The sequence below is a fragment of the Salinisphaera sp. C84B14 genome (assembly GCF_040361435.1).
Lineage (GTDB): Bacteria > Pseudomonadota > Gammaproteobacteria > Nevskiales > Salinisphaeraceae > Salinisphaera.
In genome coordinates, this window is the sequence record NZ_APNL01000022.1 from 1 (window position 1) to 57,671 (window position 57,671).

49 protein-coding genes and 1 tRNA gene (1 of these 50 running past the window's edge) are annotated in these 57,671 nt (G+C 62.6%); 14 read left to right on the plus strand and 36 right to left on the minus strand.

Annotation, left to right across the window (positions count from 1 at the left end; all coding sequences use genetic code 11):
- Positions 1–689: 689 nt before the first annotated feature.
- Positions 690–1,202, minus strand: coding sequence for a lactoylglutathione lyase (gloA, locus tag C84B14_RS15900; protein ID WP_348765516.1), 513 nt, complete (start codon positions 1,200–1,202; stop codon positions 690–692).
- Between the two features lie 104 nt (positions 1,203–1,306).
- On the opposite strand from gloA, the gene C84B14_RS15905 reads away from it, so the two are divergent.
- The 3 genes from C84B14_RS15905 (at position 1,307) to C84B14_RS15915 (ending at position 3,645) form a co-directional block, all read left to right on the plus strand.
- The gene (locus C84B14_RS15905; RefSeq protein WP_353225544.1) at positions 1,307–1,717 is read left to right on the plus strand and encodes a hotdog fold thioesterase; all 411 of its coding nucleotides are present in this window, start codon (positions 1,307–1,309) and stop codon (positions 1,715–1,717) included.
- Between the two features lie 88 nt (positions 1,718–1,805).
- A complete protein-coding gene (locus C84B14_RS15910; protein WP_353225546.1) occupies positions 1,806–3,452 on the plus strand; it encodes an acetolactate synthase large subunit in 1,647 nt (548 codons plus the stop codon).
- A 106-nt stretch (positions 3,453–3,558) separates the two neighbouring features.
- Positions 3,559–3,645: transfer RNA gene (locus C84B14_RS15915), tRNA-Leu, on the plus strand.
- A 153-nt stretch (positions 3,646–3,798) separates the two neighbouring features.
- Here the strand turns inward: C84B14_RS15915 and C84B14_RS15920 are convergent.
- From C84B14_RS15920 to C84B14_RS15955, 8 genes are all read right to left on the minus strand, one after another.
- Positions 3,799–5,238, minus strand: coding sequence for an amidohydrolase family protein (locus tag C84B14_RS15920; RefSeq protein ID WP_353225548.1), 1,440 nt, complete (start codon positions 5,236–5,238; stop codon positions 3,799–3,801).
- A gap of 3 nt (positions 5,239–5,241) precedes the next feature.
- Positions 5,242–6,270 (minus strand): ABC transporter substrate-binding protein, encoded by a 1,029-nt coding sequence (locus tag C84B14_RS15925; protein ID WP_353225550.1) that lies wholly within the window; start codon positions 6,268–6,270, stop codon positions 5,242–5,244.
- A 23-nt stretch (positions 6,271–6,293) separates the two neighbouring features.
- Complete coding sequence (locus C84B14_RS15930; RefSeq protein ID WP_353225552.1) at positions 6,294–7,082, minus strand: ABC transporter permease; 789 nt, start codon at positions 7,080–7,082, stop codon at positions 6,294–6,296.
- On the minus strand, positions 7,079–7,927 hold the full coding sequence (locus C84B14_RS15935; RefSeq protein WP_353225554.1) for an ABC transporter ATP-binding protein: 849 nt from the start codon (positions 7,925–7,927) through the stop codon (positions 7,079–7,081). Before C84B14_RS15935 ends, C84B14_RS15930 begins: the two co-directional genes overlap by 4 nt.
- Positions 7,924–9,369, minus strand: coding sequence for an allantoinase AllB (gene allB / locus C84B14_RS15940; protein ID WP_353225556.1), 1,446 nt, complete (start codon positions 9,367–9,369; stop codon positions 7,924–7,926). Before allB ends, C84B14_RS15935 begins: the two co-directional genes overlap by 4 nt.
- 11 nt (positions 9,370–9,380) lie before the next feature.
- On the minus strand, positions 9,381–10,175 hold the full coding sequence (locus tag C84B14_RS15945; RefSeq protein ID WP_353225558.1) for an SDR family NAD(P)-dependent oxidoreductase: 795 nt from the start codon (positions 10,173–10,175) through the stop codon (positions 9,381–9,383).
- Positions 10,176–10,294: 119 nt separating this feature from the next.
- Entirely contained in the window at positions 10,295–11,347 is a 1,053-nt protein-coding gene (locus tag C84B14_RS15950; protein ID WP_353225560.1) for an ABC transporter substrate-binding protein, read from the minus strand.
- Positions 11,348–11,372: 25 nt separating this feature from the next.
- On the minus strand, positions 11,373–12,146 hold the full coding sequence (locus C84B14_RS15955) for a cysteine hydrolase family protein (RefSeq protein ID WP_353225562.1): 774 nt from the start codon (positions 12,144–12,146) through the stop codon (positions 11,373–11,375).
- Between the two features lie 161 nt (positions 12,147–12,307).
- Between C84B14_RS15955 and C84B14_RS15960 the strand changes: the two genes are divergently transcribed.
- Positions 12,308–13,210, plus strand: a complete 903-nt coding sequence (locus tag C84B14_RS15960; RefSeq protein WP_353225564.1) for a LysR family transcriptional regulator — start codon at positions 12,308–12,310, stop codon at positions 13,208–13,210.
- Positions 13,211–13,423: 213 nt separating this feature from the next.
- On the opposite strand, the gene C84B14_RS15965 is transcribed toward C84B14_RS15960, so the two are convergent.
- The 3 genes from C84B14_RS15965 to C84B14_RS15975 all read right to left on the minus strand — a co-directional run bounded on the left by C84B14_RS15965 (position 13,424) and on the right by C84B14_RS15975 (position 15,866).
- The gene (locus tag C84B14_RS15965; RefSeq protein WP_353225566.1) at positions 13,424–13,999 is read right to left on the minus strand and encodes an LOG family protein; all 576 of its coding nucleotides are present in this window, start codon (positions 13,997–13,999) and stop codon (positions 13,424–13,426) included.
- A gap of 532 nt (positions 14,000–14,531) precedes the next feature.
- Positions 14,532–15,608, minus strand: a complete 1,077-nt coding sequence (gene atzD / locus C84B14_RS15970) for a cyanuric acid amidohydrolase (protein ID WP_353225568.1) — start codon at positions 15,606–15,608, stop codon at positions 14,532–14,534.
- On the minus strand, positions 15,609–15,866 hold the full coding sequence (locus tag C84B14_RS15975; protein ID WP_353225570.1) for a hypothetical protein: 258 nt from the start codon (positions 15,864–15,866) through the stop codon (positions 15,609–15,611). It abuts the gene before it with no gap.
- Between the two features lie 10 nt (positions 15,867–15,876).
- Between C84B14_RS15975 and C84B14_RS15980 the strand changes: the two genes are divergently transcribed.
- Together C84B14_RS15980 and C84B14_RS15985 are read left to right on the plus strand one after the other, a co-directional pair.
- Entirely contained in the window at positions 15,877–16,287 is a 411-nt protein-coding gene (locus tag C84B14_RS15980; protein WP_353225572.1) for an allophanate hydrolase-related protein, read from the plus strand.
- A gap of 588 nt (positions 16,288–16,875) precedes the next feature.
- Positions 16,876–17,364 carry a DUF302 domain-containing protein gene (locus C84B14_RS15985; protein ID WP_353225574.1) on the plus strand — a complete coding sequence of 163 codons (489 nt, stop codon included), beginning with the start codon at positions 16,876–16,878 and terminating at the stop codon, positions 17,362–17,364.
- 12 nt (positions 17,365–17,376) lie between these two features.
- Here the strand turns inward: C84B14_RS15985 and C84B14_RS15990 are convergent, their stop codons facing one another.
- The 14 genes from C84B14_RS15990 to C84B14_RS16055 form a co-directional block, all read right to left on the minus strand.
- Positions 17,377–17,934 (minus strand): DUF3280 domain-containing protein, encoded by a 558-nt coding sequence (locus C84B14_RS15990; protein ID WP_353225575.1) that lies wholly within the window; start codon positions 17,932–17,934, stop codon positions 17,377–17,379.
- Positions 17,935–17,972: 38 nt separating this feature from the next.
- Positions 17,973–18,710: a hypothetical protein gene (locus C84B14_RS15995; protein WP_353225576.1), complete on the minus strand. Its 738-nt coding sequence runs from the start codon at positions 18,708–18,710 to the stop codon at positions 17,973–17,975.
- Positions 18,703–19,614 carry a quinoprotein dehydrogenase-associated putative ABC transporter substrate-binding protein gene (locus C84B14_RS16000; protein WP_353225578.1) on the minus strand — a complete coding sequence of 304 codons (912 nt, stop codon included), beginning with the start codon at positions 19,612–19,614 and terminating at the stop codon, positions 18,703–18,705. The genes C84B14_RS15995 and C84B14_RS16000 overlap by 8 nt, the downstream gene beginning before the upstream one ends.
- Complete coding sequence (locus C84B14_RS16005) at positions 19,614–20,411, minus strand: quinoprotein dehydrogenase-associated SoxYZ-like carrier (protein WP_353225579.1); 798 nt, start codon at positions 20,409–20,411, stop codon at positions 19,614–19,616. Before C84B14_RS16005 ends, C84B14_RS16000 begins: the two co-directional genes overlap by 1 nt.
- Before the next feature lie 104 nt (positions 20,412–20,515).
- A complete protein-coding gene (locus C84B14_RS16010; RefSeq protein WP_353225581.1) occupies positions 20,516–21,415 on the minus strand; it encodes a quinoprotein relay system zinc metallohydrolase 2 in 900 nt (299 codons plus the stop codon).
- Between the two features lie 48 nt (positions 21,416–21,463).
- On the minus strand, positions 21,464–22,060 hold the full coding sequence (locus tag C84B14_RS16015) for a c-type cytochrome (protein WP_353225583.1): 597 nt from the start codon (positions 22,058–22,060) through the stop codon (positions 21,464–21,466).
- 108 nt (positions 22,061–22,168) lie between these two features.
- The gene (locus C84B14_RS16020; protein ID WP_491731242.1) at positions 22,169–24,115 is read right to left on the minus strand and encodes a methanol/ethanol family PQQ-dependent dehydrogenase; all 1,947 of its coding nucleotides are present in this window, start codon (positions 24,113–24,115) and stop codon (positions 22,169–22,171) included.
- A 455-nt stretch (positions 24,116–24,570) separates the two neighbouring features.
- Entirely contained in the window at positions 24,571–24,951 is a 381-nt protein-coding gene (locus C84B14_RS16025; protein ID WP_348765258.1) for a hypothetical protein, read from the minus strand.
- Between the two features lie 178 nt (positions 24,952–25,129).
- Positions 25,130–25,795 (minus strand): response regulator transcription factor, encoded by a 666-nt coding sequence (locus C84B14_RS16030; RefSeq protein ID WP_348765259.1) that lies wholly within the window; start codon positions 25,793–25,795, stop codon positions 25,130–25,132.
- Positions 25,796–25,957: 162 nt separating this feature from the next.
- Positions 25,958–28,168: a xanthine dehydrogenase family protein molybdopterin-binding subunit gene (locus tag C84B14_RS16035; RefSeq protein ID WP_353225635.1), complete on the minus strand. Its 2,211-nt coding sequence runs from the start codon at positions 28,166–28,168 to the stop codon at positions 25,958–25,960.
- 25 nt (positions 28,169–28,193) lie between these two features.
- On the minus strand, positions 28,194–29,183 hold the full coding sequence (locus C84B14_RS16040) for an FAD binding domain-containing protein (protein WP_353225585.1): 990 nt from the start codon (positions 29,181–29,183) through the stop codon (positions 28,194–28,196).
- Between the two features lie 9 nt (positions 29,184–29,192).
- Entirely contained in the window at positions 29,193–29,867 is a 675-nt protein-coding gene (locus C84B14_RS16045) for a (2Fe-2S)-binding protein (protein ID WP_353225586.1), read from the minus strand.
- A gap of 109 nt (positions 29,868–29,976) precedes the next feature.
- A complete protein-coding gene (locus C84B14_RS16050) occupies positions 29,977–30,630 on the minus strand; it encodes a nucleotidyltransferase family protein (RefSeq protein ID WP_353225588.1) in 654 nt (217 codons plus the stop codon).
- A complete protein-coding gene (locus tag C84B14_RS16055) occupies positions 30,627–31,655 on the minus strand; it encodes an XdhC family protein (RefSeq protein ID WP_353225590.1) in 1,029 nt (342 codons plus the stop codon). Before C84B14_RS16055 ends, C84B14_RS16050 begins: the two co-directional genes overlap by 4 nt.
- Before the next feature lie 628 nt (positions 31,656–32,283).
- On the opposite strand from C84B14_RS16055, the gene C84B14_RS16060 reads away from it, so the two are divergent.
- Genes C84B14_RS16060 through C84B14_RS16075 form a run of 4 tightly spaced genes read left to right on the plus strand, consistent with a single transcriptional unit; the run spans position 32,284 to position 38,459 of the window.
- Entirely contained in the window at positions 32,284–33,579 is a 1,296-nt protein-coding gene (locus tag C84B14_RS16060) for a TolC family protein (RefSeq protein WP_353225592.1), read from the plus strand.
- The gene (locus C84B14_RS16065) at positions 33,579–34,877 is read left to right on the plus strand and encodes an efflux RND transporter periplasmic adaptor subunit (RefSeq protein WP_353225594.1); all 1,299 of its coding nucleotides are present in this window, start codon (positions 33,579–33,581) and stop codon (positions 34,875–34,877) included. The genes C84B14_RS16060 and C84B14_RS16065 overlap by 1 nt, the downstream gene beginning before the upstream one ends.
- Before the next feature lie 12 nt (positions 34,878–34,889).
- Positions 34,890–38,006 carry an efflux RND transporter permease subunit gene (locus C84B14_RS16070; RefSeq protein ID WP_353225596.1) on the plus strand — a complete coding sequence of 1,039 codons (3,117 nt, stop codon included), beginning with the start codon at positions 34,890–34,892 and terminating at the stop codon, positions 38,004–38,006.
- Between the two features lie 6 nt (positions 38,007–38,012).
- On the plus strand, positions 38,013–38,459 hold the full coding sequence (locus C84B14_RS16075) for a hypothetical protein (protein ID WP_353225598.1): 447 nt from the start codon (positions 38,013–38,015) through the stop codon (positions 38,457–38,459).
- A 419-nt stretch (positions 38,460–38,878) separates the two neighbouring features.
- Here C84B14_RS16075 and C84B14_RS16080 read toward each other — a convergent pair whose 3' ends face one another.
- From C84B14_RS16080 to C84B14_RS16110, 7 genes are all read right to left on the minus strand, one after another.
- Positions 38,879–39,316, minus strand: a complete 438-nt coding sequence (locus tag C84B14_RS16080; protein ID WP_353225600.1) for a hypothetical protein — start codon at positions 39,314–39,316, stop codon at positions 38,879–38,881.
- Between the two features lie 79 nt (positions 39,317–39,395).
- Positions 39,396–42,500 carry an efflux RND transporter permease subunit gene (locus tag C84B14_RS16085; protein WP_353225602.1) on the minus strand — a complete coding sequence of 1,035 codons (3,105 nt, stop codon included), beginning with the start codon at positions 42,498–42,500 and terminating at the stop codon, positions 39,396–39,398.
- Between the two features lie 8 nt (positions 42,501–42,508).
- The gene (locus tag C84B14_RS16090; protein ID WP_353225604.1) at positions 42,509–43,657 is read right to left on the minus strand and encodes an efflux RND transporter periplasmic adaptor subunit; all 1,149 of its coding nucleotides are present in this window, start codon (positions 43,655–43,657) and stop codon (positions 42,509–42,511) included.
- A 220-nt stretch (positions 43,658–43,877) separates the two neighbouring features.
- Positions 43,878–44,546 carry a hypothetical protein gene (locus tag C84B14_RS16095; protein ID WP_353225606.1) on the minus strand — a complete coding sequence of 223 codons (669 nt, stop codon included), beginning with the start codon at positions 44,544–44,546 and terminating at the stop codon, positions 43,878–43,880.
- A 126-nt stretch (positions 44,547–44,672) separates the two neighbouring features.
- On the minus strand, positions 44,673–45,341 hold the full coding sequence (locus tag C84B14_RS16100; protein WP_353225608.1) for a DNA-3-methyladenine glycosylase I: 669 nt from the start codon (positions 45,339–45,341) through the stop codon (positions 44,673–44,675).
- A 375-nt stretch (positions 45,342–45,716) separates the two neighbouring features.
- Positions 45,717–47,519, minus strand: coding sequence for an NAD(P)/FAD-dependent oxidoreductase (locus C84B14_RS16105; RefSeq protein WP_353225610.1), 1,803 nt, complete (start codon positions 47,517–47,519; stop codon positions 45,717–45,719).
- Between the two features lie 346 nt (positions 47,520–47,865).
- Positions 47,866–49,740, minus strand: coding sequence for a sigma-54-dependent Fis family transcriptional regulator (locus C84B14_RS16110; protein WP_353225612.1), 1,875 nt, complete (start codon positions 49,738–49,740; stop codon positions 47,866–47,868).
- Between the two features lie 145 nt (positions 49,741–49,885).
- On the opposite strand from C84B14_RS16110, the gene C84B14_RS16115 reads away from it, so the two are divergent.
- From C84B14_RS16115 to C84B14_RS16130, 4 genes are all read left to right on the plus strand, one after another.
- Entirely contained in the window at positions 49,886–51,913 is a 2,028-nt protein-coding gene (locus C84B14_RS16115) for an oxidoreductase (RefSeq protein WP_353225614.1), read from the plus strand.
- Between the two features lie 233 nt (positions 51,914–52,146).
- A complete protein-coding gene (locus tag C84B14_RS16120) occupies positions 52,147–53,577 on the plus strand; it encodes an APC family permease (protein WP_353225615.1) in 1,431 nt (476 codons plus the stop codon).
- Between the two features lie 60 nt (positions 53,578–53,637).
- Positions 53,638–53,763, plus strand: a complete 126-nt coding sequence (locus C84B14_RS16125; RefSeq protein ID WP_353225617.1) for a hypothetical protein — start codon at positions 53,638–53,640, stop codon at positions 53,761–53,763.
- 12 nt (positions 53,764–53,775) lie between these two features.
- Complete coding sequence (locus C84B14_RS16130) at positions 53,776–54,489, plus strand: M15 family metallopeptidase (RefSeq protein ID WP_353225619.1); 714 nt, start codon at positions 53,776–53,778, stop codon at positions 54,487–54,489.
- A 218-nt stretch (positions 54,490–54,707) separates the two neighbouring features.
- Here C84B14_RS16130 and recQ read toward each other — a convergent pair whose 3' ends face one another.
- The 3 genes from recQ to C84B14_RS16145 form a co-directional block, all read right to left on the minus strand.
- A complete protein-coding gene (recQ, locus tag C84B14_RS16135) occupies positions 54,708–56,522 on the minus strand; it encodes a DNA helicase RecQ (protein ID WP_353225621.1) in 1,815 nt (604 codons plus the stop codon).
- Between the two features lies 1 nt (position 56,523).
- The gene (gene trhA / locus C84B14_RS16140; RefSeq protein ID WP_353225623.1) at positions 56,524–57,237 is read right to left on the minus strand and encodes a PAQR family membrane homeostasis protein TrhA; all 714 of its coding nucleotides are present in this window, start codon (positions 57,235–57,237) and stop codon (positions 56,524–56,526) included.
- Between the two features lie 161 nt (positions 57,238–57,398).
- A protein-coding gene (locus tag C84B14_RS16145) for an acyl-CoA dehydrogenase (RefSeq protein WP_353225625.1) crosses the window boundary here: on the minus strand, positions 57,399–57,671 show its 3' portion. The gene runs 1,980 nt beyond the window's last position; 273 of the gene's 2,253 nt are visible here — the last part of the coding sequence; its start codon lies off the right edge, out of view; the stop codon is at positions 57,399–57,401.

Genomic DNA, 57,671 nt, shown 5'->3' on the forward strand with positions numbered 1-57,671 from the left:
AACCTGGTGGGTTTACACAGCTAGCGGCCAGAAGTAGATATTCCGATCAACCAATAGCCTTTAGCAGCGTATTCTAATACGAGCGCTACATTATCTCGGGATGGCAAATTCAACATGAGTTCTTCATGAGGTCGCCTAATGCCTAGTTAATCGGCGAGGTCTCCGAAGGCGATGCTGAGCGGCTAGCCTTCACTGACATAAATCAGACGTGCCTAATGGACCAGGACGAGTCCATCTTCTAGGTGCTTAAGCCGGAGAACTCCGCTACGCTCAGCCCGCCGTACTTCCACTTCTAGTTGTACAGCGTGCAGAATGCCTCCAAAGAAGCCAATGATCGCGGAAGGTTGTTCAAACGACGGTGTAGAACGCGTTTGCATTTGCGACGAGTCAAACAGCGCAGACCGGGCGAGGAAACGGGGGCGGGCTAGGGCTTCTAAAACAGCCTCAACTGGTTGCCTAAAATCAGCAACTTAGGGGGCATCTCGAATTAGAATAATCCACCTTAAGTTGATGGTTTAAAACGATCGGAATGGTGTCTTTTAATCAATTGGTCGCAGGTTCGAATCCTGCACGGCCCACCATTCAACCCGCCATAGCGCGGGTTTTTTGTTGCCTGGAGCCCGCGTTGCCGTGTGCCCACAGGTCTGGGTACAGCTGCCGGCGATGCCGGCAGCTGCGGGTCGCCGTTCCTACTTGCGGCCGACCAGTTCGATCCAATAGCCATCGGGGTCGAGCACGAAGGCGATATGGCTCATACGGCCGTCTGACGGGCGTTTCTTGAACGTCACGCCGTTGGCGTCCATCCACTCGCAGGCGGCCTGTAGATCCGGCACGGTGAAGCAGATATGGCCATAGCCCTGAGGCTCTTCGTTGCCGTTGTGATAGCGCGCCTGCGGGTCTTTCTCGGTGCCCCAGTTGTGGGTGAGCTCGAGCACGCCTTGCCGGCCGTTAACGTACTTCGCTCTCGCATCCTGATCTTCCGGCACGTCGTCGTCGCCTGTACAGGCCAGAAAATAAAGGGTGAATTCGCCTTCCGGCATATCCACCTTGCGTAGCAGACGCATGCCGAAGACCTTGGTATAGAAAGCCAGCGAGGCCTCGGGGTCGACCACGCGCACCATGGTGTGGTTGAAGATGAAGCCGCGGGTCTCGTTGGGCACCTCGGCATGCACGCCGGGACCGTCTTCTGTATTGAAGGCCATTGCCTGTCCTCTGGTTCGTTGCAGATGTGTGGCCTGTACTATGCACGAGCAACATGACCCGATGAAACAGGAGACAGCGGATGTCGAAATACTGGCACGAACCCATGAGTCTGGAGCAACTGAATGCGGTCAACGATCGCGACATGATTTCGCGGCTCGGAATGGTCTATACGGACTTCAGCGACGATATGCTCGAGGCCCGTTTGGAGATCGACGAACGCACGCGCCAGCCCTTCGGACTTCTTCACGGCGGTATTTCATGCGCGGTATCGGAATCCATGGGCAGCGTGGCGGCGAATATGTGTGTCGACCGCGAACGTTTCGTATGCGTTGGCATCGAGCTCAACGCAAGCCATCTGCGCGGCGCATCCAGCGGTACGGTACGTGCGCGTTGTACCCCTATCCGGGTGGGGCGCAGTACCCATGTATGGCAGACCGACCTGTTCGATGACCAGGACCGTCATCTGTGCGTATCTCGACTCACCGTCGCCGTGGTCGCCGCCGACCGCGACTGAGACAGCGCTCGAGTCTGACCGACTGCGCAGGTAACGCGCGTTACGATGGGCTATAGTCGAAACAGATAACGCCACACAAGGAATCGTTTTGAAAGCATCGGATTTGTTCGTTCGCTGCCTCGAGGAAGAAGGGGTGGAGTATGTTTTTGGCGTGCCGGGAGAAGAGAATCTCGATCTGATCGAGTCGTTGCGCGGCAGCGATATCGACCTGGTCGTCACCCGCCATGAACAGCATGCCGCCTTCATGGCGGCCACCTACGGTCGACTGACCGGGCGTGCCGGCGTATGTCTTTCCACGCTGGGGCCCGGCGCCACGAATCTGCTGACCGGCATCGCCTATGCCCAGCTTGGCGGTATGCCGGTGTTCGCCATCACCGGCCAGAAGGCACTGCGCGACAACCGCCAGGGCAAGTTCCAGCTCATCGACGTAGTCGATACGTTCAAGCCGCTGACGAAGTGGAACTATTCGATCACCGACAGCGGCGTGATCCCGCGCTGCGTCCGGCATGCCTTCAAGGTCGCGGAGGCCGAGCGACCCGGGGCCGTGCATCTGGAATTGCCGGAAGACATCGCCGGCGAGGAAATCGAACCGAGCGTGCCGCAACGGCGGGTGACGCTGCGTCGCCCCAACGCCGACGAACAGGCCACCGATCAGGCCGCGGAAATGATTCGAGCGGCGCGCCAGCCCATCATCATCTACTCGGCCGGAGCGAACCGAAAACGCATCACCGAACAGCTCCAGGCGTTTGTCGAGGCAACCGGCCTGTTTGCCATCGGCACCCAGATGGGCAAGGGCGTACTGGCGGACGATCATCCGCAGAGCCTGTTCTGCATGGGTATTCACAAGCACGACTACGTGCACAGTGCCATCGACGAGGCCGACCTGGTCATAACCCTCGGCTATGACGTGGTCGAGTATCCGCCGTCGGTCTGGAACGCCGACAAGAGCAAGGACATTCTGCATATCGACTTCGTGCCGGCCGAGCCGGACGAGTATTATAGCCCGTCGCACGAGGTGCTGGGCGATATCTCCAATACGCTGCAGACCCTGCGCGCCCGCCTCGAGGGCACCCGCTTCGACACCCGCCGTCTGGCGCGGCTACGCGCGTATGTCGACACGCTGCTGCATGAAAGTGAACCGGCAGACAGCTATCCGCCCACGCCGCAACGCCTGGCTCGCGAAGTACGTCAGGTGATGGGGCGCCGCGACATCATCAGCCTGGATAACGGGATCTACAAGATATGGTTCGCGCGCATGTATCCGGCGTTTGAACACAACACGGTACTGCTCGACAACGCGCTGGCCAGTATGGGCGCCGGCCTGGCGGCGGCCATGGCCGCCAAGATGGTGCACCCGGACCGTCGCGTGCTGGCAATCTGTGGCGACGGCGGCTTCATGATGAACAGCCAGGACATGGAAACCGCGGTGCGCCTCGGCCTTGATCTGGTCGTGCTCCTGGTACGCGACGACGGCTATGGCTTCATCAGCTGGAAACAGGCCGGGGCCGGCTTCGAGGATTTCGGCATGGGCTTCGGCAATCCGGACTTCGTTGCCTATGCACAGGCATACGGGGCCAGCGGCGTGCGTCTTGGCCCGGAGGACTCGCTTCACGATGTGCTCGAACAAGCCTACGAACAGGGCGGCGTCGTGCTGATTGACTGCCCGGTGGACTACAGCGTGAACAAGGAACTCGATGTCGAGCACCATGTCGAGTCATCGGTGCTCGACGGATGAACGCATCCCTTTATCGCGCGATCGCCGTACCTCGGCCGTACCGCTGCCCGCCTTGTGCGGGGGCGGGGCTGCGTGCGCGGCCGGGATCGGTTAGCATAGCCGGCGCGCCGTCGTGGTGGAATTGGTAGACACGCTAGGTTTAGGTCCTAGTAGCCGAAAGGCTGTGGGGGTTCAAGTCCCTCCGACGGCACCATTAAAAACAGTCGATTACGCGCTAAAACAGCACGTTACGACCAGCAGGTTACGACATGGTTCGACTATGCGTGACCCGGCATGCCCCAAATATCCCCCAATCATCAGCCGGTCATTTCGCTGAACGCGAAGCGGTCGTCGTTGCGGTTCCCCACTAGCAACAGCCTGCCTGCTGATACCAGCGGCGCAGATGATTTTCGATCGACGGCCAAGCGTTCTGTAAATCGCGGCGATCGTGCCAGTGGCGCCGATACTGTTCGATCAGCTCGGCGTGGATCAGGTCGAGATCCAGATTCGCTAGACAGCCGTCGCGTACCACGGGCTGTCCTGCTACCCATAGCTCCTTGATCTCGGCGGCCCGCGTGCGGGCAAAGAGTAGGCTCGACAGCGGATTGTCGACCAGGCAGTACTTCTGCATGGCGTCCAGATCCAGCAGCAGCCAGTCGGCGGGCTCGCCAATTGCAAGCATGCCGCTGCCGGGCGCGCCGACACAGTGCCGGCCATGACCCAAGGCGCTACGCAGCATGGCTTCATCACCGTTCCAGTCTTCGAAGCCTCGATCGGCGTGCAGCAACCGGGTAAGCCGCATCTCGCGGATCGCATCGTCGTCCTGGTCGAGCGTTGACCCGTCCAGTCCGAGTGCGACCCGGCAGCCGGCATCGAGCATTCGCCGCAGCGGCGCGATACCGGACCGCAAGGTCAGGTTCGAGCTGGTATTGACCGCGATCGTCGCGCCCGATTCGGCGATGAGATCGAGCTCGTCGTCGCGTGCCCAGACACAGTGGGCAAGGGTCAGCCGCGGGCCGAGCAGGCCGATATCGGCCAGATGGCGGACGATGCCGTTCGGGTAATGCCAATCGGCCCAGTCGCGCTGATAGCGCGTCTCAAGCAGATGCATATGCACCCGCCGGTTGGTGTCGGCGCTGGCCTGGGCGATCGCTGCGAGCAGCGCATCCGAACACCACTGTACGCCGGTCGGCCCGTACTGCACGTCCAGCCCACGATCGGCCACGGCCTGGGCGCAGGCATCGACGCTTTTCAGCATCGCCTCTATCGACTGCGTCGGGATACGAAAATAACGATCGGCAACACGACGGGTTTCAATATCCATCGATTCACGAACTAACCTGTCATCGCCATAGAGCAGCGGATTGCGATCGCGCAGGCCGACCGCGAACGCCGCCCGAATACCGACGGTATCCGCCGCACGGGCAACTTCTGCCACTTCGGTGGGAAGGTCGGTGAGTCCTTGGGCGCGCGTGCAGTGCATCATCACTGCGCCCGAGCCGCCAAGTGCCGCTCGACCGAAGCTGGCGCAGGCGGCGAGATAGGGGTCGATCGAGGGCGCGACCGCCAAGCGCAGCAGCCAGGTTTCGAGTGGCTGGTCGAGCGCGCCGAAGGCGAGCGTCGGCAGCGGTCGACCATGATCGTGTGCATTGGCGAAGCACGGCATGGCCAGCCGCCGCGGACCCTCGGGCAGGCTGGCCAGCGTCTCGATCGCGGTGATGCGCCCATGCTCGTGGTCGATGCGCACAGGCCCGTCGCTTTCGCACGCGGGCCCGAACAAGGCCTTGTGGGCTGTGACTGCGGGCATGAACTAGGGCAGGCGCTGATCGCGCGGCGGCAAGAAGCGATCGGTAAACACCTGGTCGGCACTGGGCGTACGCTCGAGATCGTAGAGATCGACGATCGTGTCGATGGATTTCGACAGCCTCTGCTTATCGACATCGCCGATACCGATCGCGCGGCTTTCATCGGAAACAATCAGACGCGTCATAGCGAAATCCAGGCGCTTGCGCTCGGCGCTGGCGTCGATAAACGCCTCGCGGGCCTTGACCGCATCGATACCGGCTTGCGGGTCTGCGATGATGGCCTGCATGGCATGGTTGATCGCCGTGACCAGCCCTTCGACCGCGCCGGGGTGGTCGGCGATCATGGCCTGCGAGACCATCACGCCGTTGGAATAGATATTCAGCCCGTTATCGCCATACGCAAACCAGCGGTAATCGGCGTCCGGATCCTTGCCTTGGGACACGAGATTCATATAACTGGTGACGTTGAACACCAGCGAGGCGTCGACGTCACCACGATTAAGCAACTGTTCCTGCAACTGCGGCGCGACGTTGGTGATATGGACCGAATCGGCATTGATATCCGAAGCGTCGAGCATGGCCGGAAACAGCTTGGTCGCCGCGCTGCCGGCCGGCCCGCCAAAGGTATGGCCGGGAAAATCGGCCACCGACTGGATCGGGCTATCGGCCTTGGTCAGCACCGCGAACGGCGGCTGGTTGTAGATCTGATACACCATCACCGGCGCGGTATCGGGTGTTTTGGCCGCGGTTTGAATGATCGCGTTCATGTCCCCGAAACCGGCGTCATACGTGCCCGATAACACACGACTGACCGTGGCCGCCGAGCCTTCGCCCTGGTCGATGGTCACATCCAGACCGTTATCGGCGAAATAGCCGCGCTGCTGCGCGAGATAGAACGGGGCATGCACGCCCTGGATCTTCCAGTCCAGGGTAAAACGAACCGGCAGCTTCTCGGCCGCGAAAGCCGTCGCGCCAACCAGCGTTGCCGCAAGCATGGCCGCGCCGGTGAGTGTAGGTAGTAAACGGTTTGTCATAGCAGCTCCTTGGTAAGCGAAAATCAGGCCAGCGGCGTGTCGGCGCCGCGCGATGCCCAGCCGCAGATACGGCGTTCGAGCAGCGAAAACAGGCCATAGAGCACTACGCCCATCACCGCGAGTAGGAATAGGCCGGCGAACACCAGCGGCACATCGAAATTGGAAGTCGCGATCATCATCACGTTGCCAATACCGCGATTGGCGGCCACCGTCTCGGAGAGCACCGTGCCGACAAAGGCCAGTGTGATCGCCACCTTGAGCGCGGCGAACAGATACGGCATCGCACTCGGCAGGCTGATATTGAACAGAATCTCGCGGCGGCTGGCGCCGAGTGCCTTGAGCACGTCCTGTTGTTCCGGCGAGGTCGTGGCCAGCCCGGTCGCCACATTGACCACGATCGGAAAGATACAGATCACGTACGAGGTGAGAATCGCCGGCACCGTGCCGCTGCCGAACCAGAGCACGAAGATCGGTACCACGGCGACCTTCGGGATCGAGGAGAATCCGACCAGCAGCGGATAGGCCGTGTCGTAGGCGATTCGGGATGACCCGACCACGGCGCCGAGAATCACGCCGGTGAGCACGCCGGCGGCGAAGCCGACCATCGTGGTCATCAACGTCTGAATGATATGTGGCATGAGTGCCGGAAAACGCTCGACGAGCGTAACCAGTACCGCGCTCGGGCGCGGCAGCACGAACGGCGAGATCGAAAAAACAACGCAGGCCGCTTCCCAGAGCAGAAAGAAGCCGACGATGAATGCCAGCGATGCCGCACGCTGACGGGCCCGGGGGCCGAACAGAGTCGTGTTCATGCTGCCGTGCTCCCCACGGCATTCGGGCCGTCGTGGGTGATCTTGGCACGCAGGCTCTGCATGAGCTCGACGAAATCGTTGTCGTAGGTTCGATCGACGGTGCGCGGCCGGGCGAATTCGACCGCCCGGTCTTCGACGATACGCCCCGGTCGCGGGCTCATGATGCATATCCGCGACGCCAGATAAGCGGCCTCGCGCAGGTCGTGGGTGACCAGCAGCACCGTGGGTTTCTTGTCCATCCAGAGGTTTTGCAGGATGCCCCACAGTTCTTCGCGGGTGAACTGATCGAGCGCGCCAAAGGGCTCGTCGAGCAACAACACCCGGGGTTCGTGAATGAGCGCGCGACACAACGAGGCGCGTTGCAACATGCCGCCGGAAAGCTGCCAGGGGAATTTGTCGCCGAAACCGGTCAGCCCGACCTGGGCGAGCAGGGCGTCGGCACGTGCGCGATAGTCACCGTTCTTCTTGGCTCGGTAATCGCCCTTGAAGGGAGACACGATCTTGAGCGGCAGCATGATGTTGTCACGCACGCTCAGCCACGGCAGCATCGTGGCGTTCTGAAACGCGATACCCACGCGTGCGGCGCGGGCCGAGATCTCGCGTCCGCCGACGAATACATACCCCTCGGAGGCCGGCAGTAGCCCGGCCGCAAGTTTGAGAATGGTCGACTTGCCACAGCCGGATGGGCCCACGAGTGCGACGAATTCGCCGTCGCGCAGCGAGAGCGATGTCGTGGTCAGCGCGCGCGTGGCATGCGCGCCGTGGCCATAGGTTACCGCCGTGTCTTCGAGCACGATCGCAGCGTTGTCGAAGCGGCCGGGTCTTGTCTGTTCAGCCGTGTTCATGACGCCGCCCCCGGTGCGCGCGCGAGTTCGGCGGCGAGCGTACGATCGGCGTTGCGGACATCGGCAGCGGGCATGTTTTGGATGCGCTTGACGTTGCGACCCTGGCCGCGGGCTTCGGCCACGAGCCGGCGATCGCGCATGACGAATCGCCCGCCTACCAGCGTATGCACCGGCACCCCGGTCACCCGCATGCCGTGGAAAGGTGAGATGCGTGCATTCACCGAGTGCAGCATGTTCTGGTCGATGGTTTCGGCACGCGCCATGTCCACGAGGGCGATATCGGCATCCGCGCCGACGCCGATCCGGCCCTTGGCCGGGTGCAAGCCCCAGGCTCGGGCCGGCGCGACCGACGAAATGCGCACGTAGTCGCACAGCGACAGCTGGCCGGCGTTGACCGAATCCAGCATCAGCGACATCTGGGTCTCGACGCCGGGGAAACCGCAGTCGGCATCCCAGATCACGTCGTTGTGTTTTTCTTCGGGCAAGTGCGGCGCATGGTCGGTGGCGATCATGTCCAGCGTGCCGTCGGCCAACCCGCGCCAGAGGGCGTCGCTGTCGTGAGCCTCGCGGACCGGCGGGTTCACGCGGATCACGCTGCCCAGGCGCGCATAGTCGCCGGTATTGAAGCGCAGATAATGCGGGCAGGTCTCGGCGGTGATATCCACGCCGCGCGCCTTGGCTTCGGCCAGCGGACGCAGCTCGGCTCCCGACGAGACATGTAATACATGAATCCGCGCGCCGGACCATTCAGAAAGAACAGCAGCGCGCGCAACCGCCTCGACCGCGACCACCGAAGGCCGCGCGGCGACGTGAGCCAGTGCATCATTGCGCTGCGCCGCTTTCAGGCGTTCATAGCGCCAGGCCATGATCGAGGCGGTTTCGGCATGCAGCGACGTACGCAGCCCAAGCCGCGCGATACGTTCGAACGCCTCCAGCATCGCGCCGGTCGAAGGCGAGGGCAGGTTCCCGAAGGTATTGCCCATGAAACATTTGTAGCCAATCACGCCGGCTTCGGCGAGCGCTTCGAGCTGGTCGACGTTGTTCTCGGCGAGCAGGCCGTACACGCCGAAATCCACGTAGGCATTGCTGTGGGCACGCTCGAGTTTGTCGGCGACGGCCTCGGGGTCGGCTGTCGGTGGGTGGGTATTGGGCATTTCGAACACGGTGGTCGTGCCGCCCATCGCGGCCGCGGCCGTGCCGCTTTCCCAGGTTTCCTTGTAGTCGTAGCCGGGGTCGCGAAAATGTACGTGTACGTCGATCGCGCCGGGCAGAAGATGCAGGCCACTCGCATCGAAGCGTTCGGTCGCGGCCGGCATGGTGTGGTCGGCGCCGACCGCCACGATCAGGCCGTTGTCGATCGCCACGCTTGCCGCGAACTGGTGCGTATCGGAAACGATCGTGCCGCCGTGAATGACGAGATCGACGGATTGTGGTTTGTTCATGCTGATACTCCTTAGAGCGCGGCCCAGCCGCCATCCACGGGCAGATCCACGCCGGTGATCTGGCGTGCGCGGGCACTGGCGAGAAACAGACAGGCATCGGCGACGTCCGCGCTCGTGGACACGCGTGCAAGCGCATAATCGGCGGCATGGCGGGCGGCCGCGTCTTCCAGGCTGATGCCTTCCCGCGCGGCGATATCGGCACAGACCTTGTCGCGAAAACGGGGGCCGTCGACCATGCCGGGGGCAACGGTGTTCACGTTGATGTTGTGGCCGCCCAGCTCCAGCGCGAAGCTTTTGGTGATACCGCGCAGCCCCCATTTGGAGGCGGAATAGGCCATGCGCCCGGCGCGCCCGCGCATCCCGAATGTGCCGCCGACGTTGACGATGCGACCGGCTTTCTGCGCGATCATGCCCGGCGCCACCGCATGGATGGTGTTGAAACAACCGGTCATGTTCAGATCCACGATCTGGCGAAATTCCTCAGCCGTGGTTTCGGTGCCGGTCTTGCCGATCGGGCCCGAGCCGCCGGCGATATTGACGAGCACATCGATTGCCTTGCCATAGTGGCCGATCCCGGCCTGAACAGCGGCCTCGGCCGCCTCGGGATCGGTGATATCGCAGCTGGCAACGAAGGATTCGCTACCGCACGTACGAAGTTCTTTGGCCAGACGTTCGACGGGCGTCGTATCGCGGGCGAGCAGTACCAGGCGCGCGCCCTGCGCGGCGAAGGCACGCGTGATGACCTCGCCCATGCCCTTGGCCGGCCCGGTCAGGGCGACGATCTTGTTCTCGAGTTCCAGGTTCATATTTTGATGTCTTGTTCGTTCGTGACAGCGGATAGCGGACACGCGCACCCCGCATGCAAGAATCGGGGCCCGGTCACTGGGCGTTTCTGGTTCGAAACGCGCGGCGATGCGCGATTGGTCTAGGGCGTTTCGTAATCGAGGGCGTGGATACGATCCGCCTCAGGCGGCAGAAAACGCGTATCGAAGATCTCGTCCGCGCTCGGCGTACGCTTGAGATCCTTGGCATCGACGACGATATCGATGGCTTTGGCGAACCGCTCGCGGTCGATATTGCCCAGGCCTAGCTCGCCGATATTGTCGAACGCGATCTCGTCGCGCAGGGTGGCCAGCAGGCGCTGGGTTTCCACGTCGCGGTTGAGCAGCGGCTCGCGCTGCATCACCGCATCGATACCGGTATCGATATCGGCCAGCGTATCGGCGATCGCGTGGTTGATCGCGGCGACCAGCCCGCGCACGGCTTTCGGATTGTTCTCGACGAGGTCGGAGGACACGAGAATGGCGTTGGAATACAGATCCATCCCGTAATCGCCGTAGCGGATGAAACGAAAATCCTCGTTGGCATCGATACCCGCGAGCATGGCCGAGAACCGGATCGTGTTCACATAACCGAACACGCCGTCGACACGCTCGCGAATGAGCATTTGTTCGCGCAGGCGTGGCTCAATATTGAGGATATCGACCTTGGAGGCATCGACATCGGCAATCTTGGCAAACGCTGGAAAAAGCTTCAGCGCGCCGTCGTTCGCGGGCCCGGCGATCGTCTTGCCTTCCAGATCGGCCGGTTTTTCGATATCGCTATCGGCGTTGACCGCGATCGTAAACGGCGGCTGGTTGTAGATCTGGTAGACCGCATACGGGTGATCGTCCGGGCTTTTGGCGACGAACTCGATCAGCGTGTTCACATCACCGAAGCCCACGTCGTACGCGCCGGTGGCAACCTGCGATACCGCCGCGCTCGATCCCGAGCCCTGGTCGATCGTCACGTCGAGCCCCTGATCGGCGAAATAGCCGCGCTGCTTGGCAAGAAAGAACCAGGCCTGCGGCCCTTCGTATTTCCAGTTCAGCACCATGCGGATCGGCGTGGCGGCCTGGACGCTGGTAGCGATCGTAAGCACCGCGAACGCTGCGGCGAGCAGGGGGACAAGGCGTTTCGAAACGGATATCGGAACCATGACGGCAATCCTCGGAATGACGAAATCAGTGGGCATCGACGAAAGCGTCGACGGTGGTGGTAAAACCGTAGATCTGGCGCACGATCGTGCAGGCGGCCTCGCGCACGATGGCGGAAGAGGGCGTGGCCGTGGCATCGTCGATAAGCACGGCGTCGTAGCCGGCAAACGTGGCGTCCTGCAGGCTCGCGAGCACACAGCGGTCGGTGTTCACGCCGGCAAAACACAGCGTCGTGACATCCAGACGGCGCAATACGGCATCCAGCTCGTTATGCCAAAACCCGCTGAAACGATTCTTGTGCACCACGATGTCGCGCGGCTGCGGCGCGAGTGCATCGATGGTGGCCGCGCCCCAGGTGCCGGTCACGAGCGCGGGCTCGCCGGCAGCGCGATACGCTTCGGCGTAGCCCGTGGCACGGCCAAACAGTCGCCCGAAGGCGAGCTGGCCGACGCTCATTTCCAGCGCATCGGCACGAATGCCCCAGTTGAGAAAGATCACGGGCATGCCATGGTCGTGCGCGGCATCGATCGTACGGCGCACGTGGGGCACGACAGCCTGAATCGCACCGATATCTACCCCGCGGGTCGCGAACCAGCCCTGGTCGTGACAGAAATCGTTCTGCATATCGACCACGACGAGCGCGGTACGGGCCGCATCGATCGTGATCGGTTCGGGGGCGGCTTCTGCAAGTGGCAGGGGCCGCGCCGGTCGCGACGGGCGTACCAGCGATACGCCGAGTTCGTCTCGCGGCCGAGCCGGAGTGGCCTGCGCATGCACCGGTTGGCGGGGAATATCGGCCAAGGTCTATACCGTCGATAAGCGATGGGCACAGCCTCGCAGGCGACACCGTCGCCGACTATTGCTTTCTTTCCGGTTCAGCGTTGCCTAAAAGTCAACGCTTGGCATGGTTCTTCCTTGCCAAGGGATTACCCCACCATGCTTTTACCAACCGACCGACGCCGATGAAGCATTTTCGATACTTTCGCTATATGGACGCCGTGGTTCGCGCGGGCTCGATTCGGCGTGCGGCCGAGCAGCTCTATATCACGCCGTCCGCGCTGGACAGGCGTATCCACGATCTCGAGAAAGAACTCGGCACGCCGCTGTTCGAACGCCATGCGCGCGGCATGCGCCTGCTCGCTGCTGGCGAAATATTTCTGGGCTATGTTCGCCGCCATCTGGCCGACCTCGATCGGATGCAGTCCGAAATCGAGAGTCTGAAAGGGCTCAAGCGGGGGCACGTCGAAATCGTGGCCAGCCAAGCGGTGGCCGTGAGTTTTCTTTCACAGCAAGTGCGTACGTTCCAACAGAACCATCCCGGCGTGACCTTCAACGTGCGTATCACCGATCGCGGCGAAGCCATGCGTGCGCTCACCGCGTTCGAAGCCGATCTTGCCCTGGTCATCTCGCCGCTGCGCACCGCGGAGTTACTCCCGCTCGTGGTCGTCGCCCAGCCGGTCATGGCGATGATGGATATCGACCACCCGCTCGCGGCAGCCCAATCGTTACGCTTTGGCGACTGCCTGAGTTATCCGCTCGTACTCCCGCGCGCGACGCTGGCAACCCGCGCACTCATCGATGCCGTACTCAATGCCCGCTCCGTGCCGGCCACCATCGCAGTGGAAACCGACTCGTTCGAAATGATGCGGGGGCTGATAGCCCATACCGCGAATATTGGTTTTCAGGTTGCTATCGGCACACCCGACGCCCAGACCGACCCGCGCGTCGTGGCACGGCGTATCGACGAACGCGATATATCGGCCGCCCCCATGGTCTGTGCCCAACTCAAGGGCCGCAGTCTGTCCGTTGCCGCAGCGCGCTTTGCCAACCAGGTGGTCGGCGCACTGGATGCCATGAAGCAGTGAACGACGCAAACCAGCAGGCCGGAAGAACAGGAGCTGGATCATCAGGTTTAGACGCGTCCACAGCCGGCCAGAAGCGGACAGCGTAACGATCGATTCGCCTGGCTTGCTCCCCTTTGGATGGGGCCACTCCTTGATGGCGGGCTCTAGTCGGGTCGACAGCAGACCCTTGGCGTAGCGCCTAGAAGCAACAACGCCGCTGTCAACAGATCTTGATTAGAGCCATTTCGAAACCGTGACCGGCTCGAATTCCCGCAATCCGGTGATCAACGAATCCGGGTCGCCGTCGACGACGATGGAGTCGCGATGTGCGGCAGGCAGGAATGATTCGGCAATCATGTGGTCGATCAGCGCCATGAGCGGGTTATAGAAGCCGGCGATGTTATAGAGACCGGCCGGTTTGTCGATCTCGCCAAGCTGATTGAGCGTCCAGACTTCCATGAATTCCTCGAGCGTGCCGATACCGCCCGGTAGGGCGATGAAGGCATCGGCGACCTGCGCCATGCGCGCCTTGCGTTGACGCATGGAATCCACGATTTCGCTTTCATGCAAGCGTGGATGGCTGTGGCCCTTGTCGTGCAGCCGCTGGGTGATCACGCCGTGCGCGTGCCCGCCGCCGTCGATTACCGCATCGGCGAGTACGCCCATCAACCCCTTGTGCGTACCGCCATAGACGATACCCAGACCGGCTTGCGCGATCGCGCTGCCGAGCGCAGCGGCGCCGTCGGCATAACGATCGCCACGGCCGGTATTGGAGCCGCAGAACACGGCAATCGTCTGGATTCGAGGCATGAAACGTCATCCACATGAGTTAAAGGCGCAAGTATGCGATGCGTACCGGCGGCTCGCCAATGCGCGCCTACAGTGCAGCTGCGCCGGCATGGTGCGCCCGTGTCGGTGCTGCGATAGGCGAGGCTTCGAAAGAATATTTGTCGCCGTTCATGCAGCAATGATCATGCAGATAATCTGGCAGTCGATTACAACCCAGGCTTCAGGCGCGATACGCCCAACATGACTGGCGATTTCGTGCACGTCGTGCCACGCAAACCGGCGGACGTGCCCTATGGCCGGCGATCTAGCAACTGCCGAGCGATCCGTGCGCATAATCGACCCTCGACAAATCAGAATCAGGGGCGAATTCTACGGATCGTGGCCCTGCGCCAGCGGCCTCCATATAAGAGGCTTCGGGTCGCGTGAGCGTGTGCCATGTAGTCGAAGACGCCGCGATTATCTACTGTCTTGCAGCGCGCCTTGCACGCAGACGTCGTCGAACACCTGCGTACAAGAGAAGCCGCACTTCAAGCCGCTACCGCGCTAACCGTCTCTAGCGAGACAGGATCGCCGCAACGACACCGCCCCCGGCCGGCCCCTGGTGCTCGGCGCCGCCGGAGACATAGATCATGGGATCACCAGCGATGGAAGCGATCACGCCGCCGACGACCGCCCGCGCATGCCGGGTATGGTTGATATCGGAGTCGTCGATCATCGTATGTCGGCGCCCACGGACCTGACCGCTCGGATCGGCTTCGGCCTTGGCGAAGACCTGGACGAGCCGATGATCGGCGTTTTCGCCGCCGATAGCCAGGCCGACGGCTCGCGCGTCGATGGCGTCGTTCATGACGCCGTGTGCGGCATAGAGATCGCCGGTAGCGGTCGCACTGTTACCGAACACGATCACTTCACAATAGTTCAGTTCGCTGCCGGCAGAAGCGGAGGCAACCCGGCTGAAGCGATCCATGGCTTTCAGTACGTGATCATCGGCAAGCGTGTCCGCTTCGATCTCGCCGAGTGCAAGCGCGGCACCGAGCGCGCTCGCGCCCCGGGAATAGCCCATGGACTTGTAGGTATCGGTGGTCACCGGCACGCCGCCGGCGGCTTCGGCTTTCGCGATCCGCGCGCTGGTCAGCAGCGGGCACTTGATCTGCACATAGTGAACATCGGAGGAGGCCTCGATACCGGCCTGGCGACGGGCATCGTTGACCGCCGCGGCCACGGCATCGACCTGGGCCATGCGCCCAAGCGCGGCCGGGGCGATCGTCGGGGTGCGGGCAATGCCTACCGCCAGCGCTTTTGCGCCGTCGGCGGCCGGCGGCGATGCGCTCGGCGTGCGCGTAATCACGGTGATATGCGGGGTCAGCACGCCTTCCGTGCCCCCGGACATCACCATGGCGATCTCATTGGCCGCCGCACCGATATGCCCGGCGAGCAGTTGGCGCAGGCTTTGCGTGGCATAGCCACGGGTGAAATCGTTTACACAGCCATTGCCTTCGGTCTTGCCGAAGATCGCAACGATCCGCTGCGGGTCGATTTCCGCCTTATCGATCATGCGTTCCAACCCGCGCGTATCAGCGGGGCCGGCGGTCGCGATACGGTGAACCGCGGTGGTATAGGACGCGGACATTCAAACTCCTTGGTAAGCATCTTGCGTGTAAACAAAGCGAGAACCTTGCCAAGATCGAGCGAGCGTCGCGTGCCTGACGATAAAACGGTATCCAGTTGCCGCCTTTGTATCGAATGATTTCGTCTTCACGAAGCGGCGCTTTCTGCCTTTTGTCGATCGCCAATCGATCGCTTCGACGATCGACGGGTTCGCGTTCGGCCGGCTTGAGTTTCTTACCGCCGGCATCTTGTCGCGCGGAAAACGAAACGGTTTATCCATGGAAAGAGAGATGACGCAGAACGACACGCTTTTTTTTATCTGCGGCTCGGCGCTGTCGGGGCAACCGGATCACCACACGCTTGGTCAGGCGCGCCTTGTGAAGGCCGCCAAGACCGCGCCACACTATCGGCTGCACGATGCGAACGAAGGATGGCATCCGGCGATTCGGCTCGCACAGGCAGATGAGCAGGGCATCGCCATTCTCGGCGAGATTTATGCCCTGAGCGATGCTCAGTTCGACACGCTGCTTGCCAGCGAGCCGCCCGATCTCGTGCAATCCACTGTCGAGATGGACAGCGGCGAGACGATCACGGCCATGCTATGCCCGCAGGCCACGATCGACGAACATGGGTGGCCCGATATCTCGCAGCACGGGGGCTGGGCAGCGTTCAAGGCCAACGCAGATTCCACAACGCCCTGAGAGGTCGTCTGGCACTTGGTGTACGGGCCCCCGGCTACTGGCTGCGAACGGTGTGGATCGGTGAACAACGACCGGTTGCTTTCAACAACAGCCGTCTGTGACGACCGCGGCGTAGTACAACCATCGCCGGGTCGACGGCCCCGGTTCGCCACAACCGGCCATCTCGCGTAACAGCCAGCGGCCACGCCCTCTGCCAAGCGACGCCGCCGCGTCGACACGTCGCTCCATGTTACGCGGCGTGGGCGCCCTTGGCATTGGGTGCTTGTTGCGTCCGCCCCGGTATGTCTGTGCCCCGGTGTATGCGCGAATGCCCGCCGGGGCGTTACACCGAAAACGCAGCTCTCAGCAGTCGCGCCTGAACCCGGGACCGCAGGCGCTGCCGAGCGGATTGGGTATGTGCTTGTCGACGCACGTCGGAAAAACTGATTTGCGCGGCTCGTCGACGCCACTTCATAACTCGAAAAGCGGGGGAGACCGATAGGGCGTGACCTGCGTGCGACGCAAACGGCGTCATCACATGTTCGCCAGGCAGCGCGCCTATACGTCTGTCATGAGTAACTAACCCGCGTGCCGTGATAGATTCGCGTGATGCGTGCAATCGTTTTTCCTGCTCGTCTGCTCTTGCTGGTGGCGCTTGCTATCGCGTCTGCCGCCGGTGCGAGCGAGCGTGCACGATACGATCGAACGGCGCCGGCGGATAAGGCGTTTGTGGATGTCGTGCTCGATCTCGAGCAGTCGATCGGCCAGCACAATTTCGCCCTGGTCGGTCGCAACGATATCGGCGACGCCGTACGCCGCCGCGGGCATGCCCAATTCGGCGATGCCACGATCGTGCACTTCTGCAACCTCGAATATGCGCGTCGTGTGATCGAAATCGAACCGAGCCTGATCCTGTATATGCCCTGTCGTATCGCGATCTTCGAAAACAACGAGCGTATCCATGTCGCCACGCTGTTATTGCCAACGACAACCGATTTCGATCGTTTCAATACGTTGGCCACGCAGATCAACACTCAGCTTCGACAGATCATCGACGCTGCTGTCGCCCCCATGGTCGCCCCGGTCGATCCCGGCTGAACCCGGCCAAGATCAGCGCTGCTCGTTAAGCGCGGCCTGACGGGCGTGATAATTTGCCGGCAGGCTATGGTTGACCAGATAGAGCGCGGCGGCACGCCAGGTGCGGTCGGTATTGCCGCGCATGTCCACCGATCCCCCTGCCACGGCCTTGCCGCGCTCGACGTCGTAAAGCGTGGCATTGATATTGATGATCAGGTTGCTGACTTTCTGTACCCAGCCGGTGAGTACCAGCTCGGCGCCTGCGGCCCGGCCAAGATCGATTTCGCAGCCGTTGCATTCATACAGATAGCGATAGCTTTGCCGAGCCTGAGCGATATCCTCATTGATCGGTGCGGCATCGACGAGGCGGAACTCTTCGCGGCCTGAAAGAGCGCGTTGCACGATCGCCTGGGTGCGCTCAAGACGGGCGACGTCGGCCGCCAGCGGGCCGTGGTTCATTTCGCCCTGCAGGCTGGAATCGACCATGTCGAAGGGCAGCATCAACAGCGTGCGGGGCTCGCCTGCGGTGCGGGCGTCGGCCATGCCGACCCCGCATATCGTTGCCATCAACACGGCGAACAGTGCCTGCATGGCCTGCCTGCGCGCCGTGGTAACGGCCGGCTTGCACATCACGGCGTGTTCGGCGTGTGGCTATCAGGTGGCAGCAGCGTCATTCGGTCGAGTGTTTCGCCACGGCCGTCGCCGGCGGGCGTGCTCGCGCGCAGCTCGAGCACGCCGCCCGGCACCGCATCGGAGAGAACGAAGGTGTAATGCCGCTTGACCGCATCCGCCATCTTTTCGCGATGGCCGCGCTCGTCGGCGTAGGGTTCGAGTTCGATACGCTGCACGGCGACCTGTTCGCCGCGATAGTCGGCGATATCCTCGGTCACCGACGCTGAATCCTGCAGGGCGAACTTCACCCGCCGCTGAAAGTAGCGCCAGCTGCCGCCGGTCTGCTGGGCAAGCGTGGACACGTCGTTTTGCAGAAACATCATGATCACCGGGTTGCCGCGGGCGTTATCGACTTCCGGCATATAGCGATGACGCTCGTCGCTGAGGAAGTCGATTGCTACGTGCTTGCCGGCCTGGTCGCTGCTGTCGATGTTCAGCAATACCCTGTCGTCGTAATCTCGTTCGCTATCTTCGTGTTCACGGTGGGCAAAGGCGTAGGCGAGAGTCGCGGGCGTCTGTACGTCGTTCAGGTGATCGGTCATGAAAAGCAGCCGGTTCGCCTGCGAGAAGTCGCGCTGTTCGGATGCGTCGCTGCCGGTCTTCGCTGCCGCCGACGCGGCCGTGCAAGCGAGCACGAGCAGCAACACCCACGAATATCGCAGCGTTCGGCCAAGGCGTGTATGCGGTTCAATCATCGTCGTCTTCCGGCATCTGGCGATCGACGTCGCGCAGGGGCACGCGGGGGACGCCGTAGTCGTCGAGAATTGCATCGATCGCGTCGCGGTTGTCGTCGATGAGCCCTTGCACGGTATCGAGCCAATCGTCGTTGCCGTAGCGCACGCCCATGGAGACGGGGAAATCGAACATCGGCCCGTCGTCGCGGGTGAACGGCACGACCGCGATATCGACGGTATCGATCTTCTGGGCGTAATAACCGGCGATCGGTCCCCATACCACGGCGATATCGATATCGCCGTTGACGAGGTCCTTAGCCACCATATCCGCGGGGTCGACGTCGTAACCACCGGACTGGGCGCGGTAGCTCACGATCTGACCGATCATGCCGTGCTGAATAATCCAGTCCCCCGGCGGCGAGCCGGTGAATACACCAATCCGCAAGTCGTCTCTTTGTGTCTGGGGCAGGCCGAGCAGGTCGTCCGGGCGTTCGATCGTATCCAGACCGTGGCCCTTTAGATAGGCCAGGGTATAGGTGGAGCGGTAATAGGGCCGCGTGGTCTTGCCCACTTCAAATGCGCTGCCCACGCTGATGATCAGATCGCAGGCATAGCGATTCTCTTCGGCAATCCAGCGCTTGAGGGTATTGCGGCCGAAGCCCATCTGCTCCGGCATCCAGGTGTATTCCACCGGCACGCCGAGTTTGGCGCCGAACAAGGCGGCAATACGGTTCTCGAAGCCTTCGCCCGCTTCATTTGAAAAGGGCATGTTGCTCGGGTCGGCACAGACCCGTAGCGCTTCTGCGGCAAGGTTTTCGACGCTGCGCGTGCGCTGTGCCAGCGCCGGCATGGCCACGCCGAGCGCGAGCAGGGCGACGCCCACGTTGCGCCGTAGTCGGGGGGAGAATGGTATGCGGGTATTCATCAGGTCTTTCCATCGGCGGTCGTTTGGGTCGGGGCGGCGCCGGGCTCGGCCGGCCAGGTCTGGCGAAACTCGTTGCCCTTGTTGTCATGAACCTGCGCGCCGAGATCGCCGGCCGCGTCTCGGGCGACATCGAACTGCAGGCTCGGGTTGGCGCTTAGCGAAAAGGTCATCGTCGAATCCAGCACCAGGACGTCGCCCTTGCGCAGGGTGATGGCATCGACGAAATGGGGCGGCTCGACCAGCCGGGTGAGCTGGTCCATCTGCAGCCCCGTGATGTTCGGGTGCCGGATCATGAGCTGGCTTCGTGTTTCGTCGCTGCCGTCGACGCGTACACGGCGAAGCCGCATCTGGCCCATGTTATTGCGGGCCGCGTCCAGATCGCGGCCGATCGGGGCGGAGCAGCCACCGCTGGCTTTCACATAGCGTTTCACCATATATAGCTGGCCATCGCTGCTCTCGGCGAGCACCCGTATATAGGTATAGGAATTCACTCGTACGCGCAGGGCGAGGGTGGCCGAACGCGCTGCGGGGCCGAACTCGAAGGCGGCCGACATCGGCACCGGATTGTTGTCGATCACGAGCCAGAGCTTCTGGATCGGCGACGCTTCGGTACCGGCGCGGTGATCGGTAATCGTGATCGGTACCACCGCCGGGTCTTCGGCACGGTAGGGGGCATCGAGCGTAACCACGTCCTGGCCATCGGCAATCGCGCGATCGCCGAAATACTCGGCCCGCAGGCTCTTCCAGGCCGCTTCGTCCTGGTCGCGCCGTTGTACGTCCGCCACGGCCGTACTCATAAAGGCAAGCATACATAGGCCCGCGAGCCATAGCGTGGCAGTGCTCGCACGGGCGCGCGTGGGCGCGACGTCTGTATGCGCAGCGTTGTATCCGGGCTCGATCGTCATTGCCACTCCAGTTCGGTATAGGCGGCCGTGACATTACGCACGTGATAGTCGTCGAACAGCAGCCAGCGATCACGCTCGCCGCGCGCGACGTGCCTGGTGGTATAGGCGAGGCCGTAGCCGTCATCGATCGCGCTTTGGACCTGGTCGCGGATTGCCTCCAGGTAATGCGTCTGGGGTGCCAGCATCGCGTCCAGTCCTTGCCCGGCCGGGCCGTGACCCGGCACGACATGGGCCACTTCGCGGGCCAGGGCGTCGAGCGACGCCGTTACGTCCAGCCAGCCGGACAGGCTGGCATCGATCGCCGGCACGCGGTCGACGAACAGCAGATCGCCGGTGAACAGCGTATGGCTGGCCTCGTCGAATACGGTGAGATCGTTATCGGTATGCGCATCGGCCCAGGCGGTAAGCTGCAGGGAGCGACCGCCCAGATCGAGTCGCATGCGCGAGTCGACCACGTCGTCAGGCATGACGATCCAGCCGTCGCTGACAGCCACGCCCAGCGTACGCTCTGCGCGCTTGAGATAGGTCGTACGCCGTGCGGCCAGGGCATGGGCGAAACCCGCAGCCGCGATATAACGCGCGTCGGTATCCGCGAAGGCGGCGTTGCCGAAGACGTGATCCGGGTGCATATGCGTATTGATGACGTAGCAGACCGGCGTCGACGTACGCACCTCGATCGCACGCCTCAACGCTCGGCCAACGTATGGGCTGCCACCGGTATCGATCACGGCGACACAGTCCGCGCCGATCACGAAGCCTAGATTGGCGATATCACCGTGGTTGCGATCATCGGCCTCGGCCTGCAGGCCCGAGTGGACGAATACGCCGTCCGCGATCCGGTCCACCTCGAATGCAGGCCTCGTCTGTGCGGTCGCCGCAGCGGTACTGGCGAGCATGGCAAGACCTGCCAGGCGAATCCGCAGACACGATCGCACGACGGCCGATCAGCTCTTGTCGTCCATCGGCTTGGGCCTGCCGGCCGGCAGTTCGCCGTCGGAGCGGGCTTTGAGAAACGCCCAGATGTTCTGCACGTTGTTCATCACGTCTTCGTTGTTCGCCCAGGCCGGCATCACGCTGTACTGGCCGGTGGTCGAATCCAGTCGCGTCACGCCGCCCGCCACGGCGGCGGTGAATCGTCCCTGGTTCATGCCCTCGAGGCGTTTGACGAGACTGGGCGCGAATGTACTGCCTTCCGCGTTCTGGGCATGACACTGCGCGCAGTGGCTGCCGAACTTTTCGTAGCCGACCATGACGTTCTTGCTGACCTTGCAGTCGCTGCCCGCACAGTCGACCTGGTAAAGCTCGCCGTCGTCGGCGGCCTGCTCGCGCGAGTGAGTCGAATCGCCCGACTTGCTCGCGCTCGTATCTGCGGCCTGCGATTCGTCTTTCTTGCTACTGTCGCCCGAATAGCCGTATTCGGCTCCCATGCTGCTGTAATCGTTCACGATCGGACCATCGTCGGCACCCACCGCGGCTGTGGCCAGTCCGAGGCCAGCCAGGGCGACGAGCGATACGACGATCGTCTGGCGATTGGGGATCATAGAAAACTCCTCGATTGCACCTTGAGCCGCTTCGCGGCCAAGAAAAAGCCCGTATCCGTCGAGCGCCAAGCAGAACGGATACGGGCAGGTAAGGCATACCAATACGCGTTACTTGGACGCGACTTTTTCGCTGGTACGCGCTTTTTCGGCGACGGCGTCGGGCAGGGTGAATACGGTCAGAACACCGCCCAGCTGGGTGAAGTTCTTCAGATCCTTGTAGCCACCCACGGCCCCCAGGCCGGCGTTCGGGTCGGTCAGGCCGGCGGCCATGCCGATACCGGCCCAGCCGCCAATACCGGAGAGCACGCCGATATACTGTTTGCCGTCGTATTTCCAGGTATTGACGTTGCCGATGATCCCCGACGGGGTCTTGAAGCTGTAAAGCTCCTCGCCGGTCTTGGCATCGATGGCCTTGAGATAGCCTTCCAGCGTGCCGTAGAACACCACATCGCCGGCGGTGGCCAGGGCGCCGCTCCATACCGAGAAGCGCTCGGGTACCGACCACTTGATTTCGCCGGTTGTGGCATCAAAGGCGATGAATGTGCCCATTCGCTTGCCTTCGAACTCCTTGACCGGATTGACGATATCGTTGGGGCCCGGGTACATGGCCACGGTGGAGCCCACGTACGGCTGGCCGGCGGTGTAATCTACCTTCGACGGCTCGTAGTCCATGCACACGTGGTTGGTGGGCACATAGAACAGGCCGGTCTTCGGCGAATAGGAGGCCGGCTGCTGATCCTTCGAGCCCAGCGCGGCCGGGCAGATATTGGTGACGTTCTGGTTGACCTTGCCATCGGTGGAATATTCCGACACTAGCTTCGGACGGCCCGTCTCCATATCGATTTCGCTGGCCCAGTTCACGGCCGGGTCGTATTTCTTGGCGACCAGCAGCTCGCCGTTGGTACGGTCCTGTGTATAGGCAAAGCCGTTGCGATCGAAGTGGACGACGAGCTTGCGCTGCTTGCCATCGATTTCCTGGTCCACGAGGATCTTTTCATTGACGCCGTCGTAATCCCATTCGTCGTGCGGCGTCATCTGATAGAGCCATTTCGCCTCGCCCGTATCCGGGTCGCGGGCGAACAGGGTCATGGAATACTTGTTGTCGCCGGGCCGCTGGGTCGGATTCCAGGTACCCGGGTTGCCGGTGCCGTAGTAGAGCAGGTCGAGGTCGGGGTCATAGGTGAACCAGCCCCAGGTAGTGCCCCCGCCGATCTTCCACTGGTCGCCTTCCCAGGTCTTCAGGCTGGAATCCTTGCCGACCGGCTTCTGGGTGATCGCGTCGATGGTCTTGTCCGGGTCGATGAGCATGGTGTCATCCGGACCGGTGCTGTAGGCACGCCAGGCCAACTTGCCGTCGTCGATGTTGTAGGCGGTCAGATAACCGCGTACGCCGAATTCGCCGCCGGAAATGCCGGTGATGACCTTGTCCTTGACCACAAGCGGGGCGTTGGTAGCGGTCTGGCCCTTGCTCGGATCGCCGTTCACGCTCTTCCAGATCACCTTGCCGCTGTCGGCATCAAGCGCGACCAGCGTGGTATCGGCCTGCTGGAGAAATATCTTGCCGTCGCCATAGGCCAGCCCGCGGTTGACGGTATCGCAACACATTACCGGGATAACGCGCGGGTCCTGGACCGGTTCGTACTTCCACTTGATGGCGTGGGTTTCCAGATCGAGCGCGAATACCTTGTTGGGGAAGGGCGTCGATATATACATCGTGTCGCCTTTGACCAGCGGCCCGCCTTCGTGCCCGCGCAGCACACCGGTCGAGAATGTCCAGGCCGGTGCAAGCTGACCGGCGTTTTCGCTGTTGATCTGATCGAGTTCGCTGTAGCGCTGGCCGTTGTACTGGCCGCTCCACATGATCCAGTTATCGGGGTTCTTCTGCATTTCGACCAGGTCGGTCGATTGCCCTTGACTGCTCTGAGTGGCCGAGCCGTTGTTGTCTTTCTCAGCCTTCTCGCCTTGGGCAAAGACGAGACCGGACCCCAGCAGCGAGGACACGGCTAGCGCAGCCGTTGCCAGGCGTAGCGTCCCTATGGCGGGTTGTAGTTTCACGACGTTTCTCCTCCGTCACGTAATTTTTATATGGCATCGGCCATTGTTTTTTGTACGGATCAGGCCGTGCCGAGCGGGGCCTGTACGAACGGTGCGTCCGGTCAATCCCCTCACGTTTTCGATAGCACGGCGCAACGGTGGCGTCAACGGATTCGAAGAACTCGAAACGCGTGTTGCAAGTCATTTTTTCCCGATCTTGATGGGCGGGATCTTTTCCCGTCCGGGCCGAACGCCCGCGCTGCAACAGCTGTGGAAAAAGTCCGCGATCCGGACAGATGCATGTCACGCACATGCGTTCGTTTCCCACATACGCCTAATTCACCATAGGACTGCCTTCAAAGCGCAGACCCGGATCGGCTCCCAGCGCGCTGCGGCGCAGCATAAACCGTCGTTTTACAGTGGTTTGAGTAAGACCAAGGTCTATGAAAAAAGGCTGTCGAAGCGCCCGAAAAGCCTCAGTCGCGCGTGCCGGTGCTCGGCTCGATCAGGCATTGCTGCGCGGCCTGCGCCTTGATGGCAGCCAGTCGATTTCGACTCTCACGGGCGATCGAGCCCTCACGCAGAACCTCGGGGCGCTCGCCGGCGGCATTCTGGCCACGCTGGTAGGTATCAAGGGTGACGTACTCGTCATAGGGCAGCCGATCGGCGATGTAGTCGATGCTGCATGAGCATTTGTAGAGCGTGTCGTAGTTCTCGCCACCGAGGCGATTCATGCACTCGTAGGCATATTCGACCCGGGCCTGTGTCGGGTAGTCATGGGCGGGGGTTCTATCGGCGAGCGCCGGCAGCGGCAGGCACAGCCCGCCCGCGGCCAGCAGCGGCAGCATGTATCGCATCGGTCTCCTCCATAATTATTTTTGTATAGGTGCCGGCTTACATTGCACCGATCCGGGCCAGGGGCGCAAACGCGACTTGGCCGCCCCGTATGGCAAAGCAGGCGCGTTCGAACCGCAGACCGCGACTGTAGATACACCATGGCCGTCGCTCGCCTGAGGCCGCCCGCTGGCCCGGCGCTTAGACGGCGTCGCTCAACCGATAGCCCACGCCGCGTACGGTACGAATGAGCGATTCCCCGCCCACTTCGGCGAGCAGCTGGCGAAGCCTGTGCACGTGGCCGCGCAGGGCGGCTTCCGACGCCGGCCGGCACTCCGGCCAGACCGCGTTCTCGATGGTTTCGCGCAGGACGATGTCGGGATGCGCCTGAACCAGCAGTTCCAGGATGCGGTAGCTCGTCGGGGCCAGTGGCACCGTTTCGCCGGCACAGTGGGCAACGCCCAGATCGGGGTCGAGCTGGAGGGCCGCGCTACCGACCGATTTGAGCCGCCGTCGCTTGTAATGCACCGCCGACTCGAGACGCGCATAAAGGTCTGGCAATTCGTTGGACGCCAATACGCAGTTCTCGATATTGGCGATCGGCTCGCGGGGCGCCCGGTCGCTGCCGGTGAGTACAAGGATTGGCGGGCCGGAACCGAGGCCGGCACGCAGGCGGCTGCATAGCCCGTCCCCATCGACCCTTGGCGGGTCGGGATCGAGAATGACCGCATCGTAGCGATGTGCATCGCACAGGCGAATTGCCAAGGCGCCATCGGAGGCGAAATCCGGATCGTCACCCCGACTGCTCAGATAATCGCCGATATCGATCGCCCGGCGATCGTCGGACTCGATGATCAATACGTCCATCGTCACGTTTTGCCTTAATTGATATCCAGCAGCGATACGATCTAAGACATCGTTCCGGCACAAAGGTTTAACGCTAGAGGCGAATAAAATTGATGAATCGACAAAGGGCGTGCCACAAACACGAAGGGCGGCCGCAGCCGCCCTCGTGCATACCGCGACGTGCTATGCGCTCATCAGCTGTTCAAGACGAATCGGCAACTCGCGAATTCGCTTGCCGGTGGCATGGTGCACGGCGTTGGCAACCGCTGCCGCCATTCCTGTCACACCGATCTCGCCAATGCCTCGGGCTCCGAACTCATTGAAGGCATAGTCCGGATGGTCGAGCAGAATGACATCCACCGAATCGGGCTGATCGGCATGTACCGGAACAAGGTATTCGGCATAGTTGTTGTTCACCGGTAGCCCCGAGCGTTCGTCGTACTCGGTGGCCTCGAACAAGGCCATACCGATACCCATGGCAATGGCCCCTTCGACCTGATTGGCAGAGGTCTTTTCGTTAATGATCTGACCCACGTCGATGGCGCTGACCACGCGCGATACCCGCAGGCGGGAGATGCCCGGATCCCAGCGAACCTCGACGAAATGGGCACCGAAGGAGCGGAAGGAATACTCGCCCTGGGGTGCGCCCGGGGTGTGCGCCTCGCCGTCGGCGTTGGCCAGCTTGAGCTTGCCGAGTACGTCGGTATAGGCGACCGATTTGCCATCACCGTCGCTGAGCTTACCCTCATCGAAGCTCAGATCGTCGGCCTTGGCGCCTGCGAAGGCGCCGCCGTCGCCGATGGCATAGCTCTTCAATGCCTCGATGGCCGATCGCGTGGCTTCGGCAATGGCGGGCAGGGTGGTGGCCGTGGCCCAGGAACCGCCCGACACCGGGCCGCTCGGGTAGCTCGAGTCACCCAGTTCGACCTCGATCTTGTCGATCGGAATACCGGTGATCGAGGATACCGCCTGGGCCACGATCGTGTAGGTGCCGGTGCCGATATCCTGGGTGGCACAGGAGGCATACGCCGTGCCGTCGGCACGCAGCGAAACCCGCGCATCGCAGTTCATCTTCAGCGCTTCCCAGTTGCAGGCGGCCATGCCCCAGCCGATGATTTCGTCGCCGTCGCGCATCGAGCCGACCGCGTGATCTCGCTTCGCCCAACCAAATTTCTCTGCGCCCTTATCGAAGGCCTCCATCAGGTGGATGCTGGAGAAGGGCAGATCCATGCTCTGGTCGCGCTCGGTGTAGTTCGCCTTGCGAAACTCGAGCGGGTCCATGTTCAGCTTTTCGGCCATTTCATCCATGGCCGATTCCAGCGCGAACAGTCCGGGCGCTGCCCCCGGGGCGCGCATGGACGTCGGCGTACCGTGATTGGCGCCGATGGTCGCATGGCTTACGCGCAGATTTTCGCAGTCGTAGAGACTCTTCGTGCAGCTGCCCGTGCTTTCCACATAGGTATCGACCATCGACGTGGTGTTGATCGAGTCATGGGTGAGGGCGGTGAGCTTGCCGTTGTCGTCAGCGCCGATACGAATCTGCTGCTGTGTGGGCGGGCGATGCCCGGTGGTAGTGAACATCTGCTGGCGGGGCACGACCAGCTGCACCGGCCGACCGACCTCGCGGGAGACGGCCGCCGCGGCGATCGCATGCGGCCAGATCCAGAGCTTGCTGCCAAATCCGGACCCGATGAACGGTGAGCGCACCTCGACACGCTCCGGCGCCAGGCCGAACACCTTGGCCATGACGTTGCGCGCGAAGATCACCCCCTGCGACGCTTCGTAGAGCACCAGGTCGCCGTTTTCCCAGCTCGCCGTGCTGGCATGCATCTCCATGGGGTTATGCGTTTCCATGGGCGTGACATAGGTGACGTCGATACGGTTGGTCGACGACTCGTAGGCGCTATCCGGATTGCCACGGCTATGGCCGCTGGACTTGGCCGTTTTGGGCTCGCCGCCGCGCTCGAGCGCCTGACTGAGCGTGGCGATCGGCTCGGCGTCGGCGCTGTAATCGACCTTTACCGCATACGCGGCCGCCCGGGCGTTGGCGAACGTATCGGCGACCACCAGCGCCACGAACTGGCCCGGGTAGTAGACCTTGCCGTCCTCGAACGGCAGACGGGTTTCGTCCACCTTGTTTTCCTGGGCAAAGCTGCTCGGGGTGCGATACAGATCTGGGAAATGGTCGTGATGGAAGATATCGATCACGCCCGGCATCTGTTTCGCTTTCGACAGATCGATATGGTCGATCGTGCCGCTGGCTACGGTGCTGAACACGCCATAGGCATAGGCCATGTTCGGCAGATGATGATCGGCGGCGTACATCGCTTCGCCGCGCAGCTTCTGCGGGCCATCGATACGCGGCTTGGACGCACCGATGATCTTGGCTTGAATCTTGTCGGTCATGATGGGTTGTCCTCTACGCTCGGGCTGCGGTGGCGTGGGTCAGGCTACGTACGATCGCCTGCTGGCCGAGCGGAATCTTGAACGCGTTGTGTTCGTAGGGCGTGGCGCCCTTGAAAGCGATCTCGGCGGCCTTCTTGAAGCTTTGCTCGGTGGCGGGCTCGCCGATCAGGGCCTGCTCGGCCTCGCGGGCACGCCAGGGTTTGGTGCCGACCCCGCCCAGCGCGATTCGGGCATCGCGGATGGTGTTGCCTTCGGTGGCCACGATCACGCCGCTGGACGCCAGCGCAAACTGGTAGGACGCCCGATCGCGCAGCTTGAGATAGGTGGAACGACTACCCTCGATAGGCGCATCGAGCACAACGTGGGTGATCAATTCGTCGACGTGCAGCGCATGCTCTTTCTCCGGCGAATCGCCGGGCAGCAGATGAAAGTCGAGGAAATCGATTTCGCGTTCGCCGTTTGGCCCCGTCACGAGCACTTTTGCGCCGATGGCCGCCATGGCCACGCACATATCGGACGGATGCGTCGCAATACACTGTTCGCTGGTTCCCAGCACGGCATGCACGCTGCGGTTATGGCCGCCGATCGCGGCACAGCCGGACCCTGGCTCGCGCTTGTTGCAGGCCGATACGCCGTCACGGAAATACGGGCAGCGCACGCGCTGCATCACGTTGCCGCCGGTCGTTGCCTTGTTGCGCAGCGAGGTCGAAGCCCCGGACAACAGCGCTTCGGAAAGCACCGCATATTTTTCGACGACGGTTGGGTGATAGGCGAGATCGGTATTGCTGACCATCGCACCGATCTTGAGCCGGCCGTCGTCGAGTGCTTCGACGTCGTAAAGCGGCAGGCCGTTCACGTCTACCACGCGCTCGGGCTGCATGATGTCGATCTTGACCAGGTCGAGCAGGGTGGTGCCGCCGGCCACGAAGGACGAGGCCTGGCCGGCATGGGCGGTCACGGCCGCATTCACGCTATCGGCTTTCTGATATTCGAAATTTCGCATGGCCGCCTCCTAGACCTTGCCGCGGGTGGATTGAACCGCCGCGAGGATGTTCTTGTAGGCGCCGCAGCGACAGATGTTGCCGCTCATGGCTTCGCGCACGGCGTCGTCGCTGTCGCCGATATGCGAACTGTTCAGCACGTAGGTCGCGGTCATCATCTGGCCGGCGGTGCAGTAGCCGCACTGATAGGCGTCTTCATCGAGAAAAGCCTGCTGGATCGGATGCAGTTCGCCGTTTTCGGACAGGCCTTCGACGGTGGTGATCTCGTCGCCGTCGTGCATGACCGCGAGGCTCAGACAGGAGTTGATGACCGTGCCGTTGACGTGCACGTTGCAGGCGCCGCACTGTCCGTGGTCACAGCCTTTCTTGGTGCCGGTCAACTGCAGCTCGTCGCGAATCGCGTCCAGCAGGATCACGTTCGGGGCGACATCGATCTGCTTCATCTGCCCGTTGATCTTGAACTTGACCCGGGTCTTGCCGGCCGCCGGCGCCTCACCGGTCGCGGCCGGGGCTTGGCCATCATCGGCGAAGGCCTGGCCGATACCGGCGCCCGAGGTTGCGGCAGCGATGCCGGACATGCCGACGGTCTTCATGAAACGACGCCGGGAGGCCGAATGCTTGGGTTGACCCGGGCGTGTTGCCTCGCCAGCGTCACTGGCGGTGCCGCGGGGTTCGCGGTTGCTCATGGATTTCTCCAGTTTTGGGGCAACGCTCGGCGCGTCGCTCGGTGGAATATTCTTTTCTTGTTTATTTGTTTAATTACGCTGTTTGGATGCATCGGTAATACTGATACTTCTACACCATAAACGATGAACGGATCGAGACAGTTTGGTTTTCGCTATCAGTCCGATTGAAGGTCTTTTGCGCATGGCGTAACGCAGTGGGCGTATCGACATCCTGTACGCAGCCGGGGGGGGCTTCGATCAAGCGACAGCGCTCTGTGGGTACCTGTTCAAGCACCGTCTTGGCGCCCTGATCACCCTCGAGAGTGGCCAGCTCTGCAAACAAACGGCGTGCCACGATCACCGGATGCCCCGGGCGGCCACGACACACCGGCCGAACATAATCCAGGCCGGGCCGCCACAGCCGACAGAGTCTTGCCACGGTACGGCGCTCGAGATTCGGCATGTCGGCCAGCAAGATCAGCGCCGCCTGGCACCGGCTGGGCAGCGCTTGCAGACCGTAATGCAGGCTCTGTGCCATACCGTTGCGATAGTCGGCGTTGTTAACGAAACGATACCGTCGGCGCCCGTCGGGGCGTCGCCGAATCGTGTCGCGCACGCGCCGTGACGCCCGGCCGGTGACGATCACGACGGGCCGAAGTGGCTGATCGTCCAATGCCGCCAGGCTTCGCGTGATAACGCGCTGTCCGCTGCATCCGGCGAGGAGCTTGGAATTATAGCCGTAGCGCGTGGATGCGCCAGCGGCCAGTACGATGGCCCCAATCAAGCCGTGGCCGCGTTCACGCGCGGTCGCAGTGCGACCAGTTCGGCCAATACCGACAGGGCGATTTCGCGCGGCTCGCGTGCATTGATCGACAGTCCGGCCGGCGTATGCAGCCGGTCCAGATCCGAATCGGAAAAGCCGGCCGCGCGCAGGCGTGCGCTGCGATCCGATGCCTTGCTTCGACTGCCGAGGGCGCCGACCGCGAACGCTGGCGAAGCCAGCCCTTTCGCCAGGGCAGCATGGTCGTCGTCGATATCGTGCGTGAGGGTATACAGCGCCGTGAAAGGATCCAGTTCAAGCGCCGCCAGCGCGCGCGCCAGCGGGCGGGTGTCGTAATGCGCCAATGCCGTGCCCGGCGGCGGCGAAGGCGGCCCGTACGGCCGAAGCAGGACCACCTCATAACCGAAACTCGGTGCCAGCTGAGCCAGTGCGAGGGTTACGGGGTCGCCACCAGCGATGACGAGCCGCGCCGGCGGCAGATAACGCTGGCGAAATACGCGATCACTGCCTGCGGGCTGCGCCGACCCGTAGCGGTGCGTGCCGGTATCGAGGTCGATCGCCACATCCAGTGGCTGTCGCTGGTCGCGCGCTTGCTCCCAATGCTGGATAAACGCGCCCGGCTCCTCAAGCGCGCGTACGAATATGCCAATACGACCGCCGCAGGTCAGCTGTACATCCAGCACCGGGCTACCGGCACCATAGTCAAGCATGACCGGTTCGCCCGTTTTGAGCACATCGAGCGCCTGAGCCGCGACGGCGCCTTCCACGCAGCCGCCGGATACATAGCCGGCCACTTCGCCGCGATCATTGATTGCCATCTCGCTACCGAGCGGACGGGGCGATGAGCCGGTAACGGCCACCAGCGTCGCGAGCACGACACGATGCCCGTCGGCATGCCAGCCCGCGACCACCGGGTAGAGATCGTCGATCAGGCCGTAGACGGGCCAGGCCGGCCATTGCGCCCGTGGCGTCGCAGCTGGCCGTGTATCACGCCGACGATCAGTAAAGGAGATAAGAGTGTCTGTCATGTGCTCCGACATTAGCCGCTTGCGCCAACGCGTGTCACCAGGGCGACGAGCGGGCCGTGTCATGGGGTATCGCTTGAACCACGCCCGGACCGCGATTAACCAATATGTTCGCACACAATACAATGCCGCGCCCGCAGCGCGTGTCGGCGGCTGGCAGCGCCCGGGCACTGTCAGCCGCGCCGCTACTGTGGCCGGGGCTATGCTAGCATTCCGCCCATGAGCGCTCGCCATCCGACCCTGCAACGGCTCGTCGCCGTATTGTTGATCGCCTTCGTGGCGGTCAGCGCACAAGCTTGGGCGGGGCATATCGATTGGCCGGCGGAGCAGGGCAGCGCCCACGCCCATATCGAGACCACAGCGCTCGACGCGCAACCGGCGACGACACCGGGCAGCACGGATCACGCCAGCCACAGCGATCATTGCTGTCACGCCAGTGCTCACCTGGTGGGTTTGCGATCGTATCTGGCGGCCGTGCAGTTCGCGGGGGGCGGCGCTGTCGCATACCGGCCGCGGCAAGCCGTATGTCAGCCTGACGCATGCCCCACTGATCGATCCACCCATCGCCTGAATCGTTGGCCTCGCGCGCTGCCTGTCAGCGCGTATCGATTCCTTGCGATGAGGTTCGCTCATGTCTTTCTGTCGTTCTACGGCAGGCGCCACCGTGTTCGGTGCATGCCTGCTGCTGTTGGCCGTGCGCGCGGGCGCGGTCGTTCAAATCCCCCAGCCGTTAACGCTGGACGCCGCGCTTGCCTGGGCTGATGAGTACAACCCCGCGGTTCGTGCGGCGGCCATTCGTATCCGCCGACTGGGCGGCGAAGCGGTGCACGCCGATGTGGCCGTGCCGTCCAATCCGCGCGTCGAACTCGAAGCCGGTCGACGCGACCAGCCGGGCGGCGCGGATACCGATATCGGTATCCGCATCAGCCAGACGTTCTGGATTGCGGGCCAGGCGGGGCTGCGATCCGCGGCCGCCGACCAGTCCCTGGCCGCCGCTCAGGCCGACCATGCCTACCTGACTGCGACCGTTGCGGCGCGCACGCGCGCGGCATTCCTTTCGGTGCTGGTGGCCGAGCAGGCGGTGACTACCGCCGAGCGCGTGGTCGATACCAATCGCCAGCTTGACGACTATGCACGTCGTCGGCTCGACGCGGGCGCCGGTACGCGGATCGAAACCAATGCGGCGCGACTCGGCCTGCAGCGTGCGCGGGCGTTCGCAGCGGCCGCGCACGATGCGGCCACACAGGCACGATTGCGCCTCAAGAATCTGCTGGCGATCGATCCGGCACGGCATCTGGCGATCAAAGGCCAGCTCGCGTTTCGCCGGCTTGAATTACCGGACGAGGAACGGTTGCTCGAGCGGGCGGTACAACAGCGCGGCGATCTGCAGGCAGCGGCCGCCCGGATCGTAGCCGCACGGAAGCAACTCGCGCTGGCCGAACGCCAGATCGTACCCAATCTCACGGTATTCGGTTTCTATCGCGAAGAAGCCGGTGGGCGCAGCGCCGGCGGCGCCGATATCACTGGCGGCGGCATTGGTTTCGAGTTGCCCCTGATGCACCGCTATGAAGGCGAACGCCAGATCGCCGACGCGGATCTGGCCGAGGCTCAACTCGATGCCGCCAACCTGCAACGCGAGGTTCGTCTCCAGGTGCTGTCGGGCCTGAGCGCCTATCGGGCCGCACGCGAGCGCGCCGATGTGCTCAGCGATGCGGTGCTTGATGCGGCGCAGAGCACGCTCGAACTCACCCGGCGTTCGTTTGCGGCCGGCAAGGTCGGGGCCCCGGCGATCACCTCGGCGCAGAACAATCTCATCGATATACGTCGTGATTATCTCGACGCGCTCGCTTCGCTGGTGAGGGCCGGTACCGATCTCGAACGGGCCACCGGTGGCTTGATCGTCATGGCAAACGGGCAGGGCGAATAATGAACAACCGACTATTCAGACAGATAGCGATCGCGGGTTCGGTGGTGCTGCTCTTGAGTCAGGCCGCCTGCAACGGCGCACCGGCTGATAACGATGGCCGCACACAAGGCGGCGCACAGGTGCACGCCTCCGGTCCCCACGCAGAGCACGACCCGCATGAGGGCGGCGACCACGACCGACCGGATGATACGCAGCACGACCCCAATCGGGTCGAGTTGAACGCCGAACAGCGTGAGGCGCTGGACATCCGGGTCGCGCCTGCCGGGGGCACTGATCCGGGCGCAGCCATACAAGCACCGGCCACGGTGGAATTCGACGCCGACCGGGTGGCACGCGTCGGCCCGCGATTACAAGCGAAGGTGGTCTCGGTGGCCGTCGATCTGGGCGCACGGGTGGAAGCCGGCGATACCCTGGCCGTGCTCGATAGCGTCGCGCTCGGCAAGGAGAAAGCCGCCTATCTCACCGCAACGGCCCGCTATCGCACACGCCAGGCCGCGTATGCACGCGATCGCAACCTGGCGGCCGATCAGATTGTAAGTGAGTCCGATCTGGCCGAAACCCGTGCCGCCTACGAACAGGCCCGGGCCGAGCGACGCGCAGAACGTGCAGAGCTTCGCCTGTATGGGCTGGACAAGGCGGCGATTGATGCCATCGACGACAGCGCCGACGTCCCGCTGTCACGTATGACACTGATTGCGCCGCGCGCCGGTGTCGTCGCACGACGCGATCTGGTGGCGGGGCAAACACTGAATGCAAACGAAACGCCCATTCATATCGTCGACAACACCCGCATGTGGCTGATGATCGATGCCGCCGAACAGGCGTTGTCGTACCTGGAAGAGGGTCAGAGCGTGCGCTTCGATGTGCGTCCGTTTCCGGATGCACGTTTTACCGGGCGGGTCGATTGGATATCGCCTCGGTTGGATGCCCAGACCCGGACCGTGCAGGTACGCGCGATCGTGGACAATCCCGACGGGCTGCTGCGCGCCGGCATGTTTGCGACCGCGACCATCGCCGCTGGGCAGGGCGACGCCCCGGATTCGATCGCGTCGGGCAGCCGCCATACACAAGTGCCGATCGATGCGGTTCAGCAGATCGGGGCTCGCCAGGGCGTGTTCGTTCCCGGCGAGGGCGAGGGCGTATTCGTCTTTACGCCGGTCACCACGGGCCGTGAGGGCAGCGGTCAGGTGGAAATCAGCAGCGGCGTGTCGGTCGGCCAGCCGTTGGTCGTGGCGGGGGCCTTCGATTTGAAGGCCGCGCTGACCGCCGCCGGGCGCAGCGCGACGCATTCACACTAGGGCGAACCGATCATGATCAACGCCATCATTCGCCTGGCCATGGCGAACCGTCTTTTGGTACTGGTTGCCGCCGCAGCGCTTGCCCTGGGCGGCTACTTTTCCCTGCGCTCACTGCCGGTGGATGCCTTTCCCGACGCCACGCCCACACTGGTCCAGGTCTATACCGCGAGCTCGGGGTTGTCACCGGTCGATATCGAAACGCTGATCTCGTATCCGATCGAAATCAGCATGTATGGGCTGCCCGGGCTGGATCGGGTGCAGTCGACATCGATATTCGGGCTGTCACGCGTGGACGTCTATTTCGACGACGCCACCGATATCTATTTTGCCCGCCGCCTGGTCAACGAACGCCTCGCCGACGCACGCCGCGAAATGCCGACCGGGCTCGGCGAGCCGCAGCTCGGACCGATCACCACCGGCCTGGGCCGTATCCTGATGTACTCGGTCGAAAACGAACCGGGCGCCCATCATTCGCTCATGGACCGACGGACCGCGCAGGACTGGCTGATCAAGCCGCAACTGCGCACTGTAGAGGGCGTCACCGGCGTGCTGTCGATCGGCGGCTACGAAAAGCAGTATCAGGTCATACTGGATATGGACGCGTTGACGGCGCGTGGGCTTGCGCCCGCCGATGTTCGGGCTGCGCTGGCGCGTAACAACCGCAACGTCGGCGCGTCATTCATCGAACGCGGCGGCGAGGAATACATTGTTCGTGGCTACGGCTGGGTATCGGCCGGTGACGCGGGGCTGGCGGATTTACGCAATACTCGAATCGCCACGCGAAACGGCGCGCCCGTTTACGTACAGGATATCGGCGAGGTGGGCTATGGCCGGGCTATCCGGCGCGGGGCCGAAATCGCCAACGGCGAGGAGTCGGTGGGCGGCTACGTGCTCAAGCTCATCGGTGCGGATACCCAGCGCGTGCTCCACCGAGTGAACGCCAAGCTCGACGAAATCAACGATTCGCTGCCCGAAGGCATGACCACGCGGGTGTACTACTCCCAGGCCGAACTCGTGGACAAGGCAACCGGCACGGTCGTCCAGGCCTTATTGCTTGGCGCGATTCTGGTGCTGGGGTTGCTCTATGTGTTTCTGGGCAATCTGCGCTCGACGCTGATCGTGGTTTCGAGCGTGCCGTTATCCCTGTTGGTGGCCTTTATCGCCATGCGCCTGTCGGGCCTGTCCGCCAATCTGATGAGCCTGGGCGGTCTGGCGATCGGGATCGGCATGATGGTCGATGGCTCCGTGGTGATGATCGAAAACATCGTGCGCCGCCTCGGCGAACACGCAAAGACCGCCGCAAGCGACAAAGGCGAGGGCGATGCCGACCTGGCGCGTATCGTGGGCCTTGCCGCGCGCGAGGTCGGCCGGCCCATTGTGTTCGCAGTGGCCATTGTCATTCTGGTGTTCTTGCCGTTGTTCACCCTGCAGGGCGTGGAAGGCAAGTTGTTTTCACCGATGGCCTATACCATCAGCTTTGCCCTAGCGGCTGCCTTGTTGTTATCGCTCACCCTGGTTCCGGTATTGGCGGTACTGGTGCTTCCACGCGCCGACGCGTTGCGCGAACCCCGGCTGATTGCGTGGCTCAAGGCCGGCTACAGACCGCTGCGCGACGCCGCTCTCACGTCGCCGCGCACCGTGTTCGCCATCACCGTCTTGTTGTTCATTGCTAGCCTGAGCGTATTCCCGCGGCTGGGTACGGAGTTTCTCCCCACGCTGCGCGAGGGCACGTTCATGGTTCGATCCACGCTGCCACCCGGGGCGAGCCTCGATTCGGCCGTCGCTTACGGAAAACGGGTACAGGCCACGGTCCGAGCGTTCGACGAAGTGACCGGTGCCTATTCTAGAGTGGGCCGCGCCGAGGTCGGCGGCGATCCAGAGCCGGTCAATGTCATCGCCACCACGGTGAATCTGAAGCCGCTGGATACCTGGCAGGGCGGACATAACTACGAAAGTCTGCAAAATGCCATGGCGGCACGCCTGGCCCAGCGCGTCCCGGGCCTCGCCAACAATTTCTCACAGCCCATCCAGTTGCGTACCGACGAGCTGCTCTCGGGCGTCCAGGCGGAGCTGGTCGTGAGCATTTTTGGCGATGATCTCGACTCGTTGGCGGACCTTGGCGCCCGTGTTGCCGATATTGCACGGAATACGAAAGGTGCCGTGGATGTCCGGGTACAACAGCAGGGCGGAAAGCAGCAGGTTGTCATAAGCCCCGATCGCGCATCGCTTGCACGTTTTGGCATCAGCGTGGACGACGTGCTCGAGACGCTCTCGCTGGGCGTCGGCGGCGCCCGGGTTGGCCAGGTCTTCGACGGCGTACGGCGCTTCGATATTTTCATGCGTCTGGAACCTGACCAGCGTTCGCGTATCGACGCGATTCGAAACCTGAGTCTGCGCGCGCCCGACGGCGCGCTGATCCCGTTGTCGCGGGTGGCCGATATCGATATACGGACCGGACCGAAAAAGATTTCGCGCGCCAACGCCAGTCGCCGACTGTTCGTACAGATGAATGTGCGCGGGCGGGATATGGGCGGGGTGGTCACTGACCTGCGGCAACGCATTGATCGTGAAATCGATTTGCCGGCCGGGTATTTCGTAGATTTCGGTGGCCAGTTCGAAAATCAGCAGCGCGCGATGAAGCGGCTCTATCTGGTCGTTCCGGTCACGCTGGCGCTGATCTTTCTGCTGCTTTACAGCGCATTCTCCAGCCTGCGGTATGCCGCACTGATTTTTCTCAATGTCCCGTTCGCAATTATCGGGGGCATCTTCACGCTATGGGTTGCCGGCCTGTATTTATCCGTGCCGGCGGCCGTGGGCTTCATCGCCGTATTCGGCGTCGCAGTTCAGAACGGCGTGGTCATGGTCGCCTATATCAACCAGTTACGAAACGAGGGTCGCACCTTGCATGACGCGGTGCGTACAGGCGCGGAACATCGGCTGCGGCCAGTACTGATGACCGCGCTCACCGCGATCCTCGGTCTGATCCCTTTGTTGCTGGCCGACGGCATTGGCTCGAACGTGCAAAGACCGCTCGCCGCCGTCGTCATCGGTGGCCTGGTGACCTCGACGTTGTTGACGCTGCTCGTACTGCCCAGCGTTTATCGCTGGTTCGCGGAGCCGAATAATTAAAGCGACGTGAATGAATTGGAGGCCGCGGCGGCGCGCGCACTAGACGATCGCGAAATATCTCAAAAAAAACGTCGCAAACGGTCAAGAACGTCATACAAGGGCCGTAAAATAGGGTGCTTGTATAAATTACGTCGGGCAGAAAGCACGCGCGTGGCCAGCCTCCAGATGGCGCTGCGGGCGAGTTTGCTGCCGACTGACCGAAACGGCTTGGGCCGGTCGTCAATCACATCAATGGAGCATGGCATGCTTTTGAATATCCACCGCCAGACGGTCGCGTCGTGGGTCACCACGCTAGTCGCCGTGTTTTTCATCCTGGGGTTCGTCGCCGGCGTCGCGAGCGGTATGGGCGCCCAGTGGGCCGTGCTGGCTGCGGCCGCGGTCATCCTCGGCACCCAGATGCTGCTGTCGCGTAAGGGCTCACAAATTCGACCGGCGATCGCTGCAGCGCGCTAGGCTGTCGCGAACCTCGCGCAACTGTCAGAAGCGCGTGTCTGTATGGACACGCGCACGCCTGTTCTGGCGGCTCGTGTCGTAAATCAGTTTACGACCCATTTGGCCGGTCGCATCGAAAACGAATTCGAAGCGACTATCGCCGACTCTATGAAGTAGGAGCCAGGCGGTGCGAATACATCCGCGAAACACAGGGCGTTGGTCAGCTTAGTATTGGATTTAACATAATATACATTATGACCAGTCATATCTCACGATAGGCCGCCACACTTTGCTGGTTGTAACTGGCACAGCCAGTCGTCTAGTCGTTGGCCTCTTCCCTAGGTGACGGTCTCACGCGAGCTTGCAACCATGCACGCGATAAGCGGATCCGCTTTTGCAGCCTGTTGGCTGCACCCGGCACGACTCGGGCAACCCACACGCTAGGACCGCGGCTTGTCGTTCGTTATCACACCGGTGTTCAGGTACTGACGATACTGACGGCAATAGAAATCCGCGTATCGCCGCGTGGTATCCGTCGGTGTCTTGTCGGAGTTGCGCTGCCACATGTCGCATTGCACATACAGACGACGACCATCGGGCGACGTCTTGCGTTGCTCGAGCATCTGGTCGGAGCGCTGGCGCTGTTCGTGTGCCGTCTGTTGGCGACTTTCCCTGGCAACCTGCTCGCGGTAATCGCGGCCGGCCGTAACGGCGGACCCTGGCGGTGCGTTTACCGTGAACGACGGCCCTTCGCCGATCGCCTTGGACAGCATCGATGTGGTGACCCAAAGCCGTGTGAAGTCCGTTGCCAGATTGCCGACATACACGCCCGCCGCGACCGCCAAGGCCATGGCGAAGTAATTGATACTCGTTTTCATGCGGTCTGTATCGGCAGGCCGTCGCGCCATGCGCAGCCCGGCTGCCGCTGGAATCTTATAGGCCTGGCTGGCGGCGGAATCACCGCGCGATGCCGCGCCCGGCCATATTCGGTTTACGCACGCGAAATACGACGCAGTAAAGCACCGGTACGACACCGAGAGTAAGCAGCGTGCCCACGGCCAGGCCGAACGCCAGCACGCTGGCCATGCCGTAAAACAAGGCGTCGTGAAAGATGATCAACGGCAGCAGACCGAGGATGGTCGTGATGGTGGTCATCATGATCGGACGCAAACGGCGTACGCAGGCAGAGATGACCGCCTCGTAGGCCGTTGTGTTGTCAGCGGCCCGTTCTATTTCAATCTGGTCGAGCAGCACGATGCCGTTATTGAGAAGAATACCCGCGAGCGCGTACAGGCCGAGAATTTCCATAAAGCCGAAATTGGCCCGCATCACGTACAGCCCGATCACCGCACCGATGAGCAGCAACGGCAGCGTTGCGACAATGATCAACGGCCGCCGATAGCCGTTGAACTGAATAACCAGCAGCAAAAGCATCGCCCCCGCACACAGGGGGAAATTCGCGGATAAGGCGGCTTGGCCCTCGGCCGATTCCTCGACGACGCCGTCGATCTCGATATGGTGATGGGCCGCAAGCGAGGCATCGATTTCGTCGAGTCGGGCCTGCAGGCGCGGAAGCATGTCTTCGGCCGACAATTGCGTATTGCGGGCTTCGACGGTAACCGTGCGCGCCATATCCTCGCGCGCGATCACCCCGAACCGTGGTACGAGCTCAAAGTCCGCGATTTGTACCAGCGGCACGCTATGCCCCTGGGACTGGGAAAACACCGACAGTGACTTCACCCGGTCGAGATCGTGCCTTTCAGCGTCGGCCGCGCGCAGCACGACCGGGAAGATATCGTCGCCCTCTCGAAATTCGGTGATCGTGCGCCCGTCGAAATACTGGCTCATGGAGCGTGCGACGTCGGCCGAGGTCACGCCGGCGCGGCGCGCCCTGGCCTGGTCGATATCCACGCGAATGGCATCAATACGGTTCTCCCAGTCGTGGCGTACGTCGATGGTATGCGCCACCGTTGCCATCAGACTCTCGATCCGACTCGCCTGCGCGTAGATATAGTCGGCATCCGGGCCCTTTATCTGAATCTGCAGCTGACTCGAATCACTGGGCCCCAGAAACATGCGCTTGACGCGCGCCCTTGCCGACGGCACCTCGGCATTGAGCGCGGCGCGAATTTCCTCTTCCGCACGATCCATATGCGCGTAGTCGTCGATATTGACGACCATGAAGCCCCGAAACGGTGCCGGGTCGACGGGCGTTAGCGAAAGCACGAAACGCGGCCCACCGAAGCCGACATAGGCAGCGAAGTCGCGTACGTAAGGAAAATGCTCGGCGTCATCCACAACCGCCATCATCTGCTGGATCGCGGCGTCGGTGGCCGTGCTCGGCGAGCCGGCCGGGCGATCGACATACACGAGAATCTGCGCGCGGTCGGAATCGGGAAAGAATTTCGCCGGCGCATGGTTCAGGCCGACCACCGACACCACCAGCAGTACCAGCATGGCTAGCAGGAACAAGACCGGGCGCTGCATGACGCGACGCAGCCGTTTCTCATACAGGCCGTTCATACACCGAAACAGGCGTTCCGAGAATCGCGCCGTGCCCGCCGCCGCCCCCGTACCGCGGCCGGGTTCGACACGAATGAAGCGATAACACAGCAGCGGCGTCAGCCCCATGGCCAGAAGCCAGGACATCAGCAACGTAATAAGGATCACGAGCGATATCGAACGCGTGTACTCGCCGGCGACGTGTTCGGCAAGCATGAGAGGCAGGAATACCAGAATGGTGGTCAGCGTCGACGACAGCAGCGGAATCGCCATCTGATCACCGGTCTGTTTGAGCGCATCGTCGCGGCTGGCGCCCTCCTCCAGCCGCCGCTTGAAGTCTTCGGCGATCACGATGCCGTTGTCGACCAGCAGGCCGAGCGCGATCACGAGCGTGGCCAGGCTCATGCGCTGCAGCGAAAGATCGAAAAACCCCATCACCGCAAGGCTTGCGAGCATCACGGCCGGAACGATCGAGCCCACGATCACGCCCGTGCGCAGCCCCAGGAACAGAATGACGACGGCGAGCACGATGGCCAGCGTCTGCAGCACGTTAACGGTGACGCCGTAGACCGTGTTGGCCACCTGCTCGGCCTGGAACGTGGCGATATCCAGCCGGTAACCGGCCGGCAGATCCTGCTGCAGCGTGGCGATCATGCGCTTAACGTCTTCGCCGTAGTCGATCACGCTATTGCCGGACAGCATTGCGACCGAAAACACGAGCGCCGGCCGGCCGTTGTAGTAGGCCTTCTGGTCGGGCGGATCGAGATAGCCGCGCTCGACCGTGGCAATATCCTGAAGCGGCACCACGCTGTCGCTATCGGGCAGCGCGATAAGCGCCTCGCGGATGGACTCAATATCCTCGAACTGGCCGCTCGGCTCGATGGCAAAGCGGCGTCCGCCGGTATCGACCGCACCGCCGGGACGAATGATGTTCTGATCGGCCAGCGTCGCGATCAACTGTTCCGGGTCCAGCCCCATCTTGGCGAGCCGGGCGTTGGTCGTCTCGATATAGATACGTTCCGGCTGCACCCCGAGAATATCGACCCGCTTGGTATGCTTGACCGTGTATAAACGGTCGCGAATATGCTGGGCCATGTCGAACATCTGCGACATGCTGAAATCGTCGGAGGTCAGCGCGGCCGTCACCACGGCCACGTCGCCGAAATCGTCGTTAACCTGCGGCTTGGACGCACCCTGCGGCAAGTCGTCGCGCACGGCTTCGATCTTGTGGCGCATTTCGTCCCAGATTTGCTCCAGGTCGAAATACTGGTCCTGAACTTCAACGTGGATGATCGACGTGCCGGGCATGGACGTGCTTCGAATCTGCTCGACCTCCGGCACCTGGCGAATCGCTTCTTCGAGCGTCTTCGTGATCAACAACTCGACACGCTCGGCGGACAGGCCTTCGAAATGCGTGGTGACCACGGCCTCACGGATAGTGATCTCCGGGTCTTCCCGAGTCGGCAGCGAGAAATAGCTCAAAACGCCGGCCGCGGTGGCCACCACGACGAGCATCAGCACCACCGGCCAATAGCGAAGCGCGAGCTGGCTGATGTTCATGGCGCGCGTTATTCGTTGAACTGGCGCGGGCCCACGCCGATACGGGTGACTGCCTGACCTTCGTGCAAGAACGCCACGCCCTGGCTGGCGACGATCTCACCCACCCGAAGACCGTCAGCCACCAGCGCCTTGTCGCCACTGATATCGACCACGGTTACGCCACGGCGCTCGAGGCGGTCGCTTTCATTTACGACATAAACGAACGTCTGTCGATCCGCGCCCTGTGCGAATGCGGTGACCGGGATTTCGATGTTGTCCTGCCGGTCCGACGCGTCACCCACATCAGCGACAAGGCGCAAAGTCACTTCGGCCGTCATGCCGGCGCGGGCGGATGCAATCGGCTCGGGTATGGCCAGTGTGACCGGATAGGCGTTGCGATCACCGGCGTCCGTGCCCACTTCAGTGATTTTCGCCATCATCGCGCTCCGCGGTGTCACCGCGAGAGTCACGATATGCATTGCATCGCGGTCGAGGCGGTTGATCAATGTCTCAGGTGCCGACACCACGACTTCCATGCCATCGTCGCGGCTCTGGATCTCGAGCGCGGTTTCTCCCGCCGGCACGCGCTGGGCGGGTTCGATGTGCCGCCGGGCGACGGTGCCATCATAAGGCGCGATCAGACGGGTATCCGACAGATCCTTCGCTGCGATATCGACGCGCGCCTGTGCCGTGTCCACCCGACTGCGGTCGCTCGCAAGCGTGGCGGCATCACTGTCGTACTGGGCCTGCGAAATCGCGTTGGATTCACGCAGTGCACGCGCTCTTTCAAACCGAGTTCGGGAAAGTTCGCTCGCCGCGCGCGCTTCTGCCAGCTCGGCCTTGCGCTGAGCCAGCGTGAGCGAATAACTGCGGTCGTTGAGCGCAGCCAATACATCGCCGCGTTCGAATACGCCGCCGGTTTCGACATTCACGCTAGCCACGCGTCCTGGCACCTCAAACGCCATCGGCGCGCGCTGAGGTGTTTGCAGCACGCCGCTAATCGAACGCGTGTGGCCGTTCTCGGCGGTTTGCGCGATCGCCCAGGTAATGGGCTTCGGTTCTGGCGGTGCCTGCTCTTGGTCGCTGCCGCACGCCAGCAGCAAGCTGGAGAGCACGAGATACAGCACCAAGGCCCCGGAGCGCGATAGCCATATACCGCGTTCGACGTCGCTAATCATCCGTTCCCCCTGAAAGGTGCTGCGCTGCCGCAGCACAGGCGTGCTCACGCCTGCTCCCCAAGCGTCAGCCCGCCTCGTTTCCAACGCCGACGATTATCATAACGGCCCGACGCGCCGCGCGAGTATAGCTGGGCGCCCTATCCGAAAGGCATTCCTATGCTGCCGATGGGCTTAACGCGACTGGCGACCTCGCCAACCTATAGCGCTCGGCCCGCCCGATTCAGTTGCTTGTGTCTTGTTCGGCGCGTTCTTGGCCCGCAGAGGTCTCGTGCTCGTTCTTAACCGGGCTGGACGGCTCGGTCTGCGGTTCCGACGATGCTTCATCGGTCGCGGGCGGCGACTGGTTGGCAACCACCGAACAGTTCTTGTGCGCGCTGTCATCGATACGGACCTCGATGGCCTGCGCGTTTCGCACGAGCTGATTGCCGTGCTCACCCTGGAACGTATCGCTACGCTCTGTCGCCGGCATGCCCAACCGTCGGTTGCCCAGACGCACCACTACGCGCTCCGGGCGTATCGCCGCCGCGAAGTGAAAACCATCGTCGCAACGAAACTGCTCGAAGCTGAGATCGGCATCGCTCGCGTTCGGCACCAGTTCAAGTCGAACCTCCGATTCCGCTTGCGACGGACTGATTTGTCGCACGTTTTCTGAATGCCAAAGGATCGCGCCCTCGGCCGAGAGAATCTCGCCACGCAGGCGGTAATCGCCGTCGGGATCAATGAGATCACGCTCGATATCGACCGTGAATTTGATCGACTTACTTTCCAAATCGTGCAGGGTGCGCTCGGCGACAATCCGCTTCTCGCCCCCGCCCGGCCGTTGCTCGAATATGCTGATACGCGCGGTGGCTTTTTCGGGCAACGCATCCGCGCCGCCGAGGTCAAGCACGCCGGTGACCGTAACCGCGTTTGTCGCGCCCTGTCCGCAACCCGATACCAGGACCACGGCCGTTACGCACAACGCCGCCAAAAACACATTCCGAACAAAACCTTTAACCGACATTCGATATACGCTCTAATCTATTGATAATGCGAGTATTTGGCTGATTTGGCATAGCGGTCGTTCACTCTCCTGATGCCAGGTATCAAATACCCGTTGAATTTGCATGAGCGCGGCGCGGCTGCTCGTACGTCCGCGATAGACGCCCCATTCATCCAGCGCCCGCACGACCCAGTTGGTGAGAAGGAACGTGTCCTTGCCGCACATGCGAAGAAATGCCGGCGCCGAATTCCCGCCCAACTGGGTGAAGCGTGTGCGCAGTTCCAGCCACAACTCAACGGTTTCATCCTCTGCCCAATCCGCCAGCCAAACGCCGAAACTGCCGAATTCGGCAATGATCGCCTGCATCGCGATCGCGTTATCGCGAACCGCGAAGATTTTCTTGCGGTGACGAATCAGTGCTTCATCACGGGCCAGACGTTGCAGGTCGGTATCGTCAAAAGCGGCGACCGTATCGACGTTGAAATCGGCGAACGCAATCTCGAACGCCGGCCAGCGCGCATCGACGAGGCGGTGTGTCAGCCCGGCCCGGAATATCCGGCGATTCATGACCGACAAGTAACGATCGTCGCCGATCATGGCGAGCGACTCCGGTGGTTCGGGCCGGATCAGGCGGGACTCGAGCGCGTCGACGCCTCCCACGCGCTCGCGCGCTCGCTTCTCTACAACCGAAAATTCGGTCATGCGCTACGTTCTCTTCGATAACAAACCGAAGTTTACCGTAGATAGGCAGTGGATACGCCGACTTAGCGCGTTTAGGGGTATGGCCGGGTATATTATTGCGCGCAACACATCGATCGAGCGTCGGTGCGAACGCCCCGACTATCGACCTGCATGAAATTATGAACAAGGGGCCGAAACCGCTTTAATTAACCCGCCATAAATCGATGATTTTCTGGTTCATAATGCGCTTGTTCGAGAGCATTCGCACTGCGGCCAGCGGCTGTGACGCCATCGAGAGAGACGACGGACAGATGCCGGCGTTTCTCCCGATGGCGTTGGTAACCGACAGCTGACTCAGTCAGCCGTTTTACACTGGATTAATAGTTCAAGTGAATTCTAACTTCGGTGATGGGCCGGTTGTTGCCCGTAAACCGGCGTATCGATGCCTTCCATTCGCGCCTTGAGCTGCAGCGCAAGAAAGTGCGAATAAAACCTTGATTGGGCTAGGTTCCCCCCATGGAACCAGAGCGCTTCTTGCTGTGTGGGCTTCCACATATTGCGCTGTTCGCCCTCCCACGGCCCCGGATCCTTGGGCGTGTCAGAGCCCAGGCCCCAGACCTTGCCGACTTTGTCGGCCACCTCTTGGGAAATCAGGTCCGCCGCCCAACCGTTCATGGATCCGTAGCCGGTCGCATAGATCACGACGTCGGCCGGGATTTCTCGCCCATCTTCGAGCTGGACGCTGTTTTCGGTCAGGCGGGCCACTTCGGCCCCGCTTTCGAGTTTGATACGGCCGTCGATAATCATCTGCGAGGCGCCGACGTCGATGTAATAGCCGGATGCCCGGCGCAGATACTTCATGAACAGGCCCGAGTCATCGGCGCCGAAATCGAGCATGAAGCCGGCCTTTTCGAGCTGGTTATAGAAGTCGGCGTCGACCCGACGTATCTCGTCGAACAGCGGCTTCTGGAAATCGGCCAGAATCGCGTAGGGGATGGAGGCGAACAACATATCCGCCTTCTCGGTGGTAATCCCGTTGGCGAGCGCCTCCTCCGAATAGAGCGGCCCCAGCGCATACTTCATCAATGATTCGGAGCGCGAGATATGCGTGGACGAACGCTGAATCATGGTGACATCGCCGCCGTTTTCCGCCAGCGCGGCACAGATATCGTGGGCCGAATTGTTGGAGCCGATCACGGCCACCTTTTTATTCGTCATGCCGTCCGGCCCCGGGTGTTCCGAGGAATGCTGCTGAATGCCGGTAAAGACATCCTGGCCTTCGATATCCGGTACGTTCGCCTTGGCAGACATTCCGGTGGCCAGCACCAGCTGGCGGGGCTTGAGGGTAATGGTTTGCCCGTCGCGTTCGACCTCGACCGTCCAGGTACCGGAGGCTTCGTCGTAGCTCGCCCGGCGTGCTTCGGTGGAGCCCCAGTAGTTGAGTTCCATGACACGCGCGTACATCTCAAGCCAGTCGCCGATCTTGTCCTTCGGCGCGAAAACCGGCCAGTTGCGCGGGAATTTGATATAGGGCAGATGGTCGTACCAGACCGGATCGTGCAGGCATAGCGACTTGTAGCGCTTGCGCCATGAGTCGCCGGCACGTTCGTTCTTCTCGATAATCAAGGCCGGCACCCCGAGCTGGCGCAAACGCGCGCCGAGGGCAATACCGCCCTGCCCGCCGCCAATGATCAGCACGTAAGGCTGGGTATCCACCCCGAGCGATGCCAGCTCATGGTCGCGTTCTTCCTTCCAGGTAGGCTTGCCCTGATCGTCGCCGTGTTTCGCGCCCAGCGGCCGGGCTGTGCCGGTGGCCTCTTCATACCCCTTGAGCTCGTCCATCGTGGTGAGCAGCGTCCAGATCAGGCCGTCCCGGATGCGCATGAATCCGCTGCCGCGGGCAACCTCGGTTTCGAACTCGAACCACGCTTCGATCACGCCATCGGTTTCGGTCACCGATTCGCGCGCATCGAGCGCCCAGCCGTGCGGCTGGGCCTGTTCGAGGCACTCGGACAGCATATCGCGGATGCCGTTTTTGCCCTCCGCGGTCTTGATGTTCCACGTGAAAGCGAGCATATCCCGCCAATAGCACTCATCGGCGAACAGTTCGAGGGCCGCCTCGATATCATTTTGTGTCAGTGCTTCGTCGAGACGGTTGAGTACGTTGTTGGCTTCTACGGCCACGGTTGTGTCCAGCATGGACTCTCCTCCTTGCATTTTTCGGGACGGTTAAAGGGCGTTCGATTGGCCCCGTTTTTATGGTCTGAACTACGGTGAAAACCGTCGTCGAGGGCAATTGCCGTGGGCACGCCGTGGCGTACGGGTCGCCGGGCAAACGCAGGCCGCCGCCCGGCCAGCGCCGCGCTGTTTCCCAATGGCATCTCTTCTGTACCTGTTCTTGGCCCTCCAACGGCGGTTGTAGCCACTGGAGCAAGAGCCGTGCCGTTCGTTTAACGCCTTGTTTTAGCTTACGTTAGCGCCCGATGTGCGGGCGGTGTAACGCATGCGGTGCAACAGGTATTGCCACAGGTGGGGCGACAGGCGGTCAGCTTCGAGCGCGTCTGAGCCAGCGATGTACGGTAGAGCGATTGACGCCCAGCTCGCGGGCCAGCGCCGAGACGTTGCCCTGGCACTGTTCAAGTTGGTGCAGCAGCGCGCGGGGATCGCCACCGGCAGGCTGGCGGATTGCCTCAGGCAGGTGTTCGCGGCGGATCATGCCGTTGTCGCATAGTGCGCTTGCTACTTCCAAGGCGTTGCGCAGCTCGCGAACATTGCCCGGCCAACGATAGGTGTGAAGCAGTCGCCGCGCCTTCGGTTCGATCTGATAATGCGCGTTATAACGATTCCCAATGTCGACGAGCAGTTCGCCCAGCAACGCATCGAGATCGCTGCGTTCGCGCAGCGCCGGCAGGTGCAACGTCGCGGCATTCAGCCGGTAGTAGAGATCCTCGCGAAAACGCCCTTCGGCCAGCCGGGTTTCCAAGGCCTGATGGGTGGCCGATATCAGCCGTAGTTCGACCGGCCGGGGCTCGACGCCGCCGACCGGTACGACTTCGCTCTCTGCGAGCACGCGCAGCAAGCGTGTTTGAAGCGATAACGGCATATCGCCGATTTCGTCGAGAAACAAGGTGCCGCCCTGGGCGGATTCGATAAGCCCGGTTCGGCCCTTGCGGGCCGCGCCGGTGAAGGCATGGGGTACATGCCCAAACAGCTCGGACTCGATGAGGTGTTCGGGAATCGCCGCGCAATTGACGGCCACGAAGCGCCCGCCCTCGTTACAGTCGGCATGAATGGCCCGGGCTAGCACTTCCTTGCCCGTGCCGGTTTCGCCCTGAATGAGGATCGGAATACGGCGTTTCGCCAGCTTTGCGGCATGCTGTTGCACGGCCTGTACGCGCGCATCGCTCTGCCGCTGCGTGGCGGTCGAATCGAGCCACGACCGCGGTCTGGCCGGTCTAGCTGAGCTGGCCAAGCGGTCACCGTCGGCGGGCGACATGGCGCTGGCAAACAGCAAGGGTCGGCCGTTGGCATGCAGCAGGCGGTCACCGGGCGGCTGACCGCGCATGAACGCGGGCAAGTCGTCGATACCGATATCGAACAGCGAAGAAATGGGGCGGCCAATCAATGCCCGAGGCGCACCGATCGGCCAGCCGAGCCTGCGCTCCAGGGCGGCGAGCCCACTGCCGGTGACGCCGGAAATACGCCCGGCGCCGTCGAGCGACAGGGCTGCGTCGGGGGCGGTGTCGAGGAAATCCGGCGTGCGCGAAAGCCTCAGCACCCACTCGTCGCCGGTTCGCGCCACGAGGTTCGCCATCTCGATACGCCGTGCCGTGGCCTTGGCCAGATGCAGCGCCAGCCGCTGGCTGCTTTTGGGTGCCGGTGAGCGCAGCTGCGACATATCCAGTACCGCCGCCAATTCGCCCTGGGTGTCGAAGATGGGCGCGGCGGTGCAGGTCAGCGGGGTATGGGTCGGGTCGAAGTGGTCATCCTGGTGGATCGTCACCGCTTCGCCGCTGACCAGACAGGCCCCAACCGCACAGGTGCCCGCCCGGCTTTCCGACCATTCCGCCCCCAGATAGAGCCCGGCATCGCGCAGTTCGCGATCCAGGCGCGGATGGCCGAGATAATCCACCGCGACGCCCCGGGCATCGGATAGCAGCAGCACGTAGTCATCGGCTGCAACCTGATCGAACAGCGATGCCAGGCCGGCGCGGCTGATACGAATCAACGCTTCGGCCTGTTCCTGATGCTCGCGCAGGCGTGCCTGCGGAACGATATAGGCGTCCCGGGCGTTGGCCGGGTCCAGCCGGTAATCGTTCACGCAGCGGCGCCACGATTGCACCACGGCCGTGTCGCGCCCGCTGGACGTGCCGGCTGTAACGCGCTCGATCTCCTTGACGTGCGATTCTATTGACACCATGCCGCACTCTCCTTTCGAGCCGACACTGGCATAGCGATGCCACGACGACAATCGTTCCTTCGCCGCAGAGCGCAAACATCACGGTGATCCCGGTTACCGATCAACCCCCGATATAATCGCCGTGCGACGGCCTTCGAGGAAGACGATGAATAATATCGATTACCCAAAACTGTTCGAACCATTGGACCTGGGCTTTACCCAGCTCAAGAACCGCGTGCTGATGGGATCCATGCATACCGGCATGGAGGATTTCTTCTGGCATTACGACGAATTGGCGGCCTATTTTGCCGAGCGTGCGGCGGGCGGCGTTGGCTTGATCGTCACCGGCGGCATCGCGCCGAACGTGGCCGGCTGGGTCTCGCCGATGGCCGGGCAGATGTCGCATCGCCTGCATGTCTGGCCACACCGCAAGATCACCCGCGCGGTGCATGCCGAGGGCGGCAAGATCTGCATGCAGATCCTGCATGCCGGCCGCTACGGCTATCACCCGTTCATCGTGTCGGCGTCCGATCGCAAGTCGCCGATCACGCCCTACAAGCCGAAAAGACTGACCACCCAGGGGGTCAAGAACACCATTCGCGACTATATCCGTTGTGCCGAGCTCGCGCGCGAGGCCGGCTACGACGGTGTGGAGGTGATGGGCTCGGAAGGCTATCTGATCAACCAGTTCCTCGTGGAGCGCGTCAACGACCGCGACGATGAATATGGCGGCAGCGTCGAGAACCGTCAGCGGATCGCGGTCGAGATCGTCGAGGGCATCCGCAAGGCCCTCGGGCCCGATTTCATCCTCATCTATCGCCTGTCGATGCTGGACCTGGTGGAAAACGGCCAGCGCTGGGAAGAAATCGTACGCCTGGCCAAGGCCGTGGAGGCCGCGGGCGCGACGATTATCAATACCGGCATCGGCTGGCACGAGGCCCGTATCCCCACAATCGTGACACGCGTGCCCCGGGCCGCCTTTGCCTGGGTGACGAAAAAGCTCAAGGGCGAAGTCGCCCTGCCCCTGTGCACCACCAACCGTATCAACATGCCGGACGTGGCCGAATCGCTGCTGGCCGATGGCACCGCCGACATGGTGTCGATGGCGCGCCCGTTCCTGGCCGACCCGGAGTTCGTCAACAAGGCGGCCAGCGCCCGCGTTGACGAAATCAATACCTGTATCGCCTGCAACCAGGCCTGTCTCGATCACACTTTTCAATGGAAGCGCGCGAGCTGTCTGGTCAACCCGCGGGCGGGCCATGAAACCAAGCTCAATTTCGGCCCGGCAAAAAAAATCCGCGATATCGCCGTGGTGGGCGCCGGCCCGGCGGGTTTGGAAGCCGCGACGCGGCTGGCCGAACGCGGCCATCGGGTTACGCTGTTCGACAGCGCCAGCGAAATTGGGGGCCAGTTCAACATGGCCAAGCGTATCCCCGGTAAGGAAGAGTTCTACGAAACGCTGCGCTACTACGCGCGCAAACTGGAACTGCTCGGCGTGGATATCCGGCTGAATACGCTCGTAGATGCCGACGATCTGCTCGCGATGGGCTTCGACGAACGCGTGATCGCCACCGGCGTGAACCCGCGTACCCCGGCGATCGAGGGTATCGAGCACCCAAGCGTGGCCTCGTATATCGATATAATCACCGGCCGCGTGGAGGCCGGACGCCGCGTTGCCGTAATCGGCGCGGGCGGTATCGGGTTCGACGTAAGCGAATTTCTCACCCATACACGTCCTTCGCCGGCCGAGGACAAACAGAAATTCTTCGATGAATGGGGGGTAGACCCGACCCTGACCCATGAAGCCGGGCTCATTAAGCCGGACCCGGAACCCTCGCCGCGCGAGGTCTGGCTGTTGCAGCGTACCGACGCCAAACCCGGCAAGGGGCTGGGCAAGACCAGCGGCTGGGCCCATCGCGCCTCGCTCAAGCACAAGGGCGTGCACATGATGGGCGGCGTCACCTACGAGCGTATCGACGATGCCGGGCTGCATATTCGAGTCGACGATCAGTCCCGGGTGCTGGACGTGGATACGGTGGTCATCTGTGCCGGTCAGCAGACGCGGCGCGAACTCGCCGACACGCTCGGCGCGCGCGGCGTCAAGACCCACGTAATCGGCGGCGCACAGCTGGCCGCCGAACTCGACGCCAAACGGGCCATACGTGAAGCCGCGGAGCTCGCGGCCGCGCTTTGAGCCAAGACCTGCCACGCGCGAGTGCGGGGCATCGATAAAACAGCGCGGGCGACGGCGATGCAAGGCCGCCGCCCGCGCGCTTTTTAAGCGACCGCAATACGTTCGTCGCCGGCGCAGCAGCCGGCGGTTGAAGCGGCCGCTGAGTTGACTGAGCACGGCGCGGCATTTTGCATGCGTACGCAATACCGCCACACTACGTGCATCATGCAGTCGACACCTCCCGGTTGACCTCGATGAGCGACCTCAACAAGAGCCTGGGCCTGTTCGGCCTGATCGCCATGGGCGCGGCCGGCGTGCTCGGTACGAGCTGGATCTATACCAACGGCGACTTCTTTGCCGCCTACGGTGCCGGCGGCGAGATATTCGGCCTGATCATAGGCGCGGTGCTGGCTGCCTGTGTTGCCTTTGCCTATGCCGAGTTGGCGTCGCGCTACCCGCGTGCCGGCGGCGAAATCGTGTATGCGTTTGTGGCCTTCGGACGGCCCACGGCTTTCGTGGCCGGCTGGCTGCTGATCGGTGCCTATGTCAGCTCGCTGGCGTTCTATGTGGCGGCCGCCGGCGGCCTGCTTGCGAGGGTGTTTCCGGCCATCCACAGCGGCGCGCTCTATACCCTGGCCGGCGAGACGGTCCATGCCCCGGTATTGCTCATTGGCGCGGCCCTGGCGATTGCCGTCTATGCGATCAACCGGCGCGGACTGAAACTCGGCGGCGGCGTACAGATCTCGCTGTTCCTCGCCATGCTGTTGATCGGCCTGGGCCTGACCCTCGTGGGTTTCGGCTACGGCGAACTTGATAATTTCTGGCCGGCCTATGCGGCCGATGGCAGGCCCGTGGCCGATACGCTGCGCTTCGTGTTGCCGGCGATGACCTTTCTGACCGGTTTTTCGCTGGTGGGTATGCTCGCCGAAGACGCACGCCTGTCACCGCGGCTCATTGGCGTGGCCGTGATGACCACGGTCGTACTGGCCGGCACGTTCTATGTCGTCGTGCTCACCGCCTCGGCATGGGTCATCCCCTGGCAACGCACTGCCGAACTCGAGCAGGGCACGATCGATGCCTACCGTATCGCCGGATTTCCGGCGTTGGCCTGGGGCGCCTACATCATTGCCCTACTTGGGCTTGTGACCAGCTTCATTGCCCTGTTCGTGGCCAGCTCGCGGGTGATGCTGGCGCTGGCGCGTGCCGGCCTGTTTCCGCGTGTTTTCGCCCGCGTCGACGCACACCGTGGCACGCCCGATGCGGCCCTGCTGTTCACGCTGATTCTAGTGCTTGCCCTGGGCGGGCTGGGCGAGGCCGCGCTGACCTGGTTTCTGGATACCGGCGGCATCTATATCGGCCTGGCCTGGCTGCTGGCCGTGGCCAGCCTCTACCGCATACGGTCCCTGCAGCCGGATGCCGACCCGCCCTATCGCGTACGCTGGCTGCTGCTGCCCGCAATCGGCGCGCTCGCGGCTACCGCGATCATCCTGCTCACGCTCCTGCCGGGAACCGGCATGTCGCTGCTGTGGCCGCACGAATACATCATCCTGTTGGTGTGGCTGATTTTGGGCACGCTGATCTACCGCCTTGCACCGCCCGCCATGAGTCGCGATCGGGCCATGGCGGCGTTACTCGGCCCGGCGGCGGCAAACGCCGGCTCGGCTGATGGTTCTACGGCCTGTTAACGCGAGCGCCAATCTGCGCGCTGCGTGCCGGAAGTTCGCCAGGCAAGGCGCGAGGCGCGAATGAACGACGAGCTGCGCGACATTGCAGCTCGCTCACGCCGCGAAACGACGCCACGCTCGCTGCGCATTGGATTGCGCGAAAATGGTTTGCGGCACGGCGATTTCGTTAATGTAGAAAGGCTCTGAGGAGACACCTCGATGATTGAACGCCCGGTCCCCGTTGCCGACCCCGTGGATAGCGACCGTGTTCGCCATCTGCCCATTGCCGACAACGGCGAAGCGCTGGTGCCCGCGAGCCTGGCCCCGGACCGCGTGCTGGTACGCCCGCGCTACCATCTGGAAGGCCTGCCGGGCGCCCTGCCCGAGTGCTTCGTGCGCGAAGGCGTGCTGGAACGGCTGCTACAGGCAGCCGCGTCGCTGCCCTCGGGCTATCGGCTGGTGCTGTTCGATGCATGGCGTCCGCTGTCTCTGCAGCGCTGGCTGTTCGAGCGCTTTGCCCGTGAACTCGAGCAAGGCGGCGGGCTCGAGCATATCGACGAATTCGTATCCCGCCCCATGCCCGATCTCGCTCAGAGCCCGCCGTATCATCTGACCGGTGGCGCGGTCGATCTGTCCATCGCCGACGACCAGGGCCGACTGCTCGCCATGGGCAGCGACTTCGATGCCATGAGCGATACCTCGCATACGGCGTATTTCGAAACCGCGCCGGGCGACGACGCGCAGCTCCTGAACTGGCGTGACAACCGGCGCCTGCTCTACCACGCGATGCGCGATGCCGGCTTCGTCAACCTGCCCAGCGAGTGGTGGCACTACGACTACGGCGACCAGCTATGGGCCACGCTAGGCGGCCACCCACATGCGCTCTATGGCGCCGCGGAACCGGCGTTTCGCTGGGGCGAACTGCCCTATTGACCCCACGCCGGAACAGCTGCCTGCGGCCGCTGCTTTGAACGCCACCGAAAGAAACGCCGGCCCGTCTCGGTTGTTTCTGCCAAAGACTTCAAGAACGATCGAGCGCGGCACGCGTGCTCTCGTACATGCGCGTGATCAAGCCGAGAAACCACCGACTGAATAATCTATTTTTGGGCCGGGTTGCTAATTCGTAATCCCAGCCGCCGTGTTGCGAGCGGTCAGCGCGTGTATTCGGCGATCAGGTCGACGAATTCACGGCCATAGGCGTCGCGTTTCTTCTCGCCGATGCCCGGTACGTTTTCCAGTTCGGTCGTACTCGTGGGCCGGCGTGCCAGCATCTCGCGCAGGGTGGCATCGTGAAATATCACGTAGGGCGGAACATCCTGTTCCTTGGCCAGACGCAGGCGCAGCTCCCGCAGTGCTTCCCACAACGGTTCGTCTTCCATTTCAATGGGCGGCAGTTCCTTTTTCAGGCGGCTGCGCGCACGCCCGCGCTTGCCGCTGCGATCCACGCGCAGCTCCAGTGTCTCCCGCCCCTTGAGCAGCGGCTTGCAGTGCGCGCCCAGGGCCAGACCGCCGTAGGCGGGATCGACGCGTACGTACCCCAGGGCGATAAGCTGGCGGATGATGGATCGCCATTGCTTGGTTTCCACCTCGGCGCCCACGCCGAAGGTCGATAGCCCGTCGTGGCCGAGTTCAACCGCTCGATCGCTTGCGCTGCCGCGTAGATGGTCGATCACGTAACCGGTGCCGAAGCGCTGGCCGGTGCGATAGATCGCCGATAGCGCCATCCGCGCCAGCCGGGTCGCATCGTAGGTTTCGGGCGGGTTCAGGCAGGTATCGCAGTTGCCGCAGGGCTGTTCGCGCTGTTCGCCGAAATAACCCAGCAGGCTGACCCGCCGACAGCTGGCCAGCTCGCAGTAGGCCAGCATTGCATCGAGCTTGCTACGTTCCACGCGCTTGCGCTCTTCAGGCGCATTGCCCTGCTCGATCATGCGCGAGCGCTGTACCGTATCGTTCAGGCCATAGAGCATCCAGGCGGTGGCCGGGGCACCGTCACGCCCGGCGCGCCCGGTTTCCTGGTAATAGGCCTCGATGCTCGCCGGCAGATCGACATGGGCCACGAAGCGCACGTCGGGCTTGTCGATGCCCATGCCGAAGGCCACCGTCGCACACACGATCACGCCCTCTTCGCGCAGAAACCGCGCCTGATGGGTCTGACGCAGCTGCGCGGGCAGCCCGGCATGATAGGCCAACGCGGTCTTGCCGCGCTGATTGAGCCATTCTGCGGTTTCCTCGGTCTTGCGGCGCGACAGGCAATAGACGATCCCGGCCTCGCCGTCGTGTTCGCGTTCTATGAAATCGAGAAGCTGCTGCTTGGCGCTGCCGCGTTCGGCAACCCGGTACTGGATATTCGGGCGGTCGAAGCTGTGCAGGAAAACGTTGGCCTGCTCGAGGCGCAGCCGTTCGATGATCTCGGCACGGGTCGGCAGGTCAGCGGTCGCGGTGAGCGCAACCCTCGGCACCTGGGGAAAGCGGTCGGCGAGCGCGGCCAGCGCGCGATACTCGGGCCGAAAGTCGTGCCCCCATTGCGATACGCAGTGGGCCTCGTCGATCGCCAGCAGGGAGATACGGCAATCGGCCACGAGATCGAGCATGCGCGGTTGCATGAGCCGTTCGGGCGCGACGTACACCAGGTCGATGGTGTTTGCGCGCATCGCCTGCTCGATGGCCTGCTGATCGGCGAAATCAAGGGTGGAGTTGAGATAGGCCGCACGTACGCCAAGCTGTTCCAGTGCTGCGACCTGATCGGCCATCAGCGCGATCAGCGGCGAAACCACGATTGCCACGCCATCGCGTACCAGCGCCGGAATCTGATAGCACAGCGACTTGCCGCCGCCGGTCGGCATGAGCACGAGCGCGTCGTCGCCGTTGCAGACGGTATCGATGATTTCAGCCTGGCGGCCACGAAACGCGTCGTAACCGAAGACCGACTGGAGAACCCCCTGTGGCGTTGCCTGCTCGGCGGCCACGTCAGCCCAGCAGTGCCGCCGCCGACGGCGCCAGCGGAATCACGTAGAACAGCACGGCAAAGAAATGAAACACGCTGCCGCCAATCACGAACAGATGCCAGATCGCATGGTTGTACGGCATGCTGTTCCAGGCATAAAAGAGCACGCCCACGGTGTACGAAATACCGCCGGCCAGCAGTAGCCAGACCCCGCCCATGGCCACGTTCTCGATCACCGGGCCGATGACCAGCACTACCGTCCAGCCCATTGCCACGTAGAACGCGGTGGAGAGATACTTGACGTTATTCAGCCGGGTGAGCTTTATCAGCACTCCACCCACGGCCAGCGCCCAGATCAGGGTGAAAAGCGTCCAGCCCCAGACACCGCGCAGGTTCACCAGCGTGAACGGCGTATAGGTGCCCGCGATCAGCACGTAGATCGCGAGATGGTCGAAAACCTTGAGCACGCTTTTGGCGCGCGGCGGATGGACCGCGTGATACAGCGTAGACGACAGGTGGCTGAGAATGAGCGCGATGCCGAAAATGGTTACGCTGACGACGTGCCAGACGTTACCCAGCAGCGTGGCGTATACCACCATCACCACCAGCCCGGCTATCGATAGTGCCGTCCCGATACCGGAGGTGATGGCGTTGGCAATCTCTTCGCCGAGCGTGTAGCCGGCACTATTCACGCGACGCGTGAGCGGGGGTTGGCTGGTCGTATTCATGGCGCGCATTCTGCCATGCCCTTGTACGATTTGCCCCTTCAATATCGATGCGGCGTTCCCTGCGCCCGCCGCGCCTGCGCGCATACCAAACCCTTGCTGGGTTTAGCCGCCTACGCAAACAAAAAAGGCGCCCGCAGGCGCCTTTAATGCCAGTTCCGCGCTAGCGCACGTTACTGGTTGGCCGCACGCGCAAATGGCGGTTCTTCGATATTGTCCGAGACTTCATCCTTGTAATACTCCTCGGCCGAGAAGGTATCCACCTGGATGGCCTCGAGCCGCGCGGCTTCGGCCTTGCGGATCTTGGCGGCATCGTCCTGGGTGATCACGCCCACGCCGACCGCCGACTCCAGCGCCTCGAGCAGGTTCGGGGCCTGGATCTGCTTTTTGTGCAGGGCCTTGCGAACCCGCATCGTCGGTTCCTGCGCTTCGCTGACCAGACGCCA

Bases quoted from the DNA above. Each gene is read 5' to 3' on its own strand.
- C84B14_RS15965 (WP_353225566.1), bottom strand. From the start codon at position 13,999: ATGCCTCGAATCCAGACGATTGCCGTGTTCTGCGGCTCCAATACCGGC.
- C84B14_RS16100 (WP_353225608.1), bottom strand. From the start codon at position 45,341: ATGACCGAATTTTCGGTTGTAGAGAAGCGAGCGCGCGAGCGCGTGGGA.
- C84B14_RS16070 (WP_353225596.1), top strand. From the start codon at position 34,890: ATGATCAACGCCATCATTCGCCTGGCCATGGCGAACCGTCTTTTGGTA.
- C84B14_RS16085 (WP_353225602.1), bottom strand. From the start codon at position 42,500: ATGAACATCAGCCAGCTCGCGCTTCGCTATTGGCCGGTGGTGCTGATG.
- C84B14_RS16025 (WP_348765258.1), bottom strand. From the start codon at position 24,951: ATGCGATACATGCTGCCGCTGCTGGCCGCGGGCGGGCTGTGCCTGCCG.
- C84B14_RS16115 (WP_353225614.1), top strand. From the start codon at position 49,886: ATGAATAATATCGATTACCCAAAACTGTTCGAACCATTGGACCTGGGC.
- C84B14_RS16015 (WP_353225583.1), bottom strand. From the start codon at position 22,060: ATGATCCCCAATCGCCAGACGATCGTCGTATCGCTCGTCGCCCTGGCT.
- C84B14_RS15925 (WP_353225550.1), bottom strand. From the start codon at position 6,270: ATGACAAACCGTTTACTACCTACACTCACCGGCGCGGCCATGCTTGCG.
- C84B14_RS15935 (WP_353225554.1), bottom strand. From the start codon at position 7,927: ATGAACACGGCTGAACAGACAAGACCCGGCCGCTTCGACAACGCTGCG.
- C84B14_RS15995 (WP_353225576.1), bottom strand. From the start codon at position 18,710: ATGATTGAACCGCATACACGCCTTGGCCGAACGCTGCGATATTCGTGG.
- C84B14_RS16005 (WP_353225579.1), bottom strand. From the start codon at position 20,411: ATGAGTACGGCCGTGGCGGACGTACAACGGCGCGACCAGGACGAAGCG.
- C84B14_RS15980 (WP_353225572.1), top strand. From the start codon at position 15,877: ATGACGCAGAACGACACGCTTTTTTTTATCTGCGGCTCGGCGCTGTCG.
- C84B14_RS15985 (WP_353225574.1), top strand. From the start codon at position 16,876: ATGCGTGCAATCGTTTTTCCTGCTCGTCTGCTCTTGCTGGTGGCGCTT.
- C84B14_RS16110 (WP_353225612.1), bottom strand. From the start codon at position 49,740: ATGGTGTCAATAGAATCGCACGTCAAGGAGATCGAGCGCGTTACAGCC.
- C84B14_RS16120 (WP_353225615.1), top strand. From the start codon at position 52,147: ATGAGCGACCTCAACAAGAGCCTGGGCCTGTTCGGCCTGATCGCCATG.
- C84B14_RS16065 (WP_353225594.1), top strand. From the start codon at position 33,579: ATGAACAACCGACTATTCAGACAGATAGCGATCGCGGGTTCGGTGGTG.
- trhA (WP_353225623.1), bottom strand. From the start codon at position 57,237: ATGCGCGCCATGAATACGACCAGCCAACCCCCGCTCACGCGTCGCGTG.
- C84B14_RS16010 (WP_353225581.1), bottom strand. From the start codon at position 21,415: ATGCTCGCCAGTACCGCTGCGGCGACCGCACAGACGAGGCCTGCATTC.
- gloA (WP_348765516.1), bottom strand. From the start codon at position 1,202: ATGGCCTTCAATACAGAAGACGGTCCCGGCGTGCATGCCGAGGTGCCC.
- C84B14_RS15920 (WP_353225548.1), bottom strand. From the start codon at position 5,238: ATGCCCGCAGTCACAGCCCACAAGGCCTTGTTCGGGCCCGCGTGCGAA.
- C84B14_RS16000 (WP_353225578.1), bottom strand. From the start codon at position 19,614: ATGAATACCCGCATACCATTCTCCCCCCGACTACGGCGCAACGTGGGC.
- C84B14_RS16090 (WP_353225604.1), bottom strand. From the start codon at position 43,657: ATGATTAGCGACGTCGAACGCGGTATATGGCTATCGCGCTCCGGGGCC.
- C84B14_RS16130 (WP_353225619.1), top strand. From the start codon at position 53,776: ATGATTGAACGCCCGGTCCCCGTTGCCGACCCCGTGGATAGCGACCGT.
- C84B14_RS15975 (WP_353225570.1), bottom strand. From the start codon at position 15,866: ATGGATAAACCGTTTCGTTTTCCGCGCGACAAGATGCCGGCGGTAAGA.
- C84B14_RS15945 (WP_353225558.1), bottom strand. From the start codon at position 10,175: ATGAACCTGGAACTCGAGAACAAGATCGTCGCCCTGACCGGGCCGGCC.
- C84B14_RS16080 (WP_353225600.1), bottom strand. From the start codon at position 39,316: ATGAAAACGAGTATCAATTACTTCGCCATGGCCTTGGCGGTCGCGGCG.
- atzD (WP_353225568.1), bottom strand. From the start codon at position 15,608: ATGTCCGCGTCCTATACCACCGCGGTTCACCGTATCGCGACCGCCGGC.
- allB (WP_353225556.1), bottom strand. From the start codon at position 9,369: ATGAACAAACCACAATCCGTCGATCTCGTCATTCACGGCGGCACGATC.
- C84B14_RS16040 (WP_353225585.1), bottom strand. From the start codon at position 29,183: ATGCGAAATTTCGAATATCAGAAAGCCGATAGCGTGAATGCGGCCGTG.
- C84B14_RS15990 (WP_353225575.1), bottom strand. From the start codon at position 17,934: ATGCAGGCACTGTTCGCCGTGTTGATGGCAACGATATGCGGGGTCGGC.
- C84B14_RS16125 (WP_353225617.1), top strand. From the start codon at position 53,638: ATGAACGACGAGCTGCGCGACATTGCAGCTCGCTCACGCCGCGAAACG.
- C84B14_RS16030 (WP_348765259.1), bottom strand. From the start codon at position 25,795: ATGGACGTATTGATCATCGAGTCCGACGATCGCCGGGCGATCGATATC.
- C84B14_RS15930 (WP_353225552.1), bottom strand. From the start codon at position 7,082: ATGAACACGACTCTGTTCGGCCCCCGGGCCCGTCAGCGTGCGGCATCG.
- C84B14_RS16060 (WP_353225592.1), top strand. From the start codon at position 32,284: ATGTCTTTCTGTCGTTCTACGGCAGGCGCCACCGTGTTCGGTGCATGC.
- C84B14_RS15905 (WP_353225544.1), top strand. From the start codon at position 1,307: ATGAGTCTGGAGCAACTGAATGCGGTCAACGATCGCGACATGATTTCG.
- C84B14_RS16045 (WP_353225586.1), bottom strand. From the start codon at position 29,867: ATGAGCAACCGCGAACCCCGCGGCACCGCCAGTGACGCTGGCGAGGCA.
- C84B14_RS15950 (WP_353225560.1), bottom strand. From the start codon at position 11,347: ATGGTTCCGATATCCGTTTCGAAACGCCTTGTCCCCCTGCTCGCCGCA.
- C84B14_RS16055 (WP_353225590.1), bottom strand. From the start codon at position 31,655: ATGACAGACACTCTTATCTCCTTTACTGATCGTCGGCGTGATACACGG.
- C84B14_RS15960 (WP_353225564.1), top strand. From the start codon at position 12,308: ATGAAGCATTTTCGATACTTTCGCTATATGGACGCCGTGGTTCGCGCG.
- C84B14_RS16105 (WP_353225610.1), bottom strand. From the start codon at position 47,519: ATGCTGGACACAACCGTGGCCGTAGAAGCCAACAACGTACTCAACCGT.